Here is a 57,671-nt window from a genome sequence, read left to right on the forward strand (position 1 = left end):
GCGCTGGCCGCCGTGGTGCCGTCCGGGCCGGAAAGGCCGTCGTCCGCGGCCTGTTCGGCCGCGTGCTCCGCCACCGCGCGCGCGACGAATCGCAGGGTGGTGAAGATATCCGGCATGCCGGCGGCCGCGTTCGTCAGCCTGCCCTTGTGCACCGACCTCACCCGCTGCATGGGTGCCACATGGAACCCGTCCTCGGTGAGCGTCCGGAGGTTGCGCTGCACGGCGGGCCGCGCGAGCGCGCCCTCGGGCAGGGACGGGGCGAGCACCACGGGGGCCCGCGTGCTCAGTACGGTGCTCAGCGCGAGGCTGTCGGGCATGCCGAGGGCGCACTTCGCAACGAAGTTCGTGGTGGCCGGGGCGACAAGGACCAGATCAGGCCACTCGGCGAGCTCCTGGTGCGGCGTGACGCCGCGCTCCGTCCGCCACTCCGGCCCCTCGACCGGGGCCTGGGTGACCGCCGCGAGCGCCTCACGGGACACGAGCCGCTCCGCCGAGTGCGTCAGGCACACCCGGATCGACCAGCCGTACCAGGTCTGCATCAGGGCGATCCAACTGGGCAGCGCCGTCACGGCGAAGGCGCCCGTGCCGACCAACAGCAGGCGTCCTCGCTCCAGTTCGACGTGCGGATGCCCGCTCTCCTTCCGCTTACCGGCCTCGCCCGGTCCCGTTGTGGATCCCGCCACGGCGGCTTCCTCCCTCTCCGTCGACCATCGTCCGAGCGCGGACGGCGGCGTCCGGAGCCGAACTCCCCCGCGGCCCGCGGCGCTTCATTGAAGCAGGACCCCCGCCGCGGCCGGAATCCTTCTCAAGAAGGCTTGTCGGGTCACACTTTGGGACTACTCACCCTCACCCTTATCTATGACCTTGCAAGGGCCTTCCCACCTGTCCTTGTATCCCCCACACGCCCCCGGGTAGGGTCACTCCTCGTCCCCCGCCCCAGCCGACACCGGGGGGCTGTGCAGACGACAGAAGAACCCCCCGCATGCTCACACGCGAAGGTATTCCTGGACGTGAATCTCACGGACGCCCAGATCTTGACCGACCTTGAGGAAGTGGCGGAACGGGAGCTGAATCGCCACTTGGCAAGCGCGGTCGAATGGTTCCCCCACACATACGTCCCCTGGAGCAGGGGACGGGATTTCGACGGTGTCATGGGCGGTGAGCCATGGCGCCCGGAACAGTCACAGCTGAGCGAACTCGGCCGCATCGCGCTCAAGGTGAACCTCCTCACCGAGGACAACCTCCCCCGGTACCACCGGCAGATCGTGGAGATCTTCGGCCGGGACGCCGCATGGGGCACCTGGGTGGACCGGTGGACGGCCGAGGAGGCGCGGCACTCCATCGTGATCCGCGACTACCTCGTCACGTCGCGCGCGGTGGATCCGGTGGACCTCGAACGGGCGCGCATGGCCCATATGTCGGCCCCCGCGCCGGCGGACGGCAGCGTGCTTGAAGTCATCGCCTACGTGACGCTCCAGGAGCTCGCGACCCGGGTCGCGCACCGCAACACCGGCCATGTGGTGGACGATCCGGTCTGCGACCGGCTCCTCGCGCGGGTGGCCAAGGACGAGAACCTCCACATGATCTTCTACCGGAACATGCTGGAGGCCGCCCTCGAGCTCGCGCCCGACCAGAGCATGCGCGCCGTCACCGACGTCGTACGGGGCTTCAGCATGCCCGGAGAAGGCATCGCCGGATTCCAGCGCGCGGCCGCCCACATCGCCATCGGCGGCATCTACAACGCCCGCATCCACCACGACAGCGTCCTCGACCCGGTGCTCCGGCACCTGGACGTCCTGGGCCGGAGCGGTCTTGGGCCGGAGGGGCGGCGGGCGCAGGACGAGCTCGGCGGCTTCCTGGAGGCGCTGCGGGACGAGGCCGGGAGGTTCGAGGACCGCCGGCTCGCGCTGCTCGCCCGCCGGGAGCGCAGAGCCGAGGCCGCGCACAGAGCCGAGGCCGCGCACAGAGCCGAAGCGGTCCGCTGAGGCCGAGCCCTCCACCGAGCCGGAGCAGCCGCCCGGCAAGGCCGTCCCACCGCGCACAGCAGTACAGTTGACGGCTCCTCAGCAACGGAGATACCCGGCATCGCCAGGTGCAGGGATGCGGCCGCGCCCGCGTCCACCCCCGCACCGGGCGGTGCCCTGTTCGACGAGCTTCCCTCCTGGAGGCGGGCATCTTTTACCTCATCATCGCCAGCGACATCCTGTTCTGGGTGCTCCTCCTGGCCGGGCTCGCGGCCCGCTACGTGGCCGGCTGGCGGCGCCTGGGCGCCGGGCTGCTGCTCTGCGTCCCCCTCATCGACGTCGTACTGCTCACCACCACCGTGATCAGCGTGCGCAACGGCGACGAGCCCAGCATCTGGCACGGCCTGTCCGCCGCGTACCTCGGCATCACCGTCGTCTACGGCCACCGGACGATGCGCTGGGCCGACGCGAAGTTCGCCCAGCGCTACGAGGGCGCGCCCAAGCCCGAACAGCGCACCCTCTACGGCACCGAGGCGATCGTCTCGGCGTGGAAGAGCTGGCTGACCTTCATGCTCGCCTTCGCCATCAGCGCCGCCATGATCCTCGGCCTTGTCGCTCTGGTCGGCGGCCCCGAGAAGGGCGCGCCCTTCATGGTGTGGTTCAACCCGCTCAGCAAAATCGCCCTCTACAGCCTGATCGGCCCCGTCATCACCACCATCTGGCCGGGCTCGCCCCCGGAGGAGGAGGCGCAGCACAAAACATCGGGCACCGGAAAGGCCTAGGGGCCGTCGGTAAATCCCGTCGGCAAACCCCGTCAGAAATCCCTGTCAGCAAACCCCGTCACCAGCAGAGAAGTTCACCGACGCAACAGAGGCCCGTGATCTCGTGAGCACAGCAGAAGAGGCAAGAATACCGGTATTCGAGGCGCCGTACGCCTGGCCCGAGATCGAGGAGACGACACGGAGTCAGGGGGCGGCGATCGTCCGCTCATTGATTCCCGAGGAACTCCTCGACACTTTCAACGGCCAAGTCGACGACTGGTTCGCCGTCGACTCCGGAAGGGCGGCCCCGGAAACGTCGTCGACGGCGTACAACGGATTTCTCGGCCGCAAGACGCTGCGCCTGCACGCGCTCCCCGGAAAGATCCAGGCGTCGCACGACCTGATCACCGAGCCGCGCATTCTCGGCGCGGTGCGCAGGCTGCTCTCCCAGTGGTGCAACCAGGTGCTGCTCAGCGCGGCGGAGGTCATTCAGATCGGCCCCGGCGAGTCGTCGCAGATGCTGCACCGGGACACCGGCTCCTGGTGGCCCGACCTCCCGCGGGGCGAACACCCGTGGAACGTGAGCGCGATGATCGCCCTCACCCCGTTCACACGGCAGAACGGCGCGACGCGCGTGGTGCCCGGCAGCCACCCCTGGCCGCTCGGCCGGCGGCCGCGGCCGCACCAGATCGCGCGAGCCGTCATGGACCCCGGTGACGTGCTGTTCTTCCGCGGGGACGTGCTCCACGGAGGTGGCCCGAATCAGACGCAGGACACCTCGCGTCGCGGTGTGACCCTGAGCTACTGCGCCGGCTGGCTGCGGCCCGTCGACAACGCGATGCTCTCGATACCGCCGCGCCGCGCGGCAGAGCTCCCGGACGAGCTGCTCGGCCTCCTGGGCTACGCCGTGCACGACTCGACCAGCGTCAAGGGAGGCCTGGTCGGCACGTTCGACTACACCGACCCGCTCACGGCCCTGCGCAACGGCGAGTTGGCCTGAAAGCACCGACGGCACATCCCAATAACACGGACCCCACCCACCCCTGTCACCACTCCCCCTATCACTACTCCCCGCAGTGTTTTACAATCGCATTACCATCCCTAAACTGGGGATGTTTTCCTTGGACACTGCGGGCAGTTGGACCACACCCCCCTCCCCGACCACGACCACTCGGGGGGCCTGACGTCCGCGGTGCACTCTCACAGGGAGCAACGGGGCATGGCAATAAGATTGGCAATTGCGCACGCAGGCGGTCTCGCTCGTGCCGGTATCGTCCAGATCCTGCAGGCCGCGGGCGATATGTCGGTGGTTGCCTTCGCGGTCGACCGGGAACAACTCCTCGGTCTCCATAACTATGTGACCGCCGATGTCATGATCATCGACGGCAGTGATGCTGAATTAAGTAATTCCGCGGTCATACGTGAAATCGCGGTCTCGCAAAAAACGGACGTACTCCTGCTCATGCCGAAGAAACTCGACGGCAATGTCCTGCGCGCACTCTCGGCCGGGGCCGTCGGCATCCTCCCCATGGATGCCGGGGCCGGTGAACTCGTGGCGGCGATCCGGCTGATCGCGGCGGGGCACGGATATCTCGACCCCATCGCCATCCGCCCACTCGTCAGGACCGCCGCCCACCAGGACGTCGAGCAGACCCTCACCGCCGACGACCGCTTCGCCAAGGTCCTCACCACGCGCGAGAAGCAGGTCCTCACCTATGTCGGCCAGGGCATGTCCAACGCGGACATCGCCCAGCGCCTCACCGTCTCGGAGAACACCGTGAAGACCCATGTGAGCCGGGTACTCAGCAAGTTGCGCCTCCGCAGCCGTGTCGAGGCGGCCCTGGCGGTCCGCAACTCCTGGAGCCACCAGGAGTGTGAGACGGTCCCGCGCTACGACTGAGATCGCCGCCCCGCCACGGCCGTACGCGGGCAGGATGGCCCCATGGACCTGGCGAACATGGGCGCCATCGCCGCCCTTCTCTCCGCCGCCGTCGCCTTCGTCGCGGCATGGTGGAGCAAACGCGGCGCCGAACGAGCGGCGGACCACGAACGCGCCCAGTGGCTGCGCGGCCAACTCGCCGACGCGACCACGGAGTTCCTCCGGGCGACGGACGCCTTGTTCCGTACGGTGCGGCGCCTGCCCGACATCGACCACGAACAGCGCGGGCCGCTGCTCGGCGAACACTCCAGGGCGGTGGAGGAGGCCTACGCCCCCGTGGAGCTCATGGCCCCGCCGGATCTCCTGCCGTCGGCCAAGGAGTTGCTGGAGCGCTGCCGCTATCTGGAGCGCGTGGCGCTCGACCGGTCCGTGCTCCGCTCGGCGGTCAGCGCCCTGGAAGCCGGCTGGTGCCCCCGCGACGCGGAGACGTGCGACGACGACCGGCACGGCGCGGCGTCCGTCGCCTGGGACCTGCTCACCGGCTGGGCGGACAAGGAGGACGAAGAGCGGTGGCGGGGTCGGCGACCCCCTTATGGAGCGCGCGGCGGCCGTCCGCGAGGCCTTCGTCGGCGCTGCCCGGACCGGCCCCCTCAGCGCCTCGTCCCCCGCTCCCGGATGAGGGACGTCAGGCCTCCATGGACGCCGCGAGGGAGCGCGGGCGCAGGTCGGTCCAGTGGGACTCGACGTACTCCAGGCAGGCCTGACGGGTGTTCTCGGCGAACGCGACCGTCCAGCCGCCGGGCACCTCGGCGAAGGACGGCCAGAGCGAGTGCTGGCCCTCGTCGTTCACCAGGACCAGGAAGCGGCCTTCGGCGTCGTCGAACGGGTTGGTGCTCATGGTCAGTGAGGGTGCTTTCCGTAGAGGGAACAGGGATGGCAGGGAGCGCCACCATGAGGTTAGGCTCACCTAATTACGGAGCTTAGCTCTCCCTCTTCCCTCTCTCAAGGAGACTTCAGCCGGCCATGACCGATCCCGTCTCCGGCCTGACGGCCGACGCCCGTGCCGCTGCCGATATCGATGCCGACGCCGATGCCGACACGGCCCATGCCTTCGTCGAGTTCGGGCTGTCCGGCGCGCCCGGCACCGACGCCTTCTGGGCGGCCGCGGGGGCGCCCGTGTCGGTGCCCGCCGACGACGGCGGCTGGGTGACCTTGTTCCTGTGGCGCGGGTCGGAGGCCCGCATCGGCTTCGAGAGCTGGTCACAGCCCGTGCCCCTGCGCCGCTTCGGCGACACGGACTGCTGGTACGCCAAGGTCCGCATGCCCGCGCGGCTGCGGGTGACCTACCAGTTCCTCACGGACGAGGCCGCGTACGCCGACCCGCTCAACCCGGTCGGTGCGGGCGGTGACCGGTCCATCGCGGCGACGCCGGACGCACCGGCCCAGCCGCACTGGCCCGTGGTCGGCGCCGACGACGTCCTGCCCCTCCCCCGCACCCGGATCCGCTGGGCCAGTGAGCGGCTCGGCGGGCGGCGCACCGTGCGCGTGCACCCGGCGGGCGGCGGCGGGCCCGTGGTCCTGCTGCTCGACGGGGACGACTGGCTGTATCTGCACCCCGCCATGAGCGCGTTCGACGCGGCCGTCGCCGACGGGGAGCTGCCCCCCGTCACTCTCGTCTTCCTGCCCGCCAAGGACAGGGAGGCCGAGTTCGCGTGCGGGCCCGAGCTGTGGGAGGCGGTACGGGACGAACTGCTGCCGCTGGTGGCGGAGTCCGGCGTACCCGCCGACCGGGACCGCCTCGTGGTCGCCGGGCAGAGCCTCGGCGGCCTCAGTGCGATGTACGCGGCGCTGGCGTTTCCGGATCTTGTGTCCCGTGTCGCCGTTCAGTCGCCGTCGTTCTGGTGGACGCCGGATGCCATGGGTCTGGCGGACCCCCTTGGCGGGCCGGTCGGCGGCACCCTCGCCGCGCGGCTGCGGGGACGCCCCGACCTGTCGGGGCTGCGGGTCGCTTTCGACGTCGGGGAGCACGAGGCGGGGATGCTGCCCCATTGCGCACTCGTTGAGACCCTCACTGAACAGGCCGGTGCGGCCGTGCGGGTTTCTCGGTCGGCCTCCGGGCATGATCGGGCGGGGTGGCGGCATGCGTTGCTGCGGGATGTTGCCTGGGCCCTGGGATGAGTTTTGTCTGCGGACCGGTGGGGGCTGGGCACGCCCACGCGGCGGAGCCGCACATGACACAGCCCCGCGCCCCTTCGAGGCGCTCAGCCCCTCACCGAGCCACCGCCCGGCAGTAGGCCTCATCCGTAGCCAGTAGATTCCGATGGGTGTCCTCGGCCGTGATGACTCCGTCGTCCAGGACCAGGACCCGGTCGGCGGCGTCCAGGAGGGCGGGGCTGCTGGTGAGCACGACCGTGGTGCGGCCCCGGCGCAGCTTCGCTACGTTGCGCGCGATGAGCTGTTCGGTGACCGCGTCGACGGCGGTCGTCGGGTCGTGCAGGACGAGGACGTCGGTGTCGGCGGCGAGGGCGCGGGCCAGGGAGAGGCGTTGGCGCTGGCCGCCGGAGAGGTTCGCGCCGCGGTCGCGTACGCCGTAGTCGAGTCCTTCGCGGTGCAGGGCGACGACGTCGGTCAGCATGGACGCCTCGACGGCCTCGGGGACCATCCGGCTGGTGCCCGACGGGTCGATGTTCGTGCGCAGGGTGCCCGCGAAGATCTCCCCGTCGTACGGGTTCACCAGCATGTGCTCGCGGACCGCCTCGACGGACAGGTCCGCGAGCTCCTGCCCGCCGAGGCGCACCACGCCCTCGTACGCGTCGGGCGGGACGTGCACGGCCAGGATCGACGCGAGGTCGGCCGCCGCGCGCGGCTGGTAGACGGCGATCGCCACGAACTCGCCCGCGGGCACCTGGAAGTTCAGCTTGCGCAGGGGCCCGTGCTGGACGCAGTCGACCTCGAGGCCGCCGCCCGCGGCGGGGCGCTCGGAGCCGGGGGTCGTCACCGGCGGCGCGGTGAGCACGAGTGCCATCCGCTCGGCCGACGCGCGCGCGACCATCACGTACTTCGGCATCTCCGAGAACAGTTTGAGCGGCTCCATGATGAACTGCGCGAGGCCGACGGCCATGACGAGTTCCCCGATGTCGATCTGGCCGTCGAACGCCAGCCAGCCCGCCGTCAGGGTCACGGCGGCGGCGAGGACGGCGTTGAGGGCGAGCGCCGTGCCCGCGTACGCGCCGTTCACCTTGGCGACGGTGATCGCCTGGTGCTTCGCCTCCGTGCTGACCTTCCGGTAGGAGCGGAACGCCGCGTGGTTGCCGCCGAATCCGTGCAGCGGGCGCAGGCCGGTGATCAGGTCGGCGACCTTGGCGCCCGCGCGGGCCACCCGGGCCTGCTGCTCGCGGGTGCTGGAGCCGATCCGCTTGGACATCACGCTCAGGACCGACAGGATCGCGACGGTGCCCACGATCACGAGCAGCCCGAGCCGGAAGTCGGCGAGGCCGAGCGCGACGGCCGCGACGACGACCGCGACCAGCGAGCTGATCAGCATCGGCACGACTTCGACGATGTCCGCGGTCTGGTCGGCGTCCTCCGTGGCGATGGTGAGGACCTCGCCGGACTTGAGGTCGACGTCCCTGGCCACCGGCTGGAGCCCGCAGGCCGCGACCCGCACCCGCCAGCGGTGCGCCTCGGTCGTGTTGGCCTTCTGCAGGATGCGCATGCCGAACCGCCACGACAGCGACACCGTCGTGATGATCACGGCGAGCGCGCCGATCGCGACGGCGAGCGAGCCGAGGCTCCGGTCGTCCCGCAGCGTGTGCTCGACGATCAGGCCGAGCGCGATGGGGAAGGCCGTCTCACCGGCCTGGTACAGGCCCATGAGGACGGTGCCCCAGACCATGGCGCCGACGTTGCGGCGCAGCGCGGTCTTGAGGATGTCGGAGCCCGGGCGGGGCCGCCGCGTGTCTGCTGTGGTCGCGTCAGGAGTTGTCATCGAGGTGGCGGGCAATCGCTTCCGGGGTTCGCAGGGTGAACAGGTCTCGGATCGTGACCACAGGACCGTACTCGCGGCGGAGCAGCCCGATCAGGCGCACCGCCAGCATGGAGTGCCCTCCGAGGGACACGAAGTCGCTCACTGCGCTCACCTCGTCGTCGTCCAGGTCCAGGGCCTCGGCGAAGTACTCGCACACCACGGTCTCGGTCTCGGTCCCCGGGCCGCGCTCCCCCGCCGTGGTCAGCGCGCCGAGCGGCTTGGCCTCCGGCAGCGCCTTCGTGTCAGCCTTCCCGTTCACGGTGAGCGGGATGCTTTCGACCTGGGCGTAGTGCGTGGGACGCAGGAAGTCCGGCAGGCCCGCGCCCACGTCGGCGGCGACCGCCGCGAGGTCAGCGCCGTCGAGGACGAGGTAGGCGGCGAGGCGGTACGCGCCGTCGACCTGCGGGTCCGGCTGCGCGACCGCGGCGGTGAACCGCACCGCCGGGTGCGCCGCGAACGCGGCCTCGACCTCGCCGAGTTCCACCCGGTGCCCTCGGATCTTGACCTGCTGGTCGGTGCGGCCCAGGTACATCAGGTTCCCGTCGGGCCGCCGGACCACCAGGTCGCCGGTGCGGTACATGCGCTCGCCTGGCTCGCCGAACGGGCAGGCCACGAACCGGTGGGCGGTCTGGGCGGGCTGTCCGAGGTAGCCGCGGGCGATGCCGATGCCGGACACGTACAGCTCGCCGGGGACGCCGTCGGGCAGCGGCCGCAGCCACGGGTCGAGGACGTACACGTCGGTGTTGTCGATCGCGACGCCCACCACGGGGTCCTGGCACTCGAAGGTGCCGACGCCGAGGGTGTTGATGGTGTACTCGGTGGGCCCGTACAGGTTGTAGCCGACCGTGCCCTCGGTCTCGCCGAGGCGCTGCCACAGCGTCGGCGTGACGGCCTCACCGCCGAGGAGCACGAGCGCCGGGCGCCGCCCGGGGTGGTCGAGCAGGCCCTCCGCCGCGAGCTGCTGGGCGTAGGTCGGGGTGACGTTGATGACGTCGATCCCGTGCTCCAGACAGTACGCGACCAGGCCGGGCGCGTCGCGGCGCAGCTCCTCGTCACAGATGTGCACCTCGTGGCCGTCGGCGAGCCAGAGCAGCTCCTCCCACGACATGTCGAACGCGAACGACACGGTGTGCGCGATGCGGAAGACCCGGTGGCCGTGGTCGGCGAGGACCGGCTCGAAGATCCGGCGCTGATGGTTGATCAGCATGTTGGTGAGCCCGGCGTACTCAGTCACCACGCCCTTGGGCTTCCCGGTCGATCCGGAGGTGTAGATCGTGTACGCGGGGTGGCGGAGGCGGTCCGGGTCGTCCGGGTCGAACGTCAGATACGGCTCGGCCTCGGGCAGGGGCCGGTCCAGCTCGATCAGGTCGCCGGTGTCGATCAGATCGCCGGTCAGACGGGGGGAGACGGCGCTCACCGTGAGGATCACGTCGGGCCGTGCGTCCGCGACGATCGTGGCGATCCGCTCGTCCGGGTGGTCGAGTTCCAGGGGTACGTACGCGGCGCCTACGCGCAGGACCGCGAACAGCGCCACGATCGAGTCGAGGGAGCGCGGGATCGCGAGGCCCACGGTCGTCTCGGGGCCGATGCCCCGCCCGGCGAGTACTCCGGCGACCGCGCGGCTGCGGTCCCGGAGTTCGGCGAACGTCATGGTCGCGCCGTGGGCGACGAGCGCCACGCGCTGCGGGTCGCGGTCCGCGGCCCGGTCGAAGCGGTCGACGACGGTGTCCGTGCCGACGTCCGTCCGCGCGGCGGGCTCGGGCCGCTGTCCGAGGCCCGGCAGCGCGCCGACCGGGCCGGTCGAGCGGGCGAGGTCGTCGAGGACGCGCACGTAGTCGTCGAGGAGCCGCCGGGCGCCGGCGGTGTCGCCGTCGCGGTGCTCCAGCTTGACCGTGAGCCGCTCGCCGGGGGTGACGACCCACGTGAACGGATAGTGGGTGGAGTCGTCGGCCTTCACCGAGGTGATGCCGTGCCGGGCGTTCATCTCGGCGAACGCGTCCATGTCCAGGAAGTTCTGGAGCACGAACAGGTTGTCGAACAGGGTGTCGTGCCCGCTGGCGCGCTGGATCTCGCCGAGCCCGAGGTGCTCGTGCTCCATCGCCTCGACGCGGGCGACCTGGACGGCCGACAGATAGTCCCGGACGGTGTCGTCGGGCCGGGCCCGCGTCCACATGGGCACGGTGTTGAGCAGCACGCCCACGATGTCGGACAGGCCCTCGCCGTCGCGGCCGGAGACGGTCACGCCGAACACGGCGTCGCTGCGGCCCGTGTGCGCGCCGAGGAGCAGGCCGAACGCGCCGGTCAGGACCGAGTTCAGCGTGACGCCGTGCGCCTTGGCCGCGTTCCGCAGCAGGTCCGACTGGTCGGCGGACAGCGTGTGGACGAGGGCGCGGGGCAGCTCGTCGGAGAGGGTCGGTGCCGGTCCGGCGAGCAGGGTCGGGCCGGGGAGCTCGGCCAGGTGCTCCGCCCAGAAGCGCTCGGACACGGCGGGGTCCTTGGCGGCGAGCGCCCGGGCGTGGTCCTCGAAGCTCGGTGTGGCCGGTGCCGGGTCGAGCTCCTCGCCCGCGAGGAGGGCCGCGTACGCGTCGAACAGGTCCCGCAGCACGATCTCGCGGGACCAGCCGTCCCACAGCAGCAGGTGGTAGCTCAGGAGCAGGCCGTCGCGGCCGTCGGGCAGCCGCACCACGGTGAGGCGGATCAGCGGCGGCTCACCGGGGTCGAAGCCGGTGTCGCGGTCCCGGGTGCGCAGGGCCTCGACGTCGTCGTCCGTGGCCAGTTCGACGGTGCGGACGTCGACGCGGCGGCCCGCCTTGAGGACCTGGACCGGGTTGCCGTCGTCGTCGGTGGCGAAACCCGCGCCGACGACCGGGTGCCGCCACATCACGTACGACATCGCCCCGGCGAGCGCGTCGGCGTCCAGGCGCCGGTCGAAGGTGAACCAGCTCTGCGCGACGTAGTGCCCGGCCTGGCCCGCCATCTGGGCCTGGAAGAACAGGCCGCGCTGGAGCGGGGTGACCGGCGCGGTGCGCTCGGCCGTCGCGGCGGCGTCCGCGATCTGTGCGAGGGCGCTGAGCCAGTGCTCGGTGATCTCGTCGGGGACGCCGTCGGCGAGCGTGAAGGCGGCGTGCAGGCTGCCGGTGGCCGCGTCGGTCCACGCGTTGACCTCGACGGCGTACGGGCTGCCCGGGTCGCCGCCGGTGAGGTGCAGCGCCTGGGACTCGCTGCCCCGGCCCAGGTAGTTGAACAGGACCTGGGGGCGGGCGGTCAGGAGCGGGGCCGTCTGCGGGTTGAGGTACCTGAGCCGGCCGTAGCCGACGTGTGCGGCCTCGTCGGGCTGGCGTGCGGCGACCTCGCGCGCGGCCGCGACGGGGTCGGTGTGCGCGGTGAGCCGCACGGGCGCGATGGCGGTGAACCAGCCGACGGTGCGGGTGTAGTCGTGGTGTTCGTCGGCCGGGACCCTGCCGTGCCGTTCGAGCTCGACGGCGAGGTCGGTGGGCGACGCCTGGATCCGCGTCAGCGCGGTGCGCAGCGCGCCGCACAGCAGCTCGGTGAGGCCGAGGCCGAGCGCGGTGGGCGCGGTGCGGGTCACGCGGTCGCTGAGGTCGGGCGCGAGGACGACGGTGGTCTCGCGCGGTTGTGCCACGGCGGGCAGCAGCGCGGGCGCCTGGAGCGTGGTGACCCAGTGCCCGAGGTCGTCGCTCGACTCGGCGGCCTTGCGCGTCAGGGCCTCGGCGTACTCGGCGTAGGAGGTGGTCGGCGGCGCCAGGGGCTCCCCGCGCAGGGCGGTGGCCAGGTCGTCGAGGAGGACGAGCCAGGACACCGAGTCGACGGCGATGTGGTGCACGGTGACGACCAGGGTCCGGCTCGTCTCCAGCCACGAGAAGGCGATGACGTCCCCGGACTCGGGGTCGAGCCGTCCGGCGGCCTCGTTCGCCGCCGCCGTCGCGTCGCTCGTGTCCGGCCGGGCCACCGTGACCTCGCGGGCGGGTTCGGTGCGCAGGGTCCACACCCCGTGCTCGACGCGCAGCCGCAGCCGGAGGGCCGGGTGCGCGGCCACGACGGCGTGCGCGGCGCGCCCGGCGTCGGCGTACCCGGTGCCCTCGGGCGCCACGAGCGTCCTGGCCTGGGCGAACCGGTCGAGCGATCCGCCGAGTTCGCGCTGGCGCAGGATGATCGGCGTGGGCGCCACGGGGCCGTCCTCGCGGCGGACGGGCGCCGGGACGGCCGTCGGGGCCTGTGCCGTACGCGTGCCCAGGTGCTCGGCGAGGCCGCGCGGCGTCTTGTACAGGAACATGTCCTTCGGGGCGATGGGCAGGCCGGCGGCCCTGGCGCGGTTGATCACGGTGATGGCGACGATGCTGTCGCCTCCGGCGCGGAAGAAGTCGGTGTCGGGGTCCACGGCTGCGCCGGGCAGGGTGTCGGTGAAGATTTCGACCAGGGCGGCCAGTGCGTTTTCGCCTGCGGGTGTTTCGTGGCTGGTCGCGCCCCGCGGCGGAGCCGCTGATAGATCCAGCCCCGCGCCCCTGCGGGGCGCACTCGCCCGGCCAGCCAAGGCCTTGCGGTCCAGCTTGCCGTTGACCGTCAAGGGCAGGGCGTCCGTCGTCAGCACCCGGCCCGGCACCATGTGCACGGGAAGCTTGGCTGCAAGCCGTCCCACGAAGTCGGTCGGCACCTCGCCCACCACATGGGCGACGAGGTGGTCGCCGCTGGGCGCCACCGTGACCGCCACGTCGACCACGCCGTCGAGTTCCCTGACCGCCGACTCCACCTCGCCGAGCTCGATGCGGAAGCCCTTGAGCTGCACCTGGTCGTCGGCGCGCCCCGCGAACTCCAGCTCGCCGTCGAGCGTGCGCCGGGCCAGGTCGCCCGTGTGGTACATGCGGGAGCCGTCGGCCGCGAACGGGTCCGCGACGAACCGGCCCGCGGTCAGCCCCGGCCGGCCCAGATAGCCGAGCGCCACCTGGTCACCGGCGACGTAGATGGCGCCGACCTGGCCCGGCGGCACCGGCCGGAGCCGGTCGTCGAGCAGATGCGTGACCAGGCCGGGGATCGGACCGCCGATCGGGCTGACGTCGTCGCCGGGGCCGAAGTCGTCGTCGGTCAGGACCCGGTGGGTGACGTGGACGGTGGTCTCGGTGATGCCGTACATGTTGACGAGCTCCGGCGCACCGGTGCCGTGCCGCTCGACCCAGCCGCGCAGGCGTCCGAGGTCGAGCGCCTCGCCGCCGAAGACGATCCGGCGCAGCGCCGTGAGGGGCTCGTCGGCGTGCCGGTCGGCCTCGATGAACTGGTAGAAGGCCGACGGGGTCTGGTTGAGCACGGTCACCGCGCGCTCGCGGACCAGACGGTGGAAGTCGACCGGGGAGCGGGTCAGGGCGTACTCGGGAAGCAGCAGCTCGCTGCCGTGGGCGAGCGCGCCCCACAGCTCCCAGACCGCGAAGTCGAAGGAGAAGGAGTGGAACTGGACCCACACGTCGTCGGGGCCGAAGCCCATGTCGGGCCGGGTGTGGGCGAGCAGCGTCACCACGCTGGAGTGCGGGACGACGACGCCCTTGGGGCGGCCGGTCGAGCCGGACGTGTAGATCACGTACGCGGGATCGGCCCAGTTCACCTCCGCCTCGGGCACGGTGGTGTCCCGCGGCGGCTCGTCTCCCTGCACCAGGACACGGGCCGATACGCCCGCCCTGGCCAGGAGCGCGGTGAAGCGGTCCCGCTGTGCGCGGTCGACGAGGACGACCTGCGGGGCCGCGTCGGCGAGAATGTATGCGAGGCGTTCGTCCGGGTACGCCAGGTCGAGCGGTACGTACGCGCCGCCCGCGGTGACGACCGCGACCAGCGCGACGACCTGCTCCAGGGAGCGCGGGACGGCGACGGCGACCCGCTTGCCGGGGCCGACACCGGCGGCGCGCAGGGTCGCGGCCAACGCTTCCTTGGCGGCGGCCAGTTCGCCGTACGTCAGGGACCTGGTGTCGCCGTCGAGGCCGCACTGGGTGACGGCGGTGGCGGCCGGGGCGCGGTCCGCGGCGGCGTCGAAAAGGCCGCCCAGGGTCGTCGGGGTGATCGGCGCGGGGCGCCGGTCGCCGGCGGGCGCCAGGTCGTCGACCAGGGCGTCGGGGCGGGTGAGCAGGCCGGTGAGGGTCGCGGTGAACGTCCGCAGGATGTCCTGGGCGCTCTGTGCGCGCAGCAGTTCACCGTCGTAGATCAGGTTGAAGCGCAGATCTGCGGCTCCGCCGTGGGGCGGGCGGCCGTCGAGGGCGCGCTCCACGACGAGCGTCAGCGGGTAGTGCGGGGCGCCCTCGTTCACGATGTCGGCGATGACCAGGGTGTCGTCGGGCCCTCGCAGACCGGCCACGTCCGTCGCGACGTCGAACACCACCAGGGTGTCGAACAGGGACCCCGCGCCCGCCTGGCGGCCGATCCGCGCCAGCGAGACATGCTGGTGCGGCAGGACCGCGCTCTGGTGTGCCCGCACCGAGGCGAGCAGGTCACGGGCCGTGGTGTCGCCGCCCCAACGGGTGCGTACGGGAATGGTGTTGATGAACAGGCCCACCATGTCCTCGATGCCGGGCACCTCGGCGTCGCGCCCGGACACGGTGGAGCCGAACACCACGTCGTCGCCGTGCAGGATGCCGCCGAGGGTCACGGCCCAGGCGCTGTGCACGGCCACGCTCAGGGGCACGCCCGCCGCACGGACGGCCGCGTCGATGTCGTCCTCCGGCTCCAGGGCGGTGTCGGCGAACCGGTCGGACGGGGTGTGCCCCTCGGCGACCAGCGAGGGCCCTGCGAGGCCGGCGAGCTCCGCGCCCCACACCCGGTCGCTCTCGTCGTCGTCGCGTCCGGCGAGCCAGCCCACGTAGTCGGGGAAGCCGCCGCGCGGGTACACCGTCCCCGGCGCGTGGTACTCGGCGAGCAGCGCGCGGAGCATCGGCGGCACCGACCAGCCGTCGGCGATGATGTGGTGCACGGTCTGGACGAGGACGGTGCGGCCGGAGCCCGCGCGGACGAGGGTGTAGCGCATCAGGGGTCCGGTGGCCAGGTCGAACCCGGCGCGGCGGTCCCGCTCGGCGAGGTCGCGGATCTCGGCGTCGGTGCTGCCGGGGCGGTCCAGGGTGGTGAAGGGTGCCTCGACACCGCCCTCCAGGACGGAGACCACGCGGCCGTCGGCAAGGGCCACGAACCGCGCGGCCAGGTTCGGGTAGAGCGTGAGCAGCCGGGTGGCCGCCGCCGCGAGCCGGTCGGCGTCCACCTCGCCGTCCAGGGTGAGGAGCTGCTGCTCGACGTAGGCGCCCGCCGACTCGTCGTCGAAGACGGAGTGGAAGTACAGGCCCTCCTGCAGCGGGGTCAGCGGCAGGACGTCGCGGAGCCGCGGTCCTTCCAGGGCGTCGACGTCGGCCTGGGTGAGCGGCACCAGGGGGAAGTCGCTGGGCGTGTGGCCGCCCTGGTCGAGCGCGGCGAGGCCCGCGAGGGCCACCCGGAAGTACCCGCCGAGCGTGGTGATGTCCTCGTCGGTGAACATCCCGTCGGGCCAGGAGATGGTGGTGACCAGTTCGTACGCGCCGGTCGAGCCGTTCGCGCCGGCGGAGCCGTTCGCGGCGGGTTCGGCGATCGCGTTGAACTCCAGGGCGCGCGGCAGGCGCATCCGCGGGTCGCGCTTCTCGCCCAGCTGTCCGGTGGTGCCCGCGAGCTGCCAGTCGCCGGAGGCGCCCGCGTCGAAGCGGCCCAGGTAGTTGAAGAGCACCTGCGGCGCGGGGGTGTCGAACGCGGCGCCGTTCAGGTACCGCAGGGCGCCGTAGGAGATGCCGTTGCTCGGCACCTGGGCGAGGTCTTCCTTGACCGCCTTGAGCGCGGCGGCGAGGTAGGCGGGGGCGGTCGGGTCGGCCGCCGCGCCGGGGTCCACGGTGACCGGGAAGAGGGTGGTGAACCAGCCCACGGTCCGCGACAGGTCCGGCTCGAAGCCGGCGGCGCCCGCGACGAACCGCGCCTCGCGGCCGTGGCCTTCGAGCTCGATGTGCGCGAACGTCTGGTCCTGCCCGAGGTCACGGCGCCACCGGGCGAGGGCGACGGCGAGCGCGGTCAACAGGACGTCGTTGACGCCCGCGTGGAACTTCGCGGGCACGTCGCCGAGCAGGGCGGCCGTGACCTCGGGGCCGACGGAGACGGTGCGTATCCGCTCCCGTGCGACGGTGTCGGCGTCGGTCAGCGCGCGTCGGCCGACCGGCTGGTCCGCTCCGGGCAGGGGCCGCTGGAAGTAGGCCAGGTCCGCGTCGAAGCCCGCGCGCTCCAGGAGCTGGGTCCAGCGCCGGAACGACGTGCCCGTCGGGGGCAGTTCGACCGGCGCGCCCGAGGCGACCTGCCGCCAGGCCGTGGCCAGGTCCTCCATCAGGACCCGCCAGGAGACGCCGTCGATCACCACGTGGTGGACGACCACGACCAGCTGGCGCGCCTCGCGCCGCCAGACGGCGCGCAGCATCACGCCGTCCGACGGGTCGAGGGCCGCGGTGGCGAGCGCGACGCACTCCTCCAGCGTCCTGTCGCTCTCCTCCCAGGCCACGGTGGTCCGCGCGGCCTCCGGGATGTCGAAGCTCCAGCGGTCGCCGCGGACCAGCTTGGCGCGCAGCATGTCGTGCCGTCCGACGACGGCGGTGAGGACCGTGTCGAGAGCGTCGGCGGTGAGCTCCGCCGGGGTGTTGAGGACCACCGACTGCACGAAGCCGTCGATCGCGTCCGTGGTCTCGCCGAGCCACTGCACGATGGGCGACCCCACGACGGCACCGGTCGCGGTGTCGCCGTGGTCCACGGCGGTGACGTCCTCACGGCTCGCCACCGCGGCGAGGGCTCCCACGACGCTGTGCGTGAAGATCTGCCGTGCCGTGACGTACAGACCGGCGTCGCGCAGCGCGCTCAGGAGCGAGATGGCCAGGATGCTGTCGCCGCCGAGCTGGAAGAAGTCCTGGTCGACGCCGACCTCGTCGAGCTGCAGGAGGGCCGCGACGGCCGCGCACACCGCGCGCTCGTCGTCGGTGGCGGGCGGGACGACCGTGCCGGAGGCGATCGTGGGCTCGGGCAGCGCGTTCCGGTCGAGCTTGCCGTTCGCGGTGAGCGGGAACTCGGTCATCACGACGAGGTGGGCGGGCACCATGTACTCGACCATGTGCTCGGTGGCCCACGCCTTGACGTCGTCGGCCCGCAGGTCCTCGCTCCCGGCCGCCGGGATCACATAGCCGACGAGGTAGGTGCCGCCCGCCGCGTTCTTCTTCGCGACGACGCAGGTGTGCCGCACCGAGGGGTGCTCGGCGAGACCGGCCTCGACGTCCTCGATCTCCAGGCGCATGCCGCGGATCTTGATCTGGTTGTCGGCCCGGCCGAGGAAGTCGAGGGACCCGTCGGGGGCGAACCGCGCGAGGTCACCGGTGCGGTAGAGGCGGGACCCGTCGTCGGCGAAAGGATTCGCCACGAACCGGGAGGCGGTCAGGCCCGGCGCGTTGACGTATCCGCGCCCGAGCAGGAATCCGCCCACGTACAGCTCGCCGCCGACGCCGACCGGGACCGGGCGCAGCTCGTCGTCGAGGACGTACAACCGGGTGTTGGGGTTGGCCTTGCCGATCGACGTCGACAGGCGTTCCGCGGCGCCGCGGTAGATGACGTGGGAGACGCCGATGGTCGTCTCGGCCGGGCCGTAGCCGTGGTACATGGGGATGTCGAGCCGGGTGCGGAACCGCTCGTACAGCTCCGGGGTCAGCACCTCGCCGCCGCACCACACGTGCCGCAGGCTGTCGAGGCGCCCGGAGTCGCCCGCCATCTCGAGCAGGACGTCCAGCATGGACGACACCAGGTACGTGAAGGTGACGCGCTGTTCGGCGATGACGCTCAGCAGGTGGTGCGGGTCGCGTTCGCCGCCGGGCCGCAGGACCACGAGCCGGCCGCCGCACACCAGCGGCAGGAAGATCTCGTTGATGGAGATGTCGAAGGACAGCGGCGCCTTGAACAGCGACGCGTCGTCGTGGCCGAAGCCCAGGATCTCGTTCACCTGCCACAGCAGGCGCTCGCTGATCGCCTCGTGGCGGATCATCGCGCCCTTGGGCCGCCCGGTCGAACCGGACGTGAAGATCACATACGCGAGGGCGTCGCCGGGGGGCGTGATCCCCGTGCCCTCCGTGGGGTAGGAGCCGTAGCGCCAGTCGCCGAGGTCGACGGCCACGGCGGCCGGTTCCGAGGCCTCGTGCTCGCCGGAGTCGTTGAGCTGGACCACGACCCGGGCGTCGTCGATGACGACGGCTCGGCGCGCGGCGGGCCACTGCGGGTCGAGCGGCACGAAGGCGCCGCCCGCCTGGAGCACGCCGAGGAGGCCGATGACCATCTCGGCGGAGCGGCCGAGGGAGATCCCGACGACCTGTTCGCGGTCGAGGCCGCGCTCGATCAGGTGGTGGGCCAACTGGCTGGAGAGCTCGGCCGCCTGACGGTACGTCAGCGACCGGTGCTCGTCGACGACGGCGACGGCGTCCGGCCTGGTCCGCGCCTGTTCGCGGAACATCTCCACGATGGTCGGGCGGACCCGCTCGGCGTCGGTGTCGTTCCACTCGGCCAGGGCCGCGAGCCGCGCCGCCACACTGGACGGGCCGACCGTGCCGAGCGGCCGGTCCGGGAAGTCGGCCAGGTCGTCGAGCGCGAGCTGCGCGTCGTCGAGCGCGACGCCTTCGGGGACGGCGATGCTCCTGCCGTCCGCGCCGACCTCCCAACCCGCGGGCCCCGACCCGCCGTTGTCGGCCCAGCCGAGGACGTCGGCGAACAGCGTGCCCGGGGTGAGGTCGATGCCGTCGGGGCCCTCGCCCGTCGCCCAGTACGCGAGGGCGATGGCGCACGCTTCGGTGATGGCCCGGTCGGAGTGGTCGCCCGTTCGCCGCCGTACGTCGGCCAGGCGCGCGGGAGAGAGCAGTGCGAGACGAGCGCGCGATTCCATCATCGAAGACTCAGCATTTCCTTCCGAGGACCGACAGTGGGCCCAACCCCTACCAAGGCTTACCTAACTACCTTCTCGCCACGCCCGCCACAGTCGCGCGTACCGGCCGCCCAGGGCCACGAGTTCGTCGTGCGTCCCCTGTTCCACGACGCGCCCCGCGTCCAGGACGGCGATCCGGTCCGCCGCCATCGCCTGGGTGAGGCGGTGCGCCACGAACAGCGTGGTCCGGCCCGCGCACGCGGCGAGCACGGCCCGCTCCAGGTCGGCCGCGCCCTCGCTGCCCGCCTCCGCGGTCGACTCGTCGAGCACCACCACCGGCGTCCGGCCGAGCACCAGGCGGGCCAGGGCGATATGGGCGACCTTGGTGACGTCCAGGCGCTCGCCGCCCTCGCCCACCATGGTGTCGAGGCCGTCGGGCAGCGCGTCGACCCACCGGTCGGCGCCGACCGTGCGGAGCGCGTCCATCAGCTCGGCGTCACTCGCCCGCGGCGCGGCGAGGCGCAGGTCGTCGGCGAGCGGACCGGAGAACACATGGGTCTCCTGCGTCAGGATGCTCACCAGGGCACGCGCCCCGGCCTCGTCAAGACCTGCGAGGTCGGTCGGTCCGATGCGCACCGACCCGGCCTGCGGGGTCCCGATGCCGGCGATCAGCGCGGCCAGGGTCGACTTGCCCGCGCCCGTCGCCCCCACCAGGGCGAGCGAACCGCCCGCGGGGATCGTCAGGTCGACGTCCCGCAGGACCGGCTCGTCGGTGTCGGGGTAGCTGAACGTCAGCCCCCGCACCGTCACCGGGTACGCCACCGCGGCGTCCGCCGACGCGACCGCCTGGTCGCCCACGAGGCGCTCCTCGGCGGGCTCCCCGATGACTCCGACGAGCCGGGTCAGGCTCGCGCCCGACTTCTGCGCCTCGTCGAAGGTGAACATGATGGCGCCCAGCGGCGTGAACAGGCGGTGGAACATCAGCGGGGCCGCCGACACCTGGCCGAGGCTCGCGGCGTCGGCCTCCAACAGGGCGTACCCCACCACGATGATGAGGACCAGGCCGATGAACTCGGCGCGGTTCTCCCGGCCGACGAACCGGCCGAAGAACCGGAACACGTCGATGCCGTAGTTGCGCACCCGCCACGACTCGTCGGTGACCTTCTCGCGGAAGGAGTCCTCGAGGCGGTACGCCCGGACCGTGTCGATGCCGTTCAGGCCGCTGATCAGCGCCTGCGCGCGGTCGGCCTGGGCCACCCGCTGCTTGCGGTAGAGCGGGGCGGACCGGGGCAGGTACCAGCGCAGGGCGAGCGCGTACGCGGGCAGCGCGCCGGCGCCCGCGAGGCCGAGCCGCCAGTCGAGCCCGAACATGCCGGCCGTGGCGATGAAGACGAGCACGCCGGCCGAGAACACCGTGGGGATGGCCATGCGGATGCCCTTGGACAGGACGGCCACGTCGTCGCCGACCCGGGACAGGACGTCCCCGCGGCCGACCTGCTCGATCCGTGCGCTCGGCATGCCGAGGACCGCGCGGACGGCGCCTTCCCGCAGCGTCGCGAGCAGATCCGCGCCCAGGCGCCCGATCAGATAGGTCGACGCCGCGGTGGCCACCGCGCCGAGCAGCGCGGCGGCCACCATCAGCACGCCGATCCTGAGCAGCATCGAGCGCGGCTCGCCCTCGACCACGCCGTCGACGACCCGGCCGAGCAGCAGCACGGGGAGCACCTGGAGCGCCGCCCCGGCCACCGTGGTGAGCACGGTGGCGACCGTCAGCCAGGGCACTTCGCGGCAGTGCGCCGCGACCCATCGGGTGGCCTCGCGTCCGGTCGCCGTGCGCAGGGTCGCCGGGGCGGCGGCCCTCGTTCCGGTGGTGCTCACACCTAGTCGACCGACTTGACGAGTTCGTCGATCGCGTACGGCAGGGACAGCAGGGTGCCCTGCGACATGGCCGCGCCGACGGCCGGGCCCTCGCTGTCGAGCAGGTACGACACCTTGTTCTTCTTCACGGCGTCCAGGTTCTTGAACAGCTCGGACTTCTTCAGCGCGTCCGTGTCGGCCTTGTCGTTGATGACGAAGATGCGGTCGGTGTTGACCAGGTCGATGCGCTCGGGCGACAGGACGGTGAAGAACTTGCCGCCGGCGACCTTGTCAATCTTGGTCTGGTACTTGAAGCCGATGCCCGTCACCAGGCGTCCGCGCACGTCGGTGGAGGTGAACGGCGCGACGGAGTCCTTGTACCAGGACAGCGCGACGGCGGTGTCCTTGCCGAACGCCGGGTGGTCCTTCTTGGCCGTGTCGAGCTTGGTCTGAATGCCCTTCACGAGCTTCTCGGCCTTGTCGGCCTGGCCGAGGGCCTTGCCGATGTGCAGCGCGTTGTCCTGCCACGGAGCGCTGAACGGCTCCTTCTCGCCCTTGGTGCGGGCCACCGTCGGGGCGATCTTGGAGAGCTTGTCGTAGGCGGCCTTGTCGATCTCGGAGTACACCGCGATGATCAGGTCGGGCCGGAGGGCGGCGATCTTCTCGTAGTTGGGGCCCGAGTCGCCGTTCTTCATGATGACTTCGGGGCGGGTGTCGCCCCACTTGTCCTTCACCCACGGCCACTGGGTGTTGATGTCGGGCTTCTTGCCCGCCGGGTTCGGATACTGGTCGGTCATGCCGACCGGCTTGACGCCGAACGCGAGGACGGCCTGGTCGTCGGTGTAGCCGACGGTGACGACCCGCTGGGGGGCCTTGGACACCTTCGTCGATCCGAACGCGTGCTCCACGGTGACCGGGAACTTGCCCGCGGCGGCCGGGGCGTTGTTGTCGCTCCCCGCGTCCGCCTTGTCGTCCTTGTCCGAACCGCATCCCGCGAGGAGTCCGACACCGAGCGTCGCGGCGGACAGAACCACCGCGAGGCGCCGCCAGGGCCTCACGAGCGTCGTTCGATGGAGGTGCATCCGAGATCCCTTGCTTTCACGCCGACCGGTGGGCCCCGTCTGAGGGCAGCCAAACCTTATCCTGCAAAAGTGAGGTTAGCCTAGCCTAATCGCCAACTAGTCTTTACCGAACACCAGTCGGGAACCGGGCAGGCCCGGCCGCGCGGACGTCAGTCGGCGTGTACGTGCGTCCGGCCGATCGGCACGATGAGCGGCCGGTCGCCCACCGGGTCGTCAATCACCTTGGCGCGCAGCCCGAATGCCTCGTACAGCAGCTCGGAGGTGATCACATCACGCGGGTGCCCCTGCGCGAGGATCGCCCCCTCCTTCATCACGACGAGGTTGTCGCTGTAGCGCGTGGCGAGGTTGAGGTCGTGCAGGACCATGACCACGGCGCACCCCGACTCGTGCAGGTCGTCCACCAGGTCGAGCACGTCGACCGCGTGCGCCAGGTCCAGATAGGTGGTCGGCTCGTCCAGGAGCAGCAGATCGGTGCCCTGGGCCAGGGTCATCGAGATCCAGACGCGCTGGCGCTGGCCGCCGGACAGCGAGTCGACGGGCCGGTCGGCCAGGTCGGAAACGCCGGTCATGGCGAGGGCGCGCGCCACGACGGCGGCGTCGTCGGACGACCACTGCCGCAGCCAGCTCTGGTGCGGATGGCGGCCCCTGGCGACCAGGTCGGACACCGTCAGGCCCTCCGGCGCGACGGGCGCCTGCGGCAGCAGGCCCATCTTCTTCGCCACGTCCTTGGTCTTGAGCTTGTCGATGTCCTCGCCGTCCAGGACGACCGAGCCCTTGGTCGGCTTGAGCAGCCGCGACAGAGTGCGCAGGAGGGTCGACTTCCCGCAGCCGTTGGGGCCGATGATCGTGGTGATCACTCCGGGCGGTATCGCCACGTCGAGATCGTCGATGACGGTCCGGGCGCCGTACCCGACGGTGACGCCGTTGGCAGTCAGTCGCGAGGTGTCATCGACCCCGGACTCGATCTCGGTGATGTACTGAGCGACCACAAGCCCCCCTCATTTATTTAGGTTTGCCTCACCTTTGTACCAGCTCTTTTTGTATCAGCTACTTGAGGTTCGCCCGTACCAGGAGATAGATGAGGAAGGGGCCGCCGATCGCGGCGGTGACCACGCCGACCGGCAGGGTGATGGGAAGCGCCGTGCGCGCGACGAGGTCCGAGCCGATCAGGAGCAGCGCGCCCGTCATGGCGGAGGCCGCGAGCGGCGGCGTGGGGCAGCGCGCGAGGCGCATCGCCACCTGCGGCGCCACCAGGGCGACGAACGGCACCGGGCCCGCCGCGCTCACCGCGACGGCGGCCAGCAGCACCGCGCACAGCAACAGGACCGCCCGCACCGCCTGGTAGCGGACGCCGAGGCCCGCGGCGACCTCGTCGCCGAAGTGCAGGGGCTTGAACTGGAACGCGACGCACGACACGACGACGAGCAGGACGAGCGCGCACCAGAACGCGATCCACACCTCGTCCCACGACCGGTCGTCCAGCGAACCGACCAGCCATGCCTGGGCCTTGGCCACGTCCTTGATGTCGGCCGTGACGAGCAGCCAGGTCGTGAGCGCCTCCATCACGGCGCTCACCGAGATGCCGATGAGGATGAGCCGGAAGCCGTCGATCCCGCGCCGCCACGCCAGGAGGTACACCAGGAGGCCCGTGCCGAGACCGCCGGCGAGCGCCGCCGCGGACAGGCCGACCGAGCTGACGACCGCCGCGGTCGCCCCGCCCGACACCGTCACCAGGAACACCGCGACCACGCTGGCGCCGCCGGTGATCCCCAGGATGTCCGGGCTGGCCAGCGGATTGCGCGCGACGGACTGCGTGATCGCGCCGGAGACGCCGAGGGCGATCCCCACGACGAGGCCGGCCAGGGCGCGCGGCATGCGCAGGTCCATGATGATGAACTCGTCGACCTGCTCGCCCCGGCCGAAGAGGGTGGCGATCACCTGGGACAGGCCGATGGGGAAGTCCCCGATGCTGATGGACAGACAGAACACCAGGAAGGTCGCGGCCGTGAGGACCAGCGTGACGAACGCGATCCAGGGCCGCCACACGAACGACATGCCGCCGAGCCGTATGCCCGGCGTCAGCACCGCCTTCACTTCCGTACCGCTGCCGCTCATGGGCGCCGCCGCCTCGCCTCCGCTCATGCGTGCTCCCGCCCCGCTCCCGCTCATGCGCTCTTGGTTCATGCGCTCTTGAACTTTCCGCGCCACACCAGAACCGCGAAGAACGGGGCGCCGAGGAGCGCGACGACGACCCCCGCGTCCAACTCGCCCGGCCGCACCACCAGTCGCCCCACGATGTCGCAGACCAGCAGGACGACGGCCCCGAGCAGACCCGCGTACGGCACGAGCCAGCGGTAGTCCGGGCCCGTCAGATGACGTGCGATGTGGGCCACCATGAGCCCGAGGAACGCGATGGGGCCGCACGCCGCCGTCGCCGCGCCCGCGAGCAGGGTGATGGCGGCGATGCCGAGGGTGCGGCTCAGCGCGATGTTCACGCCGAGCCCGCGCGCCACGTCGTCGCCCAGGTTGAGCAGGTTGAGGGTGGGCAGCGTGATCGCCGCGAGGACGAGGCCGATGGCGACGAACGCGGTGATCGGCCAGATGACGTCGAACTTGACGCCCGCCACCGAGCCCGCGTTCCAGAACCGCAGCGCGTTCAGCGACTTCTGGTCCGACAGCGCGACCGCCGTGGTCATCGCCGCGAGGAACACCGTCATTCCCTGCCCGGCGAGGGCGAGGGTCAACGGATTGCCCGCGCCCCGGCCGATGCTCGCGAGCCCGAACACGACGACACCGGCAACGGCCGCGCCGACGAAGGCGAACCAGACGTACTGGAACGGATTGGAGAGCCCGAACACGGCGATCACCGACACCACCGCGAACGAGGCGCCGGCGTTCACGCCGAGCAGGCCCGTGTCGGCGATCGGGTTGCGCGTGTACCCCTGGATCAGCGCTCCGCCGACCCCCAGGGCGATGCCCGCCACGATCGCGAGCACCGTCCGCGGCACCCGCACGGTCTCCACGATGAGCCGGATCTCGTTGAGCCGCTGGTCGGACTCCGGAGCCGCGAACAGTCCGTGCCACACCTCGGCGGGGGTCAGCGCACGCGCCCCGACGGCCAACGACACCGCCGCCGTGACCACGAGGATCACCACGAGCGTGCCCAGACCCACGACCCGCCGCCGACGGGCCGTCGCCACCGCGGGCGCGGGGCGCTCAACTGCAGTCGTGCTCATGTCGAAGTACGTTATCCCTTTGATCCACTAGGGACGCATGGGCCCTGCGGGCGGGCGCGCTCACGGAACGGCACGCCTTGGAGTTTAGGTGAGCCTAAGCTAAACGCGCGCAAGTGTCGACAGGACAAATCGGATGACCTCTCGCCCGTGCCCGCCAATTTCCGCACCTCAGGCGCACATTGAAAACTAAGGTAAGGCTTGCTTTACTGGCGTTGGTCAATCCCTGTCCCTGAGGAGGAACCCCATGCGGGTCGTCATGTTCGGCTATCAGACCTGGGGGCACCGCACCCTTCAGGCCCTTCTGGATTCCGAGCACGACGTCGTGCTTGTGGTGACCCACCCCAAGAGCGACCACGCCTACGAGAAGATCTGGAGCGACTCGGTCGCCGACCTCGCCGAGGAGCACGGCATCCCCGTCCTCCTCCGCAACCGCCCCGACGACGAGGAGCTGTTCCAGCGGCTCAAGGACGCCGCCCCGGACATCATCGTCGCCAACAACTGGCGGACCTGGATCCCCCCGCGCATCTTCAACCTGCCCCCGCACGGCACGCTGAACATCCACGACTCGCTGCTGCCGAAGTACGCGGGCTTCTCCCCCATCATCTGGGCCATGATCAACGGCGAGTCCGAAGTCGGCGTCACCGCGCACATGATGAACGACGAGCTCGACGCCGGTGACATCGTCGGGCAGGAGGCGGTCCCGATCGGCCCGACGGACACCGCGACCGACCTCTTCCACAAGACCGTCGACCTCATCGCCCCGGTCACCGTCGCCGCGCTCGGCCGCATCGCCGCCGGCGAGACGGAGTTCACCCCGCAGGACCGGTCGCAGGCGAGCTTCTTCCACAAGCGGTCCGACGAGGACACCCGCATCGACTGGACCTGGCCCGCCGCGGACCTGGAGCGCCTGGTCCGCGCCCAGTCCGAGCCCTACCCGAGCGCCTACACCTTCCACAAGGGCAAGCGCCTCGAAGTCCTCGCGGCGGTCGTGTCCGAGGGCCGGTACGGCGGCACTCCCGGCCGCATCTTCTACCGCGAGGGCGAGGGCGTGGTGATCGTCGCCGGAGCCGACGCCCGCACCGGCCGCAACCACGGCCTTGCCATCACGCGCGTACGGACCGAGGACGGCCGCGAGCTGGCCGCGACGGACTACTTCACCTCCATGGGCGGCTATCTGACCAGCCGCCCCTGACCGACCGGCCGCCCCTGACCAGGCCGACGGCCCCTGACCAGGCCGACGGTTCCTGACCAGCAGGCCGCTCCCGACGACGCCCCGGCCGGGAACCCGCGTTCACCCGGTCGGGCCATCGGGCCGCCGCGCCGCCGTCCGGGCGCGCGGCGGTGTGGGCCCGCGCCCGCCGGGGTACGCGGCCGTCCCGCGTTGCGCCGCGGCCGACGGCGCGACAGGGTCGGTGCAGGCCTACAAGGAGGCGGGCGCATGCCTATCGCGACGGTGAACCCGGCGACCGGCGAGACCGAGCGGACCTTCGAGCCGCTCGGCACCGACGAGATCGAGGAGCGGCTCGCACGGGCCGCGGCGGCCTTCGACCGCTACCGCACCACCTCCTTCGCCGAGCGCGCCGCCCTGCTGCGCCGCGCGGCCGACCTCCTCGACGAGGACACGCCCGACATCGCGCGCACCATCACCACGGAGATGGGCAAACCCCTCGCGGCCGCCCGCGCGGAGGCCGCCAAGTGCGCCAAGGCCATGCGCTGGTACGCCGAGCACGCAGAAGCGCTGCTCGGCGACGAGCACCCCGACGAAGACGACGTACGCGACTCCGGCGCGGCCCGCGCCTTCGTCCGCTACCGCCCGCTCGGCGTGGTCCTCGCCGTGATGCCGTGGAACTTCCCGCTCTGGCAGGTCGTGCGGTTCGCCGCGCCCGCCCTGATGGCGGGCAACGTCGGGCTGCTCAAGCACGCGTCGAACGTGCCGCAGACCGCCCTGTACCTGGCCGACCTGTTCCGGCGCGCGGGCTTCGACGAGGGCTGCTTCCAGACGCTGCTCGTGGGCTCCGGCGCCGTCGAGGACATCCTGCGGGACCCGCGGGTCGCGGCCGCCACGCTCACCGGCAGCGAGGGCGCGGGCCGCGCGGTCGCCGCGGTCGCGGGCGACGAGATCAAGAAGACCGTCCTCGAACTGGGCGGCAGCGACCCGTTCGTGGTCCTTCCGTCGGCCGACGTGACCGCGGCCGCGCGCACCGCCGTCACCGCGCGGGTGCAGAACGCGGGGCAGTCCTGCATCGCCGCCAAGCGGTTCATCGTGCACGGCGAGGTGTACGACGCCTTCGTCGAGCGGTTCGCCGCGGGCATGCGGGACCTGACCGTCGGCGACCCGATGGACGAGGGCACCGACGTGGGTCCGCTCTCCAGCGCGCAGGGCCGCGACGACCTGGAGGAGCTCGTCGACGACGCCGTACGCCGCGGCGCCACCGCCGTCTGCGGCGGACAGCGGCCCAAGGGCCTGGAGCGGGGCTGCTACTACGAGCCGACCGTCCTGACCGGCATCACCCCCGAGATGCGCGTCCACCGCGAGGAGACCTTCGGCCCCGTCGCCACCGTGTACCGGGTGGCGGACCTGGAGGAGGCACTCGCGCTCGCCAACGACACGCCGTTCGGCCTGAGTTCCAACGTCTGGACCGCCGACCCGGCCGAGCAGGAGCGGTGCGTACGCGATCTGCAGGCGGGCGGCGTCTACTTCAACGGCATGACCGCGTCGCATCCGGCGTTCCCCTTCGGCGGGGTCAAGCGCTCCGGGTACGGCCGTGAGCTGTCCGGCCACGGCATCAAGGAGTTCTGCAACGCCACCATGGTGTGGCACGGCGCGTGACGCCGCTCCGGGCCGGGCGGTGACGGTGATGGCACCGGCCGGGAGGTGGCGGTGATGGCACCGATGGACCCCGTCGACGCGCTGAACCGCATCGCCTTCCTGCTCGAACGCGCGCAGGCGCCCACCTACCGGGTGCGGGCCTTCCGCACCGCCGCGGCGGCCGTCGCCGCCCTGCCCGCGGCGGAGCTCGCCGAGCGCGTGCGGGCGGGCACCCTGGAGGCCGTCAAGGGCATCGGTCCCAAGACGGGCCGGGTGGTGCGCGAGGCCGTGGGCGGTGAACTGCCCGGCTACCTCGCCGACTTGGAGGAGCAGTCGCGGCAGCCGCTGGTGTCCGGCGGCGCCCGGCTGCGCTCCCTGCTGCGCGGCGACTGCCATGTGCACTCCGACTGGTCCGACGGCGGCAGCAGCATCGAGGAGATGGGCAGGGCCGCCGCCGCGCTCGGCCACGAGTGGGCCGTGCTCACCGACCACTCGCCGCGCCTGACCATCGCCCGCGGCCTGTCCCCCGACCGGCTGCGCGCACAGCTGCGCGTGGTGGCCGAACTCAACGCGGCCTGGGCCCCGTTCAGGCTGCTCACCGGCATCGAGTGCGACATCCTGCCGGACGGCGGCCTCGACCAGGAGCCCGAACTCCTCGCCCGGCTCGATGTCGTGGTCGTCTCCGTCCACTCCAAGCTGCGGATGGACGCGCCCGCCATGACGCGCCGCATGGTGAAGGCGGTCCGCAATCCGCACGCCGACATCCTGGGCCACTGCACCGGCCGCCTCGTCACCGGGCGCGGCGGGACCGGGTCGCCCGGCAGGCCCGAGTCCGCCTTCGACGCCGACGCGGTCTTCGCCGCCTGCGCCGAGTCCGGCACCGCCGTGGAGATCAACAGCCGCCCCGAGCGCAAGGACCCGCCGAAACGGCTGCTGCGCCGCGCGGTCGAGGCGGGCGTACTGTTCGCCATCGACACCGACGCCCACGCGCCCGGCCAGCTCGACTGGCAGCTCATCGGCTGCGCCCGCGCCGAGGAGTGCGGGGTGCCGCCCGAACGCACCGTCACCACCTGGAGCGCCGACGAACTGCTCGCCTGGACGGGCCGGTCCGGGGCGCCCGCGTAGCGCGGATCCCCGCACGCCCCTCGACTGCCGACGTCGTACCGCTGAAGTCGCACGGCCGAAGTCGCTGGCGTCGTACCGCTGAAGTCGCACCGCTGAAGCGGGAACATCCGTGTGAGGGTCTCGTGACGGTCCGCACATACGTGCCGACGCCAACCCGCGGGACATGTGCGCCTGGTAAGATCATCGTAACTTTGCGGCAGGCTGACGGCGTGTCATCAACGCAAACGGGGGACAGTCTCCAAGGCTCCATCGCTAAGGAGTGCATCTTTGGTCCACCAGTAGGTCCGCGGGCGTTCGAGGCATGAGTGCCTCCACCCGGGCCGGTGAGCTCCCCACACTCCCCTCGCGATGCGACTTGAAGAGAGTCTCATGACGTCATTGATCCAGGATCCACTCCTGTGGGTCCTGCTCGTGGTGCTTTTCGGTGCGGTGGCCGCGGTGATGCGGGCACGAAGAACCAATATGGCGCTGCGCACGGCACGGAAAGACCTGGAGGCCGAGCTGGGCGGCGCGCGCGGCCAACTCGCCCACGTACACGGCCAGATGGCCGCCCAGACCGCGCAGCATCAGCAGGACGTCGCCGAGGTGCGCGCGGACGCCAAGTCGGCGACCACGGCGGTCCTGAAGTCCGCCATGGGCACCCTGCAGTCCCTCTCCGAGGAGCAGCAGCTCCTCCTCGACGGCCTCCTGAAGAAATACGGTGACGACACGGAGGTCCTTGCCGACCTGATGTCCGTCGACCACACCGGCAGCCAGCTGGGCCGCCGCGCCAAGGGCATCTCCGTCCTGTGCGGCGGCTGGCTGGGGCGGCGCGACGGCGTCGCCACCGTCTACGACGTCGCCCGCAGCGCCCAGGGCCGGATCAAGGACTTCAACCGGGTCAGTGTCCACTCCCAGATCAACGTCTCCATCACCAGCAAGGCGGTCGAGCCGGTCGCGGTCGTCCTGGCCGAGCTCCTGGACAACGCGACCAACTACAGCGCGCCCAGCACGCCGGTCGAGGTCAACATCCAGGCCGTGCCCACGGGCGCGTGCTTCATCGTGGACGACGCCGGGCTCGGCATGGACCAGGAGACCAAGGACCGGGCGGCCGTCCTGCTCGCGGGCGACGGCAGTGTCGACATCACCGGGCTCGGCGACCCGCCCCGGTTCGGGTTCGCCGTGTGCGGCATGCTCGCCGCGCGCTACGGCTTCGCCGTCTCCGTCGGCTCGGTGTCCCCCTACGGCGGCGTGCGTGCGGTGATCCGCGTACCGGAGAGCCTCCTTGCGGCCGAGGGCCCGGCGCCCGCGGCCACCGGCGAACAGGACGCGGCCGCCCAGGAGCCCGCCCCCCAGCGCCTGGCCCCCGTCCCCGTCGGCCCCGCACACGTGGTGGGCACCACGTCGGGCGGCCTGCCCAAGCGCCGACGGCGCCAGGGCCCCATCGCCGTCGTGCCGACGCCCGACGCCCCCGCGGCCGCCGGCGAGCAGGCATCCGAATCGACCAGCGAAGTGACGGCGTCGCGCATCGGCGCCTTCGCACGCGGAACACAGCTCGGGCGGACCTCGAACACCACGGAAGGAACTGACCACCAGTGAAGACCGACCTGTCGTGGGTGCTGAACGACGTGCTCGAGGTGCGCGGGGCCCGCCATGCGATCCTCGTCTCGGGTGACGGCCTGCTGCTGCAGCGTTCCGACGGCATCGGGCGGGACGACGCGGAGACCAACGCCGCCGCGATGAGCTCCATGCAGTCCCTGAGCCGCGCCGTCGCCGGTTTCGTCGGCGCGGGGCACGGCATCTGGAAGCAGACGCTCCTGGAGTACGACGGCGGCTGGATCTTCCTCATCGCCGCGGGCCAGGGCGCCTATCTGGCCGTGTCGGCCGCGCTCGACGTCGACATGGAGGCGTTGTCGTTCCGGATGCAGAAGACGGTGGCCGCCCTGAGCAAGGCGATGAGTGTGGCGCCGCGCTCGGACCACGGTGACAGCGGCGCCCACGGTGCCGGCGCATGATCACGCCCGGTGAGGAAGCCTCCGTCACCAGCGACTTCGTCCGCTCCTACGTCATCACCGGCGGCCGGAGCCTGCCGGCCGCGGACGACCTGGCGCTGCACACGCTGGTCACCCTGGCGGACGGGCGGACCCTTCCGCTGGGGTCGAGCCCCGAGGTCAGGGCGATCTGGAGCCTGTGCGCCGGGGGCTACCTGTCGGTGGCCGAGGTGGCCGGGCACGTGGGTCTGCCGGTGGGAGTGGCCCGGCTGCTGCTCACGGACTTATTCGAGCAGGGACACCTGCTGCGCCGCACGGAGCCGCCACGGGCTCAGAACGTTGACAGAGCGATCCTGGAGAAGGTTCTGCATGGACTCCAATCCCTCATCGGCTGAGGCGGCGGGCGGCGCCACGACGACGGGCGGCTCCATCTACGTCTCGAGCGCGGTGACCAACGCCGCCAAGATCCTCGTCGTCGGGCACTTCGCCGTGGGCAAGACGACCTTCATCGGGTCCCTCTCGGAGATCACGCCGCTGCGCACCGAGGAGAAGATGACGCAGGCCTCGCTGCACGTGGACGACCTGCGCGGCGTGGCGGACAAGTCCACCACCACCGTGGCCCTGGACTTCGGCCGTCTGACGCTCGGCGAGGAACTCGTCCTCTATCTGTTCGGCACGCCGGGCCAGCAGCGCTTCATGCAGTTGTGGGAGGACATGGCCCGCGGCGCCCTCGGCGCGCTCCTCCTGGTCGACCCCGGCCGCCTCGAGGAGACCTTCCCCGTCATCGACCTCATCGAGGGGTACGGACTCGAGTACGCCATCGCCGTCAACTGCTTCGACCCGGCCACGACCTACGCCGAGGACGAGGTGCGCGAGGCGCTCGACCTGCTCCCGGACACCCCCGTCGTCTACTGCGACGCCCGCGACCGGCGGTCCTCGGGCCAGGCCTTGATCGCGCTCGTGCACCACCTGCTCGACCGCGCGGCCTGACTCACCGACACCCCGGGCCAGGAGGCCCGGACCCAGCAGAAGGATCCTCATGGACCGTCCCGAAGACCTCGCCCCCGCCCCCGTCGGCGGCAGATGCCCGATGCACGACGCCGCGTTCGCCGCCGACCCCCACCAGCTCTACGACCGGCTGCGCGCCCACGGTCCGGCCGGACCGGTCGAGCTCGCCCCCGGCGTCGACGCCACCCTGGTCGTCGGCCACCAGATGGCCCTGCGCGTGCTGCAGAACTCCACGCTCTTCGCCCGGGACGCCCGCCGCTGGGGGGCTCTCGCCGAGGGCCGCGTCGCCCTGGACAGCCCCGTCCTGCCGATGATGGCCTACCGGCCCAACTGCCTGTTCACCGACGGGGCGGTGCACCTGCGGCTGCGCAAGGCCGTCACGGACAGCCTCGCCCGGCTCAACATCACCCGGATCCGCCGGGACGTCGAGCCGATCGCCGACTACCTCATCGACCGGTTCAGCGAGCGGGGCCGCGCCGACCTCCTCAACGACTACGCCAAGCTGCTTCCGCTGCTCCTGTTCAACAAGCTCTTCGGCTGCCCCGCGGACATCGGTGACACCCTCACCAGTGCCATGTCGGCCATCTTCGACGGCAAGGACGCGCTGCGGGCCAACGAGGAACTCACCGCCTGCCTCATGGAGCTGATCGCCCTCAAGCGCCGCAATCCGGGCGACGACGTCACCACCTGGCTGATCCAGCACCCGGCGGGGCTCACCGACGAGGAGCTCAAGGACCAGCTCGTCATGCTCATGGGCGCCGGCGTCGAGCCCGAGCGCAATCTGATCGGCAACGCCCTGCTCCTGCTGATCTCCCCCGGTGCGCGGGGCCGCACCTCCGGCATGCTGATCGAGGAAGCGCTCGACCACGTGCTGTGGAACCAGACGCCCATCGCCAACTACGCCACCCACTACCCCCTCCAGGACGTCGACCTGGGCGGCGTCGTCGCACAGGCCGGGACACCGGTCGTCATCAGCTTCGCCGCGGCCAACAACGACCCCGTCCTCGCCGACGCCCGCCAAGGGCACGGCAAGGGGGCCCACCTGGCGTGGGGCGCGGGACCGCACGCCTGCCCCGCCAAGGACCCGGCACAGGTCATCGCGACCACCGCGATCGAGCGGCTCCTGAACGCGCTGCCCGACATCACCCTTGCGGTGCCGGAGCAGGACCTCGCGTGGCGGCCGGGGCCGTTCCACCGCGCGCTCGTCACGCTCCCCGTGGCCTTCACGCCGACCCCGGCGACCCGCATGGCGGCGGCGCTCCAGGGTCGTACCGCCCCCGTCGCGGCACAGGCATCCTCGCCGTCCCCGGCCGCGCAGTCCTCGGCCGCGCAGTCCCCGTCCTCGTCGGCGCGCCCGGGGCCCGCCAAGAAGGGCTTCTGGAGCAGCTTTTTGGACATCTTCCGTGTCTGATGCACGTGCTGTGACAGGAGCAACACCTAGGGGTGCATGACAAGGGAGGGTGGAAGGGTAGGTTCCGGCGGTACCGGTAGCGCCCTGCCAGAAGGAGCTTCGCGTGACCGCCGTTGGCGACATACGCACCACCACCGCCGACCGTCGAACCGTCATCTCCCTCCTTCGCCGCCTGCGTTCGGACGACGGCCAGGCCAACCCGCTGCCGGTCTGGGAAGAGTTACGTGCGCTGGGTGATGTGGTGCCCGCTCCCTGGGGCGGCTACTTCGTCACCGGGTTCGACGCGTGCAGCCAGGTCCTCCGCGGCAGGACCTGGCTGGTGCCCGACTTCGCCTGGCAGGAGCGCCAGGGCGACATGGACCGCTGGCACGCCCTCGCCACCCGGGAGATGACGCGGACCCTGCCCCGTCTGAACGCGCCCGCGCACACGACACAGCGGCGCGCCCTGGGGGGCCTCTTCGACCGCGGCACCCTCGAAGCGCTGCGCCCCCGGATCGCCGCCCTGGTATCCCGGCTCCTGGACGACCTCGACGAACAGCTGCGCGCACACGGCGAGGCCGACTTCGTCGCCACCGTCGGCGACCGGCTGCCCATCCGCACCGTCGGACAGCTGCTCGGCATCCCCGCCGAGCACCACGCCCACATCCTGGAGTTCACCCACCGCCAGGTGTACGCCCAGGAACTGCTGCCCACCAAGAGCGAACTCGCCATCTCCGCCCGGGCCACCCTCGACATGCGGGCCTACTTCACCCAGCTCATCCGGGACCGGCGCGCCCGCCCCGGCGACGATCTCCTCAGCGGCTGGATCCGCCACTGGGACGCGCGGTACCCCGATTCCCGCGCGGACGCGGACCAGGCCCTCTACGACCTGACGATGTTCCTCACCATCGCCTCCTTGGAGACGACCGCGACCCTGCTCACCAACGCCGTGTGGTTCCTGACCCGGGAGCCCGGCCTCGCCGCCCGGCTGCGCGGGCAGCCGGAGCTCGTCGACGACGCGGTCGAGGAGACCCTGCGCTACGACCCGCCCGTGCACCTCAACTCCCGCGTCGCCGCGGAGCACACCGTCCTCGCCGGCGTGCCCATCGCCAGGGACACCACCGTCCACGTCCTGTACGGCGCCGCCAACCACGACCCCCGCCGGAACCCGGAGCCGCACGTCTTCGACGTCCGCCGGGGCGGCAGCCATCTCACCTTCGGCGGCGGCGCCCACTACTGCCTGGGCGCCGCCCTCGCCCGCCTGGAAGCGCGCGAGCTGCTCGGTCAGCTCTTCGCGCGCTTCCCCACCCTGCGCCCCACCGCTCCCCCGGCCTACGCGACCCGCATGGTCTTCCGCCGTCTGACCTCCCTGAAAGTGACCTCATGACCGCCCTGCCGCTCACGGCCCAGCCGGCCGACCGGACCCTCAAGACGCTGCGCACCTACCGGCAGGGTGCCGTCCTCACCATCGAGCTGAACGCCCCCGAGCAGGGCAACGCCGTCACCGACGCCATGCTGGACGACCTCCTGACGGTCCTCGGCGACCAGGATCCGGCGGTGCGGGTCGTGGTCGTCACCGCCGCCGGTGACGACTTCTGCCTCGGCGGGGACCGCGGCGAGTTCAGCGACCTCCTCGCCCAGGACCCCACCGGCAGCGGCATCCGGGACTCCGCGGCCAAGGCCCGCCGCGTCTGCGACGCCCTGGTGTCGAACCCCGCCGTGACCATCGCCCGCGTCCACGGCAAGGCCGTCGGCGCGGGTCTCGCCCTCGCCCTCGCCTGCGACCTGCGGGTCGGGGCCGACACCGCGACCTTCCGCCTGCCCGAGCTCGCGCTCGGCCTCCCCACCGCGTGGGGCGGCCTGCTGCCCCGCCTCATCAGCGAGGCCGGGGCCGCCCGGGTGCGGGAACTCATCCTCACCGGCCGCGCGTTCACCGCGTACGAGGCCGAGGCGCTGTCCGTGCTGCAGAAGACCGTGCCCGCGGACGCGCTCGACGAGGCCGTGATCGCCTGGGCCAAGCCGGTCCTGCGCCGCCCGGCCTCGGCCTTGCGCGTCACGAAGACGCTGCTCACTTCGCTGACCGCGGGGACGCGCCTCGCCGACGCGTCCGCCCTCGACCCCGAGCTGATGGCGGCGGTCGCGGCCGAGCTGTACCACGCGCGCAGGGCGTGAGGTTCCCGGGGCCGGACTTCCGTACCGAGCGGTATAGGCAATGCCGGGGCCGCGTTCTATGACCTTTCCCATACCTGCGCTACCTGCCCTATGAAACCATCGCGCTCGGCGGTGGTTCGGGACGGTGCCCGGAAGGGATCGCGCGACCAGGGATTGACAGACTTGGAACGCCTGATCGATCATCGCCCTGACGGCCGTCATCGGATCTCCGGTACGGCTGTCTCTTCACGTTCGTATCGAAAATATTGGAACTCCTTGGGACTCGGCCCACCCCGCTGAGCTTTTCCCGCCACCTCTCCAGTTACCACTGTGAATAACTCACCCACAGAGTGGAAGAGCCAGCTGTGTCCGCGAACCACGAGTTCCCCCTCCATTCCACCCCGAGCCAAGCCGTGACCATCCCGTTCGCGGACCGCACCGCTCCGCTCGCCGCTTCGTACGCGCAGCAGCGGCTGTGGTTCCTGTCGCAAATGCGGGGCGCGAGCGAGGCGCACCACATCCCCAGGGCGGTGGAGCTGCGCGGCGCCCTCGACCGCGCGGCCCTGCGCCGGGCCCTGGACGCGCTCGTCGATCGCCACGAGGTCCTGCGGACGCGGCTCGTGGCCGTGGCGGGCACCGCCGTCCAGCAGATCGACCCGCCCGGCGCCGGCTTCCCCCTCACGGCCGTCGACCTGACCGGCGGGGCCGACGCCGAGGCCCAACTCGCCGGGATGCAGCGGGAAGAGGCCACCGCCCCGTTCGACCTGGCGCACGGCCCGCTGGCGCGCGGCCGCCTGGTGACGCTCGGCGCCGAACGGCACGTACTGCTGCTCACGGCGCATCACATCGTGGCGGACGACTGGTCGATGGGTGTCCTGATGCGCGAGGTCAGCGCGCTGTACACCGCGTTCCGGGAGGGGTCGCCCGACCCGCTGCCCCCGCTCCCCGTGCAGTACGCCGACTACGCCGCCCGGCAGCAGCAGTGGCTGTCCGAGGACGCGGCGGCCGCGGAGCGCAGCTACTGGCAGCAGGCGCTCGCGGGCGCCCCTGCGCTCCTGGAGCTGCCCGCGGACCGGCCGCGACCGGCCGAGCAGGATTACCGCGGCGGACAGGTATCCCTGTGTATCGACGAGGAGTTGACCGCCGCGCTCAAGGATTTCAGCCGGCGCAATGACTGCACCTTGTTCATGACGCTGCTCGGCGCCTGGGCCCTGGTTCTCGCGCGCCTTTCGGGGCAGTCCGACGTGGTGATCGGCACGCCCACCGCGAATCGCCGCGGCCCCGAACTCGAAGGCCTCATTGGATTCTTCGTCAATGCCCTGGCGTTGCGGATCGACTTTTCCCGGGGCCCGACGGTGGCCGAACTGCTCGCGCAGATACGCGGTGTGACGCTGTCGGCACGGAAACATCAAGATCTGCCTTTCGAGCAGGTCGTCGAACTCGTCAATCCGGCCCGCAGCCTCGCGCACACCCCGCTGTTCCAGGTGATGTTCGCCTGGGAGGACGGCGAGGAAGGCGAGTTGACCCTTCCGGGCGCCGAGTTGACCCTTCCGGGCGTCGAGGCGACCCCGCTGGAATCGCCGTACTCCGTCGCCGCATTCGACCTGGCGCTGTCGTTGACCGAGGCCGACGGCCGCGTCACGGGCACGCTCGACTACGCCCGCGCCCTGTTCGACGAGGGGACGGCCGCGCGGTACGCCCGCCATCTGCACCACGTCCTGAAGCGCCTGGTCGAGGACCCCGACCGGCCCGCCGCCGCGCTGCCGCTCCTCGACGACGAGGAGCGGCGACAGCTCCTGGTGGACTTCAACGACACCGCGATGCCCCACTCCCCGGCCGGTCTCGTCGAGCGCTTCGAGGCCCAGGTGCGCCAGCGGCCCGGTCAGGTCGCCGTGGTCCACGACGGCGAACGGCTCGACTACGCCACGCTGGAGCGCCGCGCCAACCGCCTGGCCCACGCCCTGATCGCCCGCGGTGTCCGCACCGACCAGGTGGTGGGCCTGCACACCCGCCTCTCGGTGGACCTGCTCGTCGGCATCCTGGGCGTGCTCAAGGCGGGCGGCGCCTATCTGCCGCTCGACCCGGCCCTGCCCGCGGAGCGGCTCACGGACATGGTGACGGACGCCGGCGCCCTGCTGGTGCTGAGCGACGCCCCCACCCCGCCGGACGCGGGCTGGCTGCCGCTCACCGCCGTCGAGGCCGCGGGGCACCGCGAGGACGCGCCGGGCCGGGCGTTCCGCCGGGACGACCTGGCGTACGTCATCTACACGTCGGGGTCGACCGGCCGCCCCAAGGGCGTGGCCGCGACCCACCGCGGCATCCTCAATCTGCTCGACTACTGGCTCGCGGAGTTCGGCGCGACGCCCGGCGAGGCGTCGGCGATGTGGCCGGGCTTCGCCTTCGACGCCTCGGTCCAGGAGCTGCTGCTTCCGCTGACCTCCGGCGGCGTGCTGCATCTGGTGCCGGGCGACGTGCGCACCGACCCCGAGGTCCTGATGGGCTGGCTGCGCGAGCACCGGATCGTGTCGGTGCTGCTTCCGCCCGCCTATGTGAAGTGGATCTGCGAGGCGCCGGGCGAGCGGCTCGCCGGGCTCGCGCTGCGCTCCGTCCTGACGGGCCTGGAGTCCCTGCCCGAGGACAGCCTGCACCGGATGACGCGGGCCCTGCCCGGCCTGCGCGTCCTCAACGGCTACGGCCCCACCGAGACCGCCCTGTACTGCACCGCGTACCTCACGCCCCGGCCGCTGGCGCGGCAGGCCCCGATCGGCCGGCCGGTCGCCCACACGCGCGCGTACGTCCTCGACGAGCGCCTGGAGCCGGTGCCCCTCGGCGTGGTGGGCGAGCTGTACATCGCGGGCGCGGGCCTGGCGCGCGGCTATCTGGGCCGCCCCGACCTGACCGCCGAGCGGTTCGTGGCCGACCCGTTCGTGCCCGGCGCGCGCATGTACCGCACCGGCGACCTGGCCCGCTGGCTGCCCGAAGGGAACCTCCTGTACGCGGGCCGCCGCGACCACCAGGTCAAGCTGCGCGGCTTCCGCATCGAGCTGGGCGAGATCGAGGCGACGCTGCTCGACCAGCCCGGCGTGGCCGAGGCGGCGGTCGTCGTCGACCGCGACGGCGCCGGTGAGCCGCAGCTGGTGGCCGCCGTCGGGGTGGGCGAGGCACCGCCGCGCCCCGCGGCCGAGTGGCGGGCCGCCCTGGCGCGCCGGCTTCCGGCCCACATGGTCCCCGGGCTCTTCGTGGAGCTGCCGCAGCTGCCGCAGACGCCCAACGGCAAGCTGGACCGCGCGGCGCTCCTGGAGCGGGCGCGCACCGCACGGCCCGCGCAGGTCAATCAGGCGACGCCGCGCGACCACATCGAGCTGACGCTGTATCAGATATGGCGGAGCCTGCTGCTCAGGCCGGAGATCGGCATCCGCGACAGCTTCTTCGACATCGGCGGCACCTCGATCTCCGCGATCAAGCTCACCCACGCCATCGGCGAGGAGTTCGGCGAGACCCTGCTGATCCGCGACATCATCCAGCACCCGACCATCGAGGACCTCGCCGGACGCCTGCGCCGCGGCGCGTCGGGGCCGCCGCCGAGCAATCTCCTGGAGTTCCGCGCGGGCGACGGCGGGGCGCGCGTGGTGTGCGTCCACCCGGCGGGCGGCACGGCCTTCTGCTATCTGTCGCTGGCCAAGGCGCTGCCGGACTCCCTCGGCGTCTACGGCATCCAGTCGCCCGGCGTGAACCCCGGCGAGTCCTTCCTGCCGACCGTCGAGGCGATGGCCGCGTCCTATGTGGAGCTCATCGAGCCGCTGCCCGGCGACGCGCCCCTGATCCTCACGGGCCTGTCGTACGGCGGTCTGGTCGCCCACGAGATGGGGCGCCGTCTCGCGGCGGCCGGCCACCGGAACGTGAGCGTGGTCCTCCTCGACACCCAGGGCACGGACGACGCGGAGCTGCGGGCCGCGGTCGCGCCGGTGGAGATGGCCGAGTTCCGCGACAAGCTCGTCAAGTTCAACGGCATGTACCCCGGCATCGACGACCGGCAGATCGAGCAGTACTTTCGCATCTACAACCACAACGGGCAGACCACGCGCGACTACCTCGCGCCGACGACGACCGCCCGCACGGTCCTCATGCAGGCCGTCAAGGGCGCGGACGACGCCTTCCTGCGCGAGGTACGGGACTTCTGGCGCCGTCGCGCCGAGGGCGGCTTCCTGGTGGAGCCGGTGGAGTGCGACCACTGGGAGATGCTGGAGTCCGCCGCGGTCCTGAAGGTGGCCGCGACGATCGGGTCCGAACTGGAGCGGCTCCCCCACCGGGCGCCGCCGGACCAGCTCCCCCACCCGTCGTCGGACACGTCCGCATCGGAGCGGCAGGCATGAGCAACACCGCACCACAGGCGTCGGCCCCCTCCCCCGGCCTCGCCCGGGCGGTCCTCGACCGGGCCCGCCGCCATCCGGACGCCGTCGCGGTCGTCGACGGCGACCTGTCCCTGGACTACGCCAGGCTCGACGCCGCGAGCGCCGCCGTCGCCGCGGCCCTGCACCGGCACGGCGTGCGCGCGGGTGAGGCCGTCGCGGTCTGTCTGCCGCGCTCCTGGCAGCTGGTCTGCGCCATGCTCGGCATCCTGCGCGCCGGAGCGGTGGTCGTACCGCTCGACGCCCAGAGCCCGCCCGAGCGGCGGGACCACGTCCTCATCGACTCCGCGAGCGTGGCGGTGGTCCACGGCGCGGCGGCACCCGAGGGCCTGCCCGACGGCGTGCGGCCGCTGCCGGTGGCCGAGCTCCTCGACGGCTCCCCCACACGGTCCGGCCCGTCCGGTCTGCTCGACGGCACCCCGGTTCCCGTGGACGACCCGGCCCCCGCGCCCGTCTCCTTCGTCTTCTACACCTCGGGCAGCACCGGCCGCCCCAAGGGCGTCGAGGTCCGGGACGCCGGAATCCTGCGCCTGGTCCGCCCCGGCTACATCGACCTGCCCGAGGGCGCGCGGTACGCCTGCCTGGCCAACCCGGCCTTCGACGCGATCAGCTTCGAGGTGTGGGTGCCCCTGCTCACCGGGGGCAGCTGTGTGATCCTCGGCGACGCCACGGTGCAGGCACCGGACGCGCTCGCGGCCGAGCTGGTGCGGCTGCGCGTCGACACCGTGTTCATCACCGTGGCGCTGTTCAACGCGGTCGTCGACAAGGCGCCGCACTGCTTCGCCGAGGCCGGCCGGGTCCTGACCGGCGGCGAACAGCTCAACGCCCGCCTGATCCGCCGCTGGTACCGCGACAACCCCACGAGCACCACCCAGCTGTACAACGTCTACGGCCCCACCGAGGCCACCACGTTCGCCCTGTGCCACCCCATCCCCCGGGACTTCGACGGCGACGTGGTGCCGATCGGGCGGGCGCTGCCCGGCACCGAGGCGCTGCCGGTGGCCGACGGCACGCGGGCGGCCGAGCCCGGCGAGGTGGCCGAGCTGTACCTGGCCGGTGCGGCGCTGGCGGCCGGGTACCGCAACCTCCCCGAGGAGACCGACCGCCGCTTCGTCACGCTGCCCTGGCGCGACGGCGAGCGCTACTACCGCACCGGCGACCTGGTGCGCGCCGACGCCGAGGGCCGCGTCGCGTACGTCGAGCGGGCCGACCGCCAGGTCAAGGTCCGCGGCTTCCGGATCGAACCGGGCGAGCTCGAGCGGCAGATCGTGACCCACCCGGCGGTGCGCCAGGCCTACGTCTGCACCCGCCGCGACGCGCACGGCACCAACGAGCTCCTCGCCCATCTGGTGCTCGGCGCGGACCTCTCGTACGACGACTTCGACCGGCACCTGGCCGCGAGCCTGCCCGCGTACATGCGCCCCCACCGGACCTACCTGGTCGACGAGCTGCCGCTCAACGCCAACGGCAAGGTCGACAAGGCGGCGCTGCTGCGGCGCGACGACGCGCCCTGGCGGGGCACCGGCGGCGACGACACGGCCGTCACCCCGTGGCAGCGCGAGGTGCTCGACCTGGCGGGCCAGGTCCTCGGCATCGCCGACCTGCGCCTGAGCGACCGCTGGATCGCGTGCGGCGGCGACTCGCTGAAGGCGCTGCGGCTGCGCTTCGAGGCCCGGCGGCGCTGGGGCCGCGAGGTGCCCCAGGCCCTGGTCCTGCAGGGCGACTTCGCGCAGCTGGCGGCCGTGATCGAGGGCGCCACGAGCGACGACGCCCCGTCCTACCCGGAGGTGGCCGCGCCGTCCGGTGCGCGCTCCGCGCCCGCGACGTCCGAGCAGCAGCGCCTGTGGCTGCTCCAGGAGCGGGAGCCCGAGTCCCGCGCGTACCACGTCCCGATGGTCTTCCGCCTCACCGGCACGGTCGACACCGCCGCGCTGCGGCACGCGCTGCGCCTCCTCGTCGCGCGGCACCCGGCCCTGCGCACCGCGTTCGAGGCCGCGCCCGACGGGCTGCGGCAGGTGGTGGCCGCGCCGTACGACCCCTGGGTCGAGCCGCACGACGCGTGGGCCGGGCCCGCAGGACCGGCGGACGAGGCCGGGCTCGCGGATGAGGACGGCCGGGGCGCGTTCGCCGAGCGGTTCTTCGGCGCGTCCTTCGACCTCGCGCTGCCCCGGATGTTCCGGGCGTGCTTCCTGCCCCGCCCCGACGGCGGCGATCTGCTGCTGCTCCTGCACCACATCGCGGTCGACGGCTGGTCGCTCAACGTGCTGTTCCGCGACCTTTCGGACACGTACGCGGCCGCCCTGGGCGGCGAGCCGGTGGCGGGGTCCGAGGCTCCGGCGGCGACCCCGCTCGACTACGCCGCCTGGCAGGCCCAGTGGTGCGCGAGCGACGCCTACCGCACCCAGCGCACCGAACTGCACGAGCTCTTCGGCGCGTGGGACTCCTCGGACGACGCGCCGCTGGAGCCGGTCCACACACCGGACGGCGCCCCCGCGCGGCTGCTGCACACCTCGCTCGACGCGGGCCGCCGCGCCGCCGTCGACCGGCTCTGCGCCGACCTCGGCCTCACCCGCTTCCAGCTGCTCCTGAGCGTCTACGCCTGGAGTCTGTACGGGGTGACCGGCCGCACCCGGCCACGGATCGCAGGACCCGCCGCAGGGCGCCCGGTGCAGGACTTCGAGGCCAGCGTCGGCATGTTCGCCAACACGGTCCTGCTGCCCCTGGACCTGGCGCCGCGCGAAGGGCTCCGCACGCAGCTGGAGCGGCACGCCGCCGCGGCGCGGGCCTCCCTGGACCGGCAGGACGTGGCGCTCGCCGACGTCCTGGCCGACCGGGGATCGCGCGCCGACGGCGGCCCGTTCGACTTCCTTTTCGTCCTGGAGAACACGGACTTCGGCGCGCTCGCGCTGCCCGGCTGCGACGCCCGCCCCGAGTGGCCGGCGCCGGCCGGGGCCAAGTGCCCGCTGACCCTGTCGGTGATCGAGCGCGGCGCGCACCTCGACTGCCTGTGGGAGTACGACACCCGGCACTTCGACGCCGCCGAGGTCGCCGCGCTCGACGAGCTGTCCCGGCGCGCCCTGGCACAGCTGGCCGACGGCAACGATGTCACCCTCGCCGAGCTGGCCGCCCCGTACCGGCGCTCCCTGCCGGAGCCGGGCCGCACCACCCCGGTCCCGCCGGACTTCGCGACGGTCGCCGAGGGCTTCGCCCGCCAGGTCCGCCGCACCCCCGACGCACCGGCCGTGCAGGCGGACGACCGGTCCCTGACGTACGCCGAACTCGACGCGCAAGCCGCCGCGTTGGCGGCCGAGCTGCGCGCGGCCCACCCGCTGCCGCAGGGCCCCGCCCACGTCGCGCTGTACCTCCAGCCCTCCGCCGAGCACGTGGTGGCGCTGCTCGCCCTGGCCCGGCTCAACCTGACCATCGTGCCGCTCGACCCGTCCTACCCGCCCGCGCTGCTGCGGCAGATCCTGGCCCAGGTCGAGCCGCTGTGCGTCCTGGTGTCCCCGGACGGCGTGGCCGAGCTCGACGCGCTCGCCCCGGACGGGCTGCCGCGCCACCTCGTCATGCCGGCCGATCAGGCGCCCGGCGCGGTCCCCGATCTGCCGCCGCACGACGGACGGCGGCCGCTGTACACGCTGTTCACCTCCGGCTCCACCGGCACCCCCAAGGGCGTGCAGGTGCCCGACCGCACGCTGTGCAATCTGCTGCGGTGGCAGCGGGAGTCCGGCGGCCTCGCGGCGCCCGCGGTCACCCAGCAGTTCTCTATGCTGTCCTTCGACGTGTCCTTCCAGGAGATCTTCGGCACGCTGTGCGGCGGTGGTCTGCTGCATCTCGTCCGACCCGGCCTGCGCCAGGACGCGGCGGCGCTCCTCGACCGGCTCGAAACGGCCGGGGTCGAGCGGCTGTTCCTGCCGTACGTGGCGCTCCAGCTCCTCGCGGAGCACGGAGTCAGGCTCGGCCGCTTCCCCTCGCGCCTGCGTGAAGTGATCACCGCGGGCGAGCAGTTGCTGTGCACCGACGCGATCCGCCGCTGGTTCGCCGGTCTTCCCGGCGCCCGTCTCTTCAACCACTACGGCCCGACCGAGACGCATGTGGTCAGCGCCCTGTGCCTGGAGGGCGACCCGGCGGCCTGGCCGGAGCGGCCCGCCATCGGCCGCCCGGTGACCGGCGCCTGGCTGCGCGTGGTCGACGACGCCGACGAGCCCGTGCCGCCGGGCCGTCCCGGCCACCTGCTGATCGGCGGGCCGATGGCCGCGCCCTGCTACCTGGGCGACGCGGCCCTGAACGCGCGGCGCTTCGTCGACCTGGCGGGCCTCGGCACCTTCTACCGCAGCGGCGACCTGGCCCGCTTCGACCACGACGGCCTCCTGCACTACCTGGGCCGCGACGACCAGCAGATCAAGCTGAGCGGCCACCGGCTCGAACTGGGCCAGGTCGAGGCGGCGCTGCTCCAGCACCCGGACGTCGTCCAGGCCGTGGTCGCACGGGACGGCGACCGCCTGGTCGCCTGCCTGCAGCTCTCCGACGCCACGGGCGCGTTGCCGTCACCCGACGACCTGACGCGCCATCTGGCGCCGCTGCTTCCGCCGTACGTGCGCGTCGACCGCTTCCGGCACGTCGACCGGCTTCCGCTCACGCCGAGCGGGAAGCTGGACCGCCGTGCCGCGCTGGCCGCGCCCGGCGTAGAGCTGCGGTCGCGGGCCGCGGCGGGCCCGGTCCTCTCGGCCCGCGAGGCCCGGCTCACCGAGCTGTTCGAGGCCGTCGTGGGGCGGCCGATCGGGCCCGACGAGCGCTTCTTCGACGCCGGTGCGACCAGCCTCGACCTGATGCGCTTCCAGCTGCGCTGCACGGCCGAGCCCGAGCTGAGCTTCACCATCCCCGACCTGTTCGAGCACGTCACCGTGCGCGGCCTCGCCGGGTTCCTGGACGGGCGAGGGGCGACGCCGCGGGCCGAGGACCGTCGGCGGGACCTGCCCGCGGCCGCTCCGGCGCACGAGCCGACTCCTGCGCACGAGCCGCCCCCCGCGGACAAGCCGACTCCCGCGGACGAGCCGATCGCCGTCGTCGGCATGGCCGTGCGCCTGCCCGGCGCCGACGACCTGGGCGCCTTCTGGGACCTGGTGCGGACGGGCCGCCGCGGCATGGAGCACTTCGACGCCGCCGACGGACTCGTCGGCGCGCGCAGCCAGATGACGGGGCTGCTCGGCTTCGACCCCGAGCACTTCGGCATCAGCCGCCAGGAAGCGCGCCTGATGGACCCGCAGCAGCGCCATCTGCTGATGAGTTCCGTGCAGGCCCTCGCGCACGCCGGGATCTCCGACCCGGCGGCGCGGCGCGTCGGCCTCGTCGCCTCGTGCGGCGAGAACACCTACTTCCAGTCCCTGCTGCGCGAGGCCGACCCGGCGCTGCTGCCCGACGGCTTCCAGATGGCGCTCCACCACGACAAGGACTTCCTCACCACCAAGGTCGCCTACCACCTCGACCTGACGGGTCCCGCGTTCACCGTCCAGGCGGCCTGCGCCAGTTCGCTGGTGGCCGTCCATGTGGCGGCCGGTCTGCTGCGGCAGGGCGACGCCGAGGTGATGCTGGCCGGCGGCGTGCTCGTCGACCCGCTCCTGACCGACGGCTACGCCTACCGTCCGCAGCACATCTTCTCCAAGGACGGGCACTGCCGCCCGTTCAGCGACGACGCCAGCGGCACCATCGGCGGCAGCGGCGTCGGCGTGGTCGTGCTCAAGCCGCTGCGGCTCGCACGGCGTGACGGCGACACCGTGTACGCGGTCATCACGGGCTCGGCCCTCAACAACGACGGCTCCGGCAAGATGAGTTACAGCGCACCTTCCCTCGCGGGACAGCGCGAGGTGATCCGCGCCGCGCTGCGCCGCAGCGGCCGCACCGGCGCCGACCTCGGCTATGTCGAGGCCCACGGCACCGGCACCCAGCTGGGCGACCCGATCGAGGTCGGGGCGCTGCGCCAGGCCTTCGACCTGGACGGGGCCGACCGCTGCGCCCTGACGTCGGTGAAGAGCCAGATCGGCCACCTGGGCGCCGCGGCGGGCGTGGTCGGCCTGGTGCGCGCCGCGCTCGCGGTGCACCACGGCGTGATCCCGCCCAACGTCGACTTCCACCGGCTCAATCCCCGGCTCGGCCCGGACATCGCGCCCTTCCACATCCCGACCGCGGCCCTCCCCTGGCCCGACGGCCGGCCGCGCGTCGCGGCGGTGAGCAGCTTCGGCATCGGCGGCACCAACGCGCATCTGGTCCTCGAAGCGCCCGACGACGCGCCGGAGCCCGAACTGCCGTACACCCCCTGCCTGGTGCTCTCCAGCAGCAGCTCGGCCGCCCTGCGCGCCGACGCCGCCCGCATCGCCGACCACCTCCAGGCCCGGCCCGAGTCGTACGGCCGGGTCCTTCGCCACCTCCAGGCCGGGCGGCCCGCGCGCCGCCTGCGGGCGGCGGCCGTCTGCGCCGACGTGACGGCCGCGGTGGCGTGGCTGCGCACGGTGTCGGGGGTCGAGGTCGACGCGGCTTCGGACGCGGAGGCCATCCGCGCCGAGGGCCGGACGCCCGCCGAGCTCGCCGACGCCTGGCTGTCCGGCCGGGCGGTCCACTGGCCGGACGGCCCGGCGCAGGCGCCCTGGGACTTCCCGCCCCCGGCCTTCGCGCTCACGGAGTACGACTTCGAGCGCGCCACCCCCGTCGAGTCCACCCCCGCCGGGTCCGCCCCCGACGGCCTGCCGCAGCGGCTGCCCGAGGCCGACTGGCTGCACCAGCCGCACTGGGTGCGGCACAGCCGCGCCACCACCGGCGCACGGACGTCGGGGCTCCTCGTCGTCCTGACGGCCGAGCCGCTGCCGCCGCCCGCCCTTGCCGCCTTCGAGACGGCGTACGAGCGCGTGGTCCGGGCCGTCCCGGCCGCCGCCTTCGCCCGCCTCGCCGACGACGCCTACGAGGTGGACCCGGCCGACCCCGGCTCCCTGCGGCTCCTCCTGGACGCGCTGGCCGGCACCGGCGCACCCGGCATCGACTGGCTGCACGCGCTGCCCCTCGGAGTCGACGGGCCGGTGGGCGACGACTCCCTGGAGCGGGCCCGCTGGGCCTGCCTGGACACCCCGGCCGCACTGCTCCAGGCGGCGGCCGACCTTCCGCAGTCGGTGCGGCTGCGGCCCTGGTGGCTCTCGTACGCCGCGCAGCCCGTCGAAGGCGATGTGCGGCGGCCGGAGTTGGGGCTGCTCGCCGGGGCCACGGAGGTCGCGCCGCAGGAGTGCGGCGTCGACGGCCGCTGGCTCGACCTGCCCACCGGCGACCCGGCCGACTGGGCACCGGCCGTGGCGGCCCTGCTCGCCGCGACGGAAGCCGACGCGGGCACCGGCACCGGGCCCGGAGCCGAGGCCGACACCGCGCTGCCGCGGCGGCTCGCCCTGCGGCAGGGCTACTGGTGGCGCCAGGCGCTGCTCCCGGTGCCCGCGCCCGCCCTGACGGCGCCCTCCGCCCTGCCCGCGGGGCCGGGCACGTATGTGATCCTCGGCGGCACCGGCGGCATCGGCTCCGCCGTCGCGGCCTGGCTCCTCGCCCAGTCCGACGGCTGCCGCGTCGTCCTGCTGTCCCGGCACGGGCGGCTCCCCGCCGACCTGGCGGAGTGGGCGGACCGCGTCGAGCTGATCGAGGCCGACCTGACCGTGGCGGATCCCGACGCGGTGCTCGCCGGGATCGACGGGCTCACCGACCGCGTCGACGGCGTCGTGCACGCCGCGGGCGTCGCGGGCGGCGGTCTCGTCGCCCGGCGCGACGGCACCGCGATGCGGCAGGTGACGGCGGCCAAGCTGCGCGGCGCCCTGCTCGTCGAGCGGCTCGTCGAGGCGTACGCACCGGCCTTCGCGGTGTACTGCTCGTCGATGTCCGCGCTGTTCGGCGGCGTCGGCCAGTTCGACTACGCCGCCGCGAACGGCCTCCTCGACGGCTTCGCCCGGCACCGGTCGGGCCCCGCCGAGGCCACGCTGCGGATCGGCGTCGGCTGGGACATCTGGAGCGAGACCGGCATGGCGCGCGACGCGCTCCGGACGGACGCCCGCCACCAGGCGCACCTCGCGGTCGGCCTCGCCGTGAAGGAGGGCAAGCGCCTGTTCGCGAGCGCGCTCCAGGTCCAGCTGCCGCACGTCCTCGTCTCCACCACCGACATCGAGCGGGCGCGCTGCTTCTACGCGGCGTCGGGCGACGCACCGCAGCAGACACCCCCGGCAGGCACCGCCACGGAGACCGGCACGGGCGCCGCGACCGCCGGGGAACTCACCGCCTGGGTGGGCGACCTGCTGGGCCTCGACGAGCTCGACCCCGACGCCTCGCTGTACGACCACGGGGCCGATTCGCTGACCCTGCTCGACGTGATCGCCAAGGTGGAGGAGCAGTACGGCATCATCCTCGACCTGTCCCAGCTGAGCCACCGGGCCAGCGTCAGCGAGATCCTGTCCCACGTCACCGCGCCCGCGGCGGCCGACGACACCGGTCAGGTCGGCCTGGAGGTCTGGCAGGAGGGCACCGGGCGTGACGTGGTGTGCCTGGTCCATCCGGTCGGCGGCGACATCCAGGCGTACCGCGCGCTGGTGTCGGCGCTCGATCCGCGCTTCACGGTGTGCCTGATCGCCGATCCCGCCCTGAAGCGGTCCGACCTGCCGTCGTGGTCGCTCGCCGAGCGGGCCCGCCACTACTACGCGGCGCTGCAGGCCCGCTTCCCGGGTGACGCGTGGCGCCACCGCGTCGCGGGCTGGTCGTTCGGCGCCTGGGTGGCCCATGCCATGGCGGCCGAGGCGGAGGCGGCGGGGCGCCCTGCGGCGGTGCTCTATCTGCTCGACCCGCCGCCGCCCGACGCCGCGCCCCGCTTCCGGGCGTACGACGAGACGCAGATCGAGGCGGTCTTCGCGCACGAGCTGGGCCAGGGCGGCGCGGAAGCGGCGGCGTACGCCGAACGCCTCGCCCGCTGCTGCCGGGCCAACCTGACCGCCCTGGCGGGCCACGAGCTGCCCCGGATCACGGGGACACCCGCCTGGGTGTGGCTCGCCACCCGCCCGGTGGCCGGGCTGCCCGCCCTCGGCTCGCCGGACCGCCAGGAGCGCCTGTGGCGGGAGTGGCTGCCGGAGCTCGGCGCCTGCCGCCACCTCGACACCACGCACTACGACATCGTGCGGGCACCGCAGGTGGACGCAGTGGCCGAGACCCTCAACAACACGGTGACCGGCACCGTCACCAACACGACGGCCGACACCGCCGACAGCACGGTGGCCGACACCGTCAGCACGACTCCGGCAGCCCCGTGACACGACCTGACGCACCGAGGAAGAACCCGACCATGACGCCCAGTCAGCCCTACCAATCGCTGCCGCCGCGCTCGTTCTGGCGCACCGCCGTGGCCGAGCCGGACCTGCGGGACATCGGCGGGCTCTGGACGCCCAAGTTCGCCGTCGGCCAGGACGAGGTGGTCCTGACCGCCGGATCCTGCTTCGCCCGGCACATCGGCCGCGCCCTCCTTGAGCGCGGCATGAACTGGCGCGACGCCGAGCCGGCCCCGCCGGGCCTCACCGAGGCCGAGCGCCGCGCCCGCCACTTCGGCGTGTTCTCGTTCCGCACCGGCAACATCTACACCGCCGCGGTGCTGCGCCAGTGGCTGTCCTGGGCGTTCGGCGAGAGCGCCCCGCCGCAGGAGGTGTGGAGCGAGGACGGCCGGTTCTTCGACCCGTTCCGTCCGTCCGTCGAGCCCGAGGGCCACGGCTCGGCCGACGAGGTGGTCCGGGCGCGCGAGCGGACCCTCGCCGCGATCCGCGGGGCCGTCGGCGAGGCGGGGGTGCTGGTGTTCACGCTCGGCCTGACCGAGGCCTGGGTGGACCGCGCCGACGGCACGGTCCACCCGGTCTGCCCGGGCACCGTGCGCGGCACGTACGACGCCGAGCGGCACGCGTTCCACAACTTCACCTTCACCGAGGTGTACGACGACCTGTCGGCGGCCATCGCCCTGGCCCGGGCCGCCAATCCGGGCCTGCGGGTGCTCCTCACCGTGTCGCCGGTGCCGCTCACCGCGACCGCCACCGGCGGTCACGCGCTCACCGCCACCACCTACTCCAAGTCCGTCCTGCGCGCGGTGGCCGGGCAGCTGGCGCAGGAGCTCGACCACGTCGACTACTTCCCCGCGTACGAGATCGTCACGGGCTTCCCCTTCAAGGCGGAGTTCTACGAGCCGAATCTGCGCACCGTCTCGCCGGACGGCGTCGGCTTCGTCATGCGCCAGTTCTTCGACGCGCTCGCCGACGGCCCGAGCGCGAACGCCCCGAGCGCGAACGCCCCGAGCACGGGCGATCCGAGCACGGGCGATCCGCAGCCGGGCGCGCCCCAGTCGTCCGCCCGCCCCGCCACGACCACCGCCGGAGAGGACTTCTGGTGCGATGACGCCGTACTCGACTACTACAACTCCCACTGAGGCCGAGCCCGACGCCGCCCGGTTCCTGCTGCTCGGCGACTCGCACGCCGGGGTGGTCGGCCGGGCGGCGAAGGCGGCGGGCATCCCCTTTCGCGGCGGGCCCATCGGCGCGGGCCGGGACTTCATGGCCGGGTTCTTCGACCTGCGCGGCCAGGACGTCGTGTTCCGCAAGCCGGAGGCGGACGAGCTCTACCGCGGCTTCCTCGGCGAGCTCGGCGTCGACGGGCTCGATGGGCTCACCGCCCCGCTGGTGTGCACCTTCGGCTTCAGCGCCCACTTCGTCGCCACCACCGCGAACTGGGACATCTACCGCGTCCGGGGCGGCGCGTTCGCGCCGGGCTTCCTGGAGAGCCCGCTCTTCGACGGCCTCGTCCGCGCCACGGTCCGCGACGCGCTCGCCTTCTACGGGCACGCGCGCGCCCTGGGCCTGCGCGTGGTGTCCGCGATGCCGCCGCAGCGGGTGCCGGGCATGTCCGACCCGTCTGTCTTCCGGGCCGCCCAGGACGTCATGCGCCGCGCCCTGCTCGAACTCGGCGTCGAGGTCGTGGACCTGCGCGCCCGCGTCACCGACGAACAGGGCGTCCAGCGCCCGGAGTTCAGCGAGGCCACCGACGCGATCCACGGGAACCTGGCGTTCGGCCGCCTGATCCTCGCCGACCTGCTCGCGCGCGGCCTCTGACCGGCCGCGCCCCAGCCCCTCACACACCCTCAGGAGAACGCAATGGAGCAGTACGCACTCGACGCCATCGAGGCCATCACCACCAGGCCCCCGGAGGTCTACGACCACATCTCCGTGGACCCGCTGACCCCGGTGATCGGCGCCGAGGTGTCCGGGATCGACCTGTCCAAGGTCACCGACGAGCAGGTGGCCGAGGTCAAGCGCGCCTTCCTGCGCCACCACGTCCTGGTCTTCCGCGACCAGACGATCACCGGTGAGGAGCACAAGCGGTTCGCGGGCCACTTCGGCGAGCTGCACCCGGTGGCCCTGGCCCCCGAGGGCTCCGACCCGTACATCCTGGACATCAGCGCCGACAAGGACTCGCGCGACGTGGCCGGGCACGGCTGGCACGCCGACGGCACCGCCGACCTGCGGCCCTCGCTCGGCTCGATGCTCTACGTCACGCGCACGCCGGAGGTCGGCAGCGGCGGCGACACGATGTTCTCCAACATGCACCTGGCGTACGAGATGCTGTCGCCCGCGATGAAGGAGTTCCTCGACGGGAAGACCGCGATCCACGACGGTCTGCTCGCGTGGGAGGGCAAGACCCCGCCGCCCGAGTACGACGTGCCCAAGCACGCGCACCCGGTGATCGCCCGCCACCCCGACACCGGCCGCAAGATCCTCTTCGTCAACGGCATCTACGTCTCGCACATCGAGCAGCTGTCGAAGGGCGAGAGCCGCGGGGTCCTCGACCTGCTCGTCAAGCACATCACCAGCACCGCCCTGCTGAGCTGCCGGGTCCGCTGGGCGCCGAACACCCTGGTGTTCTGGGACAACCGCTGCGTCCAGCACCACGCGATCTGGGACTACTTCCCGCACTCGCGCTACGGCCAGCGCGTGGCGATCCGGGGCCACCGGCCCACGGCCTGACCCCGCGGGGCCTCCGGCTCAGCCGGAGGCCCGCGCCAGGCTCTCGGTAAAACCGTCCGCGAGCCGCCCGCACGCGGCCCGATACCGCTCGGCCCGCCCCTCCTGCTCCGCGCGCTCGGCGTCGGCGAGCGCGTAGGCGTGCACGTACGCGAACGGGTACGCCGCGGCGAAGGCCTCCTCGTCGGCCCCGGCGAAGGCGGCCGCGAGCAGGCGCGTGTGCGCGATCGCGTTGGCGTCGGCGTACGAGCGGGCGTTGGCGTCGGTGTTGAGCTTGGCGTACATCGTCGCGAACTCGGCGGCCTTCTCCTCGCCGAAGTCGTTGTCCATGGCGTAGCCGCGCGCGTTGGCCGCGGCCGTGGCGTAGGCCTCCGCGTACGCGTAGGCGTACCGGTAGACCTCCGTGAGCGCCGGGCCGAGCGCCGCGGCCCACTCCGCCTCCCCGGCCCGCTCCCCCGCCAGGGCCCGCTCGTGCAGGGCCCGCACCGCTTCCTGGGCCGCCCCGTCCCCGCCGCGCCGCGCGCCGGCCTCCGCGAGGAGGGGCACGACCGTGTGCGCGTGCCAGTCGTGCACCACCGTGAACGGCACCCGCCCGCCGAGCCGTACCAGGTCCTCGTGGACGCGCACGGCCCAGACCCGGGCCGTGTCCGCGTCCTGCCCGCCGAACAGCGCGGCGGCCACCTGCGTCACCCACCCGAGGTCCGGCCCTCCGGGACCGGCCTCGAGCCGGGCGACGAACGCGTCCCTCGTCTCCACGGCGGCCGTCGTCCGGCTCATCTGCCTGTCTCCCGTTCGTCCGTTCCCGCACTTGAGCACCCAGTTTCGCGCACGCCCCGGCGCCGCGGACCGGCGGGTCGGCCGCCGGGCCCGCCGTCGGCGTTTCGGCCAGCGGCCCGTGCGGGGCCCGCCCGGCGCCTCAAGGGTCGGTGCATCCGGCAGGCGCCGTCGGGCGCGCGCTGCCGCGGAATCCACTCCGGCTCAAACACGTGTGTTCGAAAGGGGCCTGCCTGTCGTTGACCCCGGTGCCGCCGCTTCGACGCCGACGACCGTGCAGGAGAGTGCAGTTGACCTCAGCGAACGCCCAGGGCACCCCGTCCCTCGCTCCGCCGCCGCCCCCGCCCGCCGAGATCCGGTACAGCGGGGAGTACTCCGTGAACCCGCTCGGCCAGGTGTCGTTCCGCACGCTGTGCGGTCAGCTGCCCGCCGTGCTGCGGAGGATCGCCCGGCTGTCGTGGGACACCGACCGCGGGGCCGTCGCCCTGCTCCTCGTCTGCCAGCTCGTCACCGGCGTGGCCGCCGCCCTCCTGCTCACGGCGACGGCGCAGGCCATGGGGCCATTGCTCGGGGGCGGCCCGGTCGCGGACCGGCTGCGCGCGGCGCTGCCCGCGCTCGTCTTCGTGGCCGGGGCCGCCGCGCTCGCCCGGACGTCGAGCGCCCTGGCCCTGTACGCCGAGCGCCGGATCACGCCGAGGCTGACGACCGCGACGGACACCGCCCTGGTCGAGGCGGTGTGCCGCGTGGAGGCGGCGGCATACGCCGTGGACGGCTTCGCGGACGGGCAGGAGGCCGCGGAGATGGGGGTGCTCCGCACCCATGTGATGGTCGCCGACGCGCAGCGCTTCATGGCGGCCCTGGTGAAGATGGTCACGGCCGGCGGGGTCCTGTCGGTCCTGAACCCCCTGATGCTGCCCCTGCTGCTGCTCGCCGTGCTCCCGGCCGGGGCCGGTGCGGTGCTCACCGCCCGGGTCGACTACGAGATCCACTACGCGAACATCGCCGACCGCAACGTACGCGGCATGATGCGCTGGTGGTCCACGGCCCCGAAGTACGGCGACGAGGTCCGCGCCAACGGCATGACGGACTACCTGCTGTTCTGGTACCGGTCGCTGTCCGCGCGGGTCGACGAGCGCACCCTCGCGGCGGCGCCCCGCACCCTGCGGATCGCCCTGGTGTCGTCCCTGGTCGGCGGGGTGTTCCTGGTCGCCACCTGGGGCACGCTCGCCTGGCTCGCCGTGACGGGCCGGGTCGCGCTCGCCGTCGCCGCGACGGCGGTCGTCGCCGTCCAGACGACGCTGGCCGCGCTGGCGCAGGTCGTGGCCAACGGCGCGGCGGTCTTCCACACGAGCCTGTATCTGAGCGACATGCAGGCGTTCATCGACGACGCCGCCGCGCGGGCGCCGCACCGCGGTGACCTGGCCGTCCGCCCGCCCGTCGAGGAGATCCGGCTCGACGAGGTCAGCTACCGCTACCCGGGCAGGGACAGGCCCGCCGTCGACGGCGTCTCGCTGACGCTGCGGCGCGGGCAGATCCTCGCCGTCGTCGGGGTGAACGGCTCGGGCAAGTCCACCCTGACCCGTCTGATCACCGGCGTGTACCTGGCCGACAAGGGCCGGGTGACGTGGAACGGCGCGGATCTCGCCGAGGTCGACCCGGCCACGGTCTGGTCCTGTACCGGGCTCGTCCCGCAGATCTTCGCCCAGTGGCCGCTGCGGGTCCGGGAGAACGTGACGCTCGGCCAGCCGCGGACGTTCGACGACGGCCCGGTCTGGGAGGCGGTCGACGCGGTCGGCATGCGCGAGCCCGTCGAGGAGCTGCGGGACGGCCTCGACACGCTGCTCGCCCGCGAGCACTTCGGCGGCGCCGAGCTGTCCGGCGGCCAGTGGCAGCGCCTCGCCTGCTCCCGTGCCCTGTACCGGCGCCCGTCCCTGCTGATCCTGGACGAGCCCACGTCGCAGATGGACCCGCGCGGCGAACACGCGATCTTCGAGAAGATCAAGGAGATCGCCGCCGACCGCATCACGATCGTCGTCACCCACCGCCTGGAGAACACGAAGGTCGCCGACCACGTGGTGGTCATGGAGCAGGGCCGGGTCACCGAGCAGGGCGGGTACGACGACCTGGTGCACGCGGACGGCACCTTCGCGGAGCTGCTTGCGCTGTCGCAGGACCGGTAGCGGGAGCGGGAGCGGGAGCGGTGGCGGGACCGGTGGCGGGAGCGGTGACGGCTCGGCGGTCCGGCGCGCGCCCTCACCCGTCGATCAGCGGCAGCACCGGGAAGCCGTGGTCCTGCCAGATCAGGCGGGAGGTCCGCTCCGGGTCGGCGGTGACCGTCGGGGCCGTGTCGAAGAGCTGCACGAGCCGCTGTGCGGTGTCGTACGCGGGCCAGCCGGGGTCGCCGTGGGTGGCGAACGCCGTCCACGCGGCACGCATGCGGGCGGACAGCGCCTCCGCCTCCGAGGGCGGGCCCCCGCCCTCGCCGCCGCCGATCAGCGCGGCGGGCTGGCCGCGGTCCAGGTTGCCGAAGACGAGCGGCACGTCGAGGCCGTGGCAGGCGCCGAGGACGCCGCCCATGCCCGGGGCGGGCCAGGTCAGTTCGTAGACGTGGACCCGGCCGCCGCGCGCGGCCCTGGCCCTGGCCTCGGCAAGGAGGAGGCTCGGCATGCGGAACAGCCAGTCGGAGTTGACCCGTTCGTACAGCTCGTCCGGGCCCGCGTCCGGCAGCCCCTCGCGGTAACGGAGCGCCCCGTCCCCGCCGGGGGCGAAGACGTCCAGGGCGGTCGCCGCCCGCTCCTCGGTGACCTGCCCGAGCAGGCCGTCGAGCGCGGTGAACAGCCGCTGTTCGTCGCGGGTGTGGCCGACGAGCAGCTCGACGTCCCGCGCGGCGCCGTCGGCCAGGGCCTGCCAGGGGGTGACCGGCAGCGCGTCACCGTCGACGACCGGCGCGTACGGGATCGACCGGTGCGCGGGCCTGCCCCACCGGTCCGCCCACCGGTGCAGGCCGGCGCCGACCGCGTCACCGGCGGCGGAAAGGCGGACCGGGTCCACCGCGGACAGGTCGGCCACGGTGGGCCGCAGGCCGAGCTCGGCGGCGCAGGCGGTGGCGATGTCGGCGGCGAGCTCGGGCGTGAAGAACGTGCCCTGCGCGCTCTGTGCGACGGCCCGGCAAAAGAGCCCGGCCGCACCGGGCATCGCGAGCAGCGCGGCGACCGATCCGCCGCCGGCCGACTGGCCGAAGACCGTGACGCGGTCCGGGTCGCCGCCGAAGGCCCCGATGTGGTCCCGCACCCACGCGAGGGCGGCGATCTGATCGAGCAGGCCCCGGTTGGCGGGCGCCCCCTCGATCTGCCCGAACCCCTCAAGCCCGACGCGGTAGTTGAACGTCACCACGACGACACCGCCGTCACGCGCCAGGCGCCCGCCGTCGTACTCGGGCAGGCCCGACATCCCGATGGCGTAGGCGCCGCCCTGGATCCACACGAGGGCCGGCAGGCCCGCGCCCGGCCCCGGATCCGGCGACCAGACGTTGAGCGTCAGCCAGTCGTCGCCCGCCGCGTCCCGGGCCAGCGCGTCCATGCCGAAGTGGCCGCCCTGCGGGGGCGGCGGCCCGTACGACACCGCCTCCCGCACCCCGTCCCACGCCCGCACCGGCCGTGGCGCGGCGAAGCGGAGCGGACCGACCGGCGGCTGGGCGAACGGGATGCCGCGGAAGACCGCGACGCCCGTGTCACGGCGGCCGCGCACCACCCCGGCCGCGGTGCGGACTTCGGGCTCGGACACGTCGACGTCCATCTCAACTCCCCCTGGTTCACTGCGGATTGTGGCGCCGCTTCACGCCGCCGCGCCAACGATTTACGGGAGCCCGGCCGCGTACGGGACCAGGCGTAGGCCCCCGTTCGGGAGCTCAGGGTCCCTGCACCCGCACGTGTCCCGCTCGGCCCGCGAGCGCGCCGGTGACCGCCATCGGCACCGCGAGGACGACCAGGCCGATCAGGCCCGCGGTCCAGCTCCCGCTCAGGTCCCGGGTGACACCGAAGAGCGTGGGGCCGACGGCGGCCACCAGATAGCCCACGCACTGGGACATCGCCGAGAGCAGCCCGGCCTCTTCGGTGGTGCGGGCCCGCATCGACATGTAGGCGATGCCGAGGCTGAGCACGGCCCCGAGGCCCAGGCCGAGCAGCGCGGCCCACAGGACGGCGGCGCCCGTCGGGGCGACGATCAGGCCGACGAGGGC

33 protein-coding genes (1 of these 33 running past the window's edge) are annotated in these 57,671 nt (G+C 72.8%); 21 read left to right on the forward strand and 12 right to left on the reverse strand.

Annotated elements, in window-relative coordinates:
• On the reverse strand, positions 1-683 hold a 683-nt coding region (locus ACFWZ5_RS17285; protein ID WP_384792631.1), incomplete at its 3' end, for a flavoprotein.
• Positions 684-1,031: 348 nt separating this feature from the next.
• On the opposite strand from ACFWZ5_RS17285, the gene ACFWZ5_RS17290 reads away from it, so the two are divergent.
• The 4 genes from ACFWZ5_RS17290 (at position 1,032) to ACFWZ5_RS17305 (ending at position 4,625) form a co-directional block, all read left to right on the forward strand.
• Entirely contained in the window at positions 1,032-1,985 is a 954-nt protein-coding gene (locus tag ACFWZ5_RS17290; protein WP_384792705.1) for an acyl-ACP desaturase, read from the forward strand.
• A gap of 107 nt (positions 1,986-2,092) precedes the next feature.
• The gene (locus ACFWZ5_RS17295; RefSeq protein WP_384792634.1) at positions 2,093-2,746 is read left to right on the forward strand and encodes a hypothetical protein; all 654 of its coding nucleotides are present in this window, start codon (positions 2,093-2,095) and stop codon (positions 2,744-2,746) included.
• A 103-nt stretch (positions 2,747-2,849) separates the two neighbouring features.
• Positions 2,850-3,725: a phytanoyl-CoA dioxygenase family protein gene (locus tag ACFWZ5_RS17300; protein WP_384792637.1), complete on the forward strand. Its 876-nt coding sequence runs from the start codon at positions 2,850-2,852 to the stop codon at positions 3,723-3,725.
• A gap of 219 nt (positions 3,726-3,944) precedes the next feature.
• On the forward strand, positions 3,945-4,625 hold the full coding sequence (locus ACFWZ5_RS17305; protein ID WP_384890818.1) for a LuxR C-terminal-related transcriptional regulator: 681 nt from the start codon (positions 3,945-3,947) through the stop codon (positions 4,623-4,625).
• A 664-nt stretch (positions 4,626-5,289) separates the two neighbouring features.
• Here the strand turns inward: ACFWZ5_RS17305 and ACFWZ5_RS17310 are convergent.
• Entirely contained in the window at positions 5,290-5,502 is a 213-nt protein-coding gene (locus ACFWZ5_RS17310; protein ID WP_384792643.1) for an MbtH family protein, read from the reverse strand.
• 125 nt (positions 5,503-5,627) lie between these two features.
• Between ACFWZ5_RS17310 and ACFWZ5_RS17315 the strand changes: the two genes are divergently transcribed.
• On the forward strand, positions 5,628-6,782 hold the full coding sequence (locus ACFWZ5_RS17315; protein WP_384792646.1) for an alpha/beta hydrolase-fold protein: 1,155 nt from the start codon (positions 5,628-5,630) through the stop codon (positions 6,780-6,782).
• Positions 6,783-6,873: 91 nt separating this feature from the next.
• Here ACFWZ5_RS17315 and ACFWZ5_RS17320 read toward each other — a convergent pair whose 3' ends face one another.
• The 7 genes from ACFWZ5_RS17320 to ACFWZ5_RS17350 all read right to left on the reverse strand — a co-directional run bounded on the left by ACFWZ5_RS17320 (position 6,874) and on the right by ACFWZ5_RS17350 (position 25,742).
• Complete coding sequence (locus ACFWZ5_RS17320) at positions 6,874-8,592, reverse strand: ABC transporter ATP-binding protein (RefSeq protein ID WP_384792649.1); 1,719 nt, start codon at positions 8,590-8,592, stop codon at positions 6,874-6,876.
• Positions 8,579-19,591, reverse strand: coding sequence for an amino acid adenylation domain-containing protein (locus ACFWZ5_RS17325; RefSeq protein ID WP_384792652.1), 11,013 nt, complete (start codon positions 19,589-19,591; stop codon positions 8,579-8,581). Before ACFWZ5_RS17325 ends, ACFWZ5_RS17320 begins: the two co-directional genes overlap by 14 nt.
• A 60-nt stretch (positions 19,592-19,651) precedes the next feature.
• Entirely contained in the window at positions 19,652-21,445 is a 1,794-nt protein-coding gene (locus tag ACFWZ5_RS17330; protein WP_384792655.1) for an ABC transporter ATP-binding protein, read from the reverse strand.
• Between the two features lie 2 nt (positions 21,446-21,447).
• Entirely contained in the window at positions 21,448-22,506 is a 1,059-nt protein-coding gene (locus ACFWZ5_RS17335) for an iron-siderophore ABC transporter substrate-binding protein (protein WP_384792658.1), read from the reverse strand.
• Between the two features lie 149 nt (positions 22,507-22,655).
• Entirely contained in the window at positions 22,656-23,495 is an 840-nt protein-coding gene (locus ACFWZ5_RS17340) for an ABC transporter ATP-binding protein (protein WP_384792661.1), read from the reverse strand.
• 58 nt (positions 23,496-23,553) lie between these two features.
• Positions 23,554-24,621 carry a FecCD family ABC transporter permease gene (locus tag ACFWZ5_RS17345; RefSeq protein ID WP_384792707.1) on the reverse strand — a complete coding sequence of 356 codons (1,068 nt, stop codon included), beginning with the start codon at positions 24,619-24,621 and terminating at the stop codon, positions 23,554-23,556.
• Positions 24,622-24,686: 65 nt separating this feature from the next.
• Positions 24,687-25,742, reverse strand: coding sequence for a FecCD family ABC transporter permease (locus ACFWZ5_RS17350; protein ID WP_384792664.1), 1,056 nt, complete (start codon positions 25,740-25,742; stop codon positions 24,687-24,689).
• Positions 25,743-25,986: 244 nt separating this feature from the next.
• Here ACFWZ5_RS17350 and ACFWZ5_RS17355 point away from each other — a divergent pair, with 244 nt between their 5' ends.
• From ACFWZ5_RS17355 to ACFWZ5_RS17425, 15 genes are all read left to right on the forward strand, one after another.
• On the forward strand, positions 25,987-26,934 hold the full coding sequence (locus tag ACFWZ5_RS17355) for a methionyl-tRNA formyltransferase (protein ID WP_384792667.1): 948 nt from the start codon (positions 25,987-25,989) through the stop codon (positions 26,932-26,934).
• Between the two features lie 246 nt (positions 26,935-27,180).
• A complete protein-coding gene (locus ACFWZ5_RS17360) occupies positions 27,181-28,572 on the forward strand; it encodes an NADP-dependent succinic semialdehyde dehydrogenase (RefSeq protein ID WP_384792670.1) in 1,392 nt (463 codons plus the stop codon).
• Between the two features lie 63 nt (positions 28,573-28,635).
• Entirely contained in the window at positions 28,636-29,676 is a 1,041-nt protein-coding gene (locus ACFWZ5_RS17365; RefSeq protein ID WP_384792710.1) for a PHP domain-containing protein, read from the forward strand.
• A 369-nt stretch (positions 29,677-30,045) separates the two neighbouring features.
• Positions 30,046-31,254 (forward strand): ATP-binding protein, encoded by a 1,209-nt coding sequence (locus ACFWZ5_RS17370; protein ID WP_384792673.1) that lies wholly within the window; start codon positions 30,046-30,048, stop codon positions 31,252-31,254.
• A complete protein-coding gene (locus ACFWZ5_RS17375) occupies positions 31,251-31,670 on the forward strand; it encodes a roadblock/LC7 domain-containing protein (RefSeq protein WP_384792676.1) in 420 nt (139 codons plus the stop codon). The genes ACFWZ5_RS17370 and ACFWZ5_RS17375 overlap by 4 nt, the downstream gene beginning before the upstream one ends.
• On the forward strand, positions 31,667-32,041 hold the full coding sequence (locus ACFWZ5_RS17380; protein WP_384792679.1) for a DUF742 domain-containing protein: 375 nt from the start codon (positions 31,667-31,669) through the stop codon (positions 32,039-32,041). The genes ACFWZ5_RS17375 and ACFWZ5_RS17380 overlap by 4 nt, the downstream gene beginning before the upstream one ends.
• A complete protein-coding gene (locus tag ACFWZ5_RS17385; protein WP_384792681.1) occupies positions 32,016-32,636 on the forward strand; it encodes an ATP/GTP-binding protein in 621 nt (206 codons plus the stop codon). Before ACFWZ5_RS17380 ends, ACFWZ5_RS17385 begins: the two co-directional genes overlap by 26 nt.
• 100 nt (positions 32,637-32,736) lie before the next feature.
• Positions 32,737-34,065, forward strand: coding sequence for a cytochrome P450 (locus tag ACFWZ5_RS17390; RefSeq protein WP_384792712.1), 1,329 nt, complete (start codon positions 32,737-32,739; stop codon positions 34,063-34,065).
• 103 nt (positions 34,066-34,168) lie between these two features.
• On the forward strand, positions 34,169-35,431 hold the full coding sequence (locus ACFWZ5_RS17395) for a cytochrome P450 (RefSeq protein WP_384792684.1): 1,263 nt from the start codon (positions 34,169-34,171) through the stop codon (positions 35,429-35,431).
• On the forward strand, positions 35,428-36,216 hold the full coding sequence (locus ACFWZ5_RS17400) for an enoyl-CoA hydratase/isomerase family protein (protein ID WP_384792687.1): 789 nt from the start codon (positions 35,428-35,430) through the stop codon (positions 36,214-36,216). The genes ACFWZ5_RS17395 and ACFWZ5_RS17400 overlap by 4 nt, the downstream gene beginning before the upstream one ends.
• Positions 36,217-36,560: 344 nt before the next feature.
• Positions 36,561-40,568, forward strand: coding sequence for an amino acid adenylation domain-containing protein (locus tag ACFWZ5_RS17405; protein ID WP_384890823.1), 4,008 nt, complete (start codon positions 36,561-36,563; stop codon positions 40,566-40,568).
• Positions 40,565-49,918, forward strand: coding sequence for an amino acid adenylation domain-containing protein (locus tag ACFWZ5_RS17410; protein WP_384792693.1), 9,354 nt, complete (start codon positions 40,565-40,567; stop codon positions 49,916-49,918). Before ACFWZ5_RS17405 ends, ACFWZ5_RS17410 begins: the two co-directional genes overlap by 4 nt.
• A 32-nt stretch (positions 49,919-49,950) precedes the next feature.
• Positions 49,951-51,072, forward strand: coding sequence for a GSCFA domain-containing protein (locus ACFWZ5_RS17415; protein WP_384792696.1), 1,122 nt, complete (start codon positions 49,951-49,953; stop codon positions 51,070-51,072).
• Positions 51,038-51,751 (forward strand): hypothetical protein, encoded by a 714-nt coding sequence (locus ACFWZ5_RS17420; RefSeq protein ID WP_384792699.1) that lies wholly within the window; start codon positions 51,038-51,040, stop codon positions 51,749-51,751. Before ACFWZ5_RS17415 ends, ACFWZ5_RS17420 begins: the two co-directional genes overlap by 35 nt.
• Positions 51,752-51,793: 42 nt before the next feature.
• Entirely contained in the window at positions 51,794-52,663 is an 870-nt protein-coding gene (locus ACFWZ5_RS17425) for a TauD/TfdA dioxygenase family protein (protein ID WP_384792702.1), read from the forward strand.
• 18 nt (positions 52,664-52,681) lie between these two features.
• Here the strand turns inward: ACFWZ5_RS17425 and ACFWZ5_RS17430 are convergent, their stop codons facing one another.
• On the reverse strand, positions 52,682-53,437 hold the full coding sequence (locus tag ACFWZ5_RS17430) for a SpcZ (protein ID WP_384890826.1): 756 nt from the start codon (positions 53,435-53,437) through the stop codon (positions 52,682-52,684).
• 287 nt (positions 53,438-53,724) lie between these two features.
• Between ACFWZ5_RS17430 and ACFWZ5_RS17435 the strand changes: the two genes are divergently transcribed.
• Entirely contained in the window at positions 53,725-55,614 is a 1,890-nt protein-coding gene (locus ACFWZ5_RS17435; RefSeq protein ID WP_384804790.1) for an ATP-binding cassette domain-containing protein, read from the forward strand.
• Positions 55,615-55,687: 73 nt separating this feature from the next.
• On the opposite strand, the gene ACFWZ5_RS17440 is transcribed toward ACFWZ5_RS17435, so the two are convergent.
• Together ACFWZ5_RS17440 and ACFWZ5_RS17445 are read right to left on the reverse strand one after the other, a co-directional pair.
• A complete protein-coding gene (locus tag ACFWZ5_RS17440) occupies positions 55,688-57,229 on the reverse strand; it encodes a carboxylesterase/lipase family protein (RefSeq protein ID WP_384804788.1) in 1,542 nt (513 codons plus the stop codon).
• Positions 57,230-57,341: 112 nt separating this feature from the next.
• On the reverse strand, positions 57,342-57,671 hold the final stretch of the coding sequence (locus ACFWZ5_RS17445) for an MFS transporter (RefSeq protein WP_384804786.1). It continues 975 nt past the right edge of the window; only the last 330 of its 1,305 coding nucleotides appear in the window; the start codon falls outside the window, past its right edge; it ends in the stop codon at positions 57,342-57,344.

Origin of the sequence: Streptomyces sp. NPDC059003 (genome assembly GCF_042740445.1) — a bacterium.
Taxonomy (GTDB): domain Bacteria; phylum Actinomycetota; class Actinomycetes; order Streptomycetales; family Streptomycetaceae; genus Streptomyces.

Excerpts from the sequence above, each read along its gene's own strand:
- ACFWZ5_RS17415 (WP_384792696.1), top strand. The coding sequence starts at position 49,951 with ATGACGCCCAGTCAGCCCTACCAATCGCTGCCGCCGCGCTCGTTCTGG.
- ACFWZ5_RS17310 (WP_384792643.1), bottom strand. The coding sequence starts at position 5,502 with ATGAGCACCAACCCGTTCGACGACGCCGAAGGCCGCTTCCTGGTCCTG.
- ACFWZ5_RS17400 (WP_384792687.1), top strand. The coding sequence starts at position 35,428 with ATGACCGCCCTGCCGCTCACGGCCCAGCCGGCCGACCGGACCCTCAAG.
- ACFWZ5_RS17440 (WP_384804788.1), bottom strand. The coding sequence starts at position 57,229 with ATGGACGTCGACGTGTCCGAGCCCGAAGTCCGCACCGCGGCCGGGGTG.
- ACFWZ5_RS17335 (WP_384792658.1), bottom strand. The coding sequence starts at position 22,506 with ATGCACCTCCATCGAACGACGCTCGTGAGGCCCTGGCGGCGCCTCGCG.
- ACFWZ5_RS17345 (WP_384792707.1), bottom strand. The coding sequence starts at position 24,621 with ATGAGCGGCAGCGGTACGGAAGTGAAGGCGGTGCTGACGCCGGGCATA.
- ACFWZ5_RS17370 (WP_384792673.1), top strand. The coding sequence starts at position 30,046 with ATGACGTCATTGATCCAGGATCCACTCCTGTGGGTCCTGCTCGTGGTG.
- ACFWZ5_RS17430 (WP_384890826.1), bottom strand. The coding sequence starts at position 53,437 with ATGAGCCGGACGACGGCCGCCGTGGAGACGAGGGACGCGTTCGTCGCC.
- ACFWZ5_RS17425 (WP_384792702.1), top strand. The coding sequence starts at position 51,794 with ATGGAGCAGTACGCACTCGACGCCATCGAGGCCATCACCACCAGGCCC.
- ACFWZ5_RS17360 (WP_384792670.1), top strand. The coding sequence starts at position 27,181 with ATGCCTATCGCGACGGTGAACCCGGCGACCGGCGAGACCGAGCGGACC.
- ACFWZ5_RS17355 (WP_384792667.1), top strand. The coding sequence starts at position 25,987 with ATGCGGGTCGTCATGTTCGGCTATCAGACCTGGGGGCACCGCACCCTT.
- ACFWZ5_RS17325 (WP_384792652.1), bottom strand. The coding sequence starts at position 19,591 with ATGATGGAATCGCGCGCTCGTCTCGCACTGCTCTCTCCCGCGCGCCTG.
- ACFWZ5_RS17420 (WP_384792699.1), top strand. The coding sequence starts at position 51,038 with ATGACGCCGTACTCGACTACTACAACTCCCACTGAGGCCGAGCCCGAC.
- ACFWZ5_RS17390 (WP_384792712.1), top strand. The coding sequence starts at position 32,737 with ATGCACGACGCCGCGTTCGCCGCCGACCCCCACCAGCTCTACGACCGG.
- ACFWZ5_RS17410 (WP_384792693.1), top strand. The coding sequence starts at position 40,565 with ATGAGCAACACCGCACCACAGGCGTCGGCCCCCTCCCCCGGCCTCGCC.
- ACFWZ5_RS17320 (WP_384792649.1), bottom strand. The coding sequence starts at position 8,592 with ATGACAACTCCTGACGCGACCACAGCAGACACGCGGCGGCCCCGCCCG.
- ACFWZ5_RS17305 (WP_384890818.1), top strand. The coding sequence starts at position 3,945 with ATGGCAATAAGATTGGCAATTGCGCACGCAGGCGGTCTCGCTCGTGCC.
- ACFWZ5_RS17315 (WP_384792646.1), top strand. The coding sequence starts at position 5,628 with ATGACCGATCCCGTCTCCGGCCTGACGGCCGACGCCCGTGCCGCTGCC.
- ACFWZ5_RS17385 (WP_384792681.1), top strand. The coding sequence starts at position 32,016 with ATGGACTCCAATCCCTCATCGGCTGAGGCGGCGGGCGGCGCCACGACG.
- ACFWZ5_RS17380 (WP_384792679.1), top strand. The coding sequence starts at position 31,667 with ATGATCACGCCCGGTGAGGAAGCCTCCGTCACCAGCGACTTCGTCCGC.
- ACFWZ5_RS17365 (WP_384792710.1), top strand. The coding sequence starts at position 28,636 with ATGGACCCCGTCGACGCGCTGAACCGCATCGCCTTCCTGCTCGAACGC.
- ACFWZ5_RS17350 (WP_384792664.1), bottom strand. The coding sequence starts at position 25,742 with ATGAGCACGACTGCAGTTGAGCGCCCCGCGCCCGCGGTGGCGACGGCC.